General features: G+C 67.6%; 49 protein-coding genes, 1 tRNA gene and 1 pseudogene (1 of these 51 cut by a window edge). 27 read left to right on the top strand and 24 right to left on the bottom strand.

Annotation, left to right across the window (positions count from 1 at the left end):
• The 5 genes and pseudogenes from BN984_RS19955 to BN984_RS09210 all read right to left on the bottom strand — a co-directional run.
• Positions 1-187 (bottom strand): annotated as a pseudogene (locus BN984_RS19955) (hypothetical protein); the annotation flags it as partial.
• The gene (locus BN984_RS09225) at positions 178-813 is read right to left on the bottom strand and encodes an HAD family hydrolase (protein WP_049968079.1); all 636 of its coding nucleotides are present in this window, start codon (positions 811-813) and stop codon (positions 178-180) included. The pseudogene BN984_RS19955 and the gene BN984_RS09225, both read right to left, overlap by 10 nt.
• A gap of 83 nt (positions 814-896) precedes the next feature.
• Positions 897-1,610, bottom strand: coding sequence for a hypothetical protein (locus BN984_RS09220; protein WP_244877457.1), 714 nt, complete (start codon positions 1,608-1,610; stop codon positions 897-899).
• Positions 1,611-1,883: 273 nt separating this feature from the next.
• Positions 1,884-2,867, bottom strand: a complete 984-nt coding sequence (locus tag BN984_RS09215) for an aldo/keto reductase (RefSeq protein ID WP_049968078.1) — start codon at positions 2,865-2,867, stop codon at positions 1,884-1,886.
• A gap of 211 nt (positions 2,868-3,078) precedes the next feature.
• Positions 3,079-3,152: transfer RNA gene (locus BN984_RS09210), tRNA-Tyr, on the bottom strand.
• Positions 3,153-3,264: 112 nt separating this feature from the next.
• Here BN984_RS09210 and BN984_RS09205 point away from each other — a divergent pair.
• The 3 genes from BN984_RS09205 to ftsZ all read left to right on the top strand — a co-directional run bounded on the left by BN984_RS09205 (position 3,265) and on the right by ftsZ (position 5,472).
• Positions 3,265-3,855, top strand: a complete 591-nt coding sequence (locus BN984_RS09205) for a double zinc ribbon domain-containing protein (protein ID WP_008091873.1) — start codon at positions 3,265-3,267, stop codon at positions 3,853-3,855.
• Positions 3,856-4,072: 217 nt separating this feature from the next.
• Positions 4,073-4,258 carry a ribbon-helix-helix domain-containing protein gene (locus tag BN984_RS09200; protein ID WP_004973176.1) on the top strand — a complete coding sequence of 62 codons (186 nt, stop codon included), beginning with the start codon at positions 4,073-4,075 and terminating at the stop codon, positions 4,256-4,258.
• Positions 4,259-4,260: 2 nt separating this feature from the next.
• Positions 4,261-5,472, top strand: coding sequence for a cell division protein FtsZ (gene ftsZ / locus BN984_RS09195; RefSeq protein WP_008091869.1), 1,212 nt, complete (start codon positions 4,261-4,263; stop codon positions 5,470-5,472).
• A 178-nt stretch (positions 5,473-5,650) separates the two neighbouring features.
• Here ftsZ and ncsA read toward each other — a convergent pair whose 3' ends face one another.
• Positions 5,651-6,616, bottom strand: coding sequence for a tRNA 2-thiolation protein NcsA (gene ncsA / locus BN984_RS09190; RefSeq protein ID WP_004973180.1), 966 nt, complete (start codon positions 6,614-6,616; stop codon positions 5,651-5,653).
• Positions 6,617-6,741: 125 nt separating this feature from the next.
• On the opposite strand from ncsA, the gene BN984_RS09185 reads away from it, so the two are divergent.
• On the top strand, positions 6,742-7,389 hold the full coding sequence (locus tag BN984_RS09185) for a DUF7095 family protein (protein ID WP_008091867.1): 648 nt from the start codon (positions 6,742-6,744) through the stop codon (positions 7,387-7,389).
• Positions 7,390-7,415: 26 nt separating this feature from the next.
• On the opposite strand, the gene BN984_RS09180 is transcribed toward BN984_RS09185, so the two are convergent.
• A complete protein-coding gene (locus BN984_RS09180; protein WP_008091865.1) occupies positions 7,416-7,691 on the bottom strand; it encodes a hypothetical protein in 276 nt (91 codons plus the stop codon).
• A gap of 75 nt (positions 7,692-7,766) precedes the next feature.
• Between BN984_RS09180 and BN984_RS09175 the strand changes: the two genes are divergently transcribed.
• Positions 7,767-7,982, top strand: a complete 216-nt coding sequence (locus BN984_RS09175) for a zinc ribbon domain-containing protein (protein ID WP_004973188.1) — start codon at positions 7,767-7,769, stop codon at positions 7,980-7,982.
• Positions 7,983-7,999: 17 nt separating this feature from the next.
• Here the strand turns inward: BN984_RS09175 and BN984_RS09170 are convergent, their stop codons facing one another.
• Positions 8,000-8,347 (bottom strand): winged helix-turn-helix transcriptional regulator, encoded by a 348-nt coding sequence (locus tag BN984_RS09170; protein ID WP_008091862.1) that lies wholly within the window; start codon positions 8,345-8,347, stop codon positions 8,000-8,002.
• 134 nt (positions 8,348-8,481) lie between these two features.
• Here BN984_RS09170 and BN984_RS09165 point away from each other — a divergent pair, with 134 nt between their 5' ends.
• Positions 8,482-9,120 carry an NAD(P)-dependent oxidoreductase gene (locus tag BN984_RS09165; RefSeq protein WP_008091861.1) on the top strand — a complete coding sequence of 213 codons (639 nt, stop codon included), beginning with the start codon at positions 8,482-8,484 and terminating at the stop codon, positions 9,118-9,120.
• Positions 9,121-9,184: 64 nt separating this feature from the next.
• Here the strand turns inward: BN984_RS09165 and BN984_RS09160 are convergent, their stop codons facing one another.
• Positions 9,185-9,985 carry a class I SAM-dependent methyltransferase gene (locus BN984_RS09160; protein ID WP_342339079.1) on the bottom strand — a complete coding sequence of 267 codons (801 nt, stop codon included), beginning with the start codon at positions 9,983-9,985 and terminating at the stop codon, positions 9,185-9,187.
• Between the two features lie 69 nt (positions 9,986-10,054).
• Positions 10,055-10,936 carry a deoxyribonuclease IV gene (locus BN984_RS09155; RefSeq protein ID WP_049968077.1) on the bottom strand — a complete coding sequence of 294 codons (882 nt, stop codon included), beginning with the start codon at positions 10,934-10,936 and terminating at the stop codon, positions 10,055-10,057.
• A 96-nt stretch (positions 10,937-11,032) separates the two neighbouring features.
• On the opposite strand from BN984_RS09155, the gene BN984_RS09150 reads away from it, so the two are divergent.
• Positions 11,033-11,557 (top strand): redoxin domain-containing protein, encoded by a 525-nt coding sequence (locus tag BN984_RS09150; protein WP_008091858.1) that lies wholly within the window; start codon positions 11,033-11,035, stop codon positions 11,555-11,557.
• An 87-nt stretch (positions 11,558-11,644) separates the two neighbouring features.
• Here BN984_RS09150 and BN984_RS09145 read toward each other — a convergent pair whose 3' ends face one another.
• Positions 11,645-12,466: a lipoate--protein ligase family protein gene (locus BN984_RS09145; RefSeq protein WP_049968076.1), complete on the bottom strand. Its 822-nt coding sequence runs from the start codon at positions 12,464-12,466 to the stop codon at positions 11,645-11,647.
• A 149-nt stretch (positions 12,467-12,615) separates the two neighbouring features.
• On the opposite strand from BN984_RS09145, the gene BN984_RS09140 reads away from it, so the two are divergent.
• The 5 genes from BN984_RS09140 to BN984_RS09120 all read left to right on the top strand — a co-directional run bounded on the left by BN984_RS09140 (position 12,616) and on the right by BN984_RS09120 (position 17,246).
• Entirely contained in the window at positions 12,616-13,266 is a 651-nt protein-coding gene (locus tag BN984_RS09140) for a VOC family protein (protein WP_049913358.1), read from the top strand.
• A gap of 48 nt (positions 13,267-13,314) precedes the next feature.
• Positions 13,315-14,370, top strand: coding sequence for a sensor histidine kinase (locus BN984_RS09135; protein ID WP_049968075.1), 1,056 nt, complete (start codon positions 13,315-13,317; stop codon positions 14,368-14,370).
• A 146-nt stretch (positions 14,371-14,516) separates the two neighbouring features.
• Positions 14,517-15,284 carry a helix-turn-helix domain-containing protein gene (locus BN984_RS09130; protein ID WP_008091852.1) on the top strand — a complete coding sequence of 256 codons (768 nt, stop codon included), beginning with the start codon at positions 14,517-14,519 and terminating at the stop codon, positions 15,282-15,284.
• 79 nt (positions 15,285-15,363) lie between these two features.
• Positions 15,364-16,125 (top strand): MBL fold metallo-hydrolase, encoded by a 762-nt coding sequence (locus tag BN984_RS09125; RefSeq protein WP_049913357.1) that lies wholly within the window; start codon positions 15,364-15,366, stop codon positions 16,123-16,125.
• Between the two features lie 212 nt (positions 16,126-16,337).
• The gene (locus BN984_RS09120) at positions 16,338-17,246 is read left to right on the top strand and encodes a serine/threonine-protein kinase RIO2 (RefSeq protein ID WP_008091848.1); all 909 of its coding nucleotides are present in this window, start codon (positions 16,338-16,340) and stop codon (positions 17,244-17,246) included.
• 144 nt (positions 17,247-17,390) lie between these two features.
• Here the strand turns inward: BN984_RS09120 and BN984_RS09115 are convergent, their stop codons facing one another.
• On the bottom strand, positions 17,391-18,059 hold the full coding sequence (locus tag BN984_RS09115; RefSeq protein WP_008091846.1) for a helix-turn-helix domain-containing protein: 669 nt from the start codon (positions 18,057-18,059) through the stop codon (positions 17,391-17,393).
• A gap of 533 nt (positions 18,060-18,592) precedes the next feature.
• On the opposite strand from BN984_RS09115, the gene BN984_RS09110 reads away from it, so the two are divergent.
• Positions 18,593-18,796, top strand: a complete 204-nt coding sequence (locus BN984_RS09110; RefSeq protein WP_008091844.1) for a DUF1328 domain-containing protein — start codon at positions 18,593-18,595, stop codon at positions 18,794-18,796.
• 36 nt (positions 18,797-18,832) lie between these two features.
• On the opposite strand, the gene BN984_RS09105 is transcribed toward BN984_RS09110, so the two are convergent.
• The 3 genes from BN984_RS09105 to BN984_RS09095 form a co-directional block, all read right to left on the bottom strand.
• The gene (locus tag BN984_RS09105) at positions 18,833-19,666 is read right to left on the bottom strand and encodes a YihY/virulence factor BrkB family protein (protein ID WP_049968074.1); all 834 of its coding nucleotides are present in this window, start codon (positions 19,664-19,666) and stop codon (positions 18,833-18,835) included.
• A 108-nt stretch (positions 19,667-19,774) separates the two neighbouring features.
• On the bottom strand, positions 19,775-20,845 hold the full coding sequence (locus BN984_RS09100) for a TrmB family transcriptional regulator (RefSeq protein ID WP_008091840.1): 1,071 nt from the start codon (positions 20,843-20,845) through the stop codon (positions 19,775-19,777).
• A gap of 5 nt (positions 20,846-20,850) precedes the next feature.
• Positions 20,851-23,034, bottom strand: coding sequence for an alpha-amylase family glycosyl hydrolase (locus tag BN984_RS09095; RefSeq protein WP_049968073.1), 2,184 nt, complete (start codon positions 23,032-23,034; stop codon positions 20,851-20,853).
• A gap of 104 nt (positions 23,035-23,138) precedes the next feature.
• Here BN984_RS09095 and BN984_RS09090 point away from each other — a divergent pair, with 104 nt between their 5' ends.
• Entirely contained in the window at positions 23,139-25,145 is a 2,007-nt protein-coding gene (locus BN984_RS09090) for a glycoside hydrolase family 15 protein (RefSeq protein WP_008091837.1), read from the top strand.
• 63 nt (positions 25,146-25,208) lie between these two features.
• Here the strand turns inward: BN984_RS09090 and BN984_RS09085 are convergent, their stop codons facing one another.
• Positions 25,209-26,348 (bottom strand): ABC transporter ATP-binding protein, encoded by a 1,140-nt coding sequence (locus BN984_RS09085; protein WP_008091835.1) that lies wholly within the window; start codon positions 26,346-26,348, stop codon positions 25,209-25,211.
• A 229-nt stretch (positions 26,349-26,577) separates the two neighbouring features.
• Between BN984_RS09085 and BN984_RS09080 the strand changes: the two genes are divergently transcribed.
• From BN984_RS09080 to BN984_RS09070, 3 genes are read left to right on the top strand one after another with little or no spacing between them, the layout of a single operon-like run.
• The gene (locus tag BN984_RS09080; protein ID WP_081909187.1) at positions 26,578-27,870 is read left to right on the top strand and encodes a substrate-binding domain-containing protein; all 1,293 of its coding nucleotides are present in this window, start codon (positions 26,578-26,580) and stop codon (positions 27,868-27,870) included.
• A 5-nt stretch (positions 27,871-27,875) separates the two neighbouring features.
• Positions 27,876-28,811 carry a carbohydrate ABC transporter permease gene (locus BN984_RS09075; RefSeq protein ID WP_004044370.1) on the top strand — a complete coding sequence of 312 codons (936 nt, stop codon included), beginning with the start codon at positions 27,876-27,878 and terminating at the stop codon, positions 28,809-28,811.
• Complete coding sequence (locus tag BN984_RS09070) at positions 28,808-29,884, top strand: sugar ABC transporter permease (protein WP_008091825.1); 1,077 nt, start codon at positions 28,808-28,810, stop codon at positions 29,882-29,884. The genes BN984_RS09075 and BN984_RS09070 overlap by 4 nt, the downstream gene beginning before the upstream one ends.
• Positions 29,885-29,962: 78 nt before the next feature.
• Here the strand turns inward: BN984_RS09070 and BN984_RS09065 are convergent, their stop codons facing one another.
• Positions 29,963-30,508, bottom strand: coding sequence for an ester cyclase (locus BN984_RS09065; protein ID WP_244877456.1), 546 nt, complete (start codon positions 30,506-30,508; stop codon positions 29,963-29,965).
• A gap of 301 nt (positions 30,509-30,809) precedes the next feature.
• Here BN984_RS09065 and BN984_RS09060 point away from each other — a divergent pair, with 301 nt between their 5' ends.
• Positions 30,810-31,400, top strand: coding sequence for a 50S ribosomal protein L15e (locus BN984_RS09060; protein ID WP_004973253.1), 591 nt, complete (start codon positions 30,810-30,812; stop codon positions 31,398-31,400).
• A gap of 119 nt (positions 31,401-31,519) precedes the next feature.
• A complete protein-coding gene (locus BN984_RS09055; RefSeq protein WP_004973256.1) occupies positions 31,520-31,753 on the top strand; it encodes a hypothetical protein in 234 nt (77 codons plus the stop codon).
• Between the two features lie 55 nt (positions 31,754-31,808).
• Here the strand turns inward: BN984_RS09055 and BN984_RS09050 are convergent, their stop codons facing one another.
• On the bottom strand, positions 31,809-32,156 hold the full coding sequence (locus BN984_RS09050; protein WP_049968071.1) for a rhodanese-like domain-containing protein: 348 nt from the start codon (positions 32,154-32,156) through the stop codon (positions 31,809-31,811).
• Between the two features lie 135 nt (positions 32,157-32,291).
• On the opposite strand from BN984_RS09050, the gene ubaA reads away from it, so the two are divergent.
• Positions 32,292-33,104, top strand: coding sequence for an SAMP-activating enzyme E1 (ubaA, locus tag BN984_RS09045; RefSeq protein ID WP_049968070.1), 813 nt, complete (start codon positions 32,292-32,294; stop codon positions 33,102-33,104).
• Positions 33,105-33,151: 47 nt separating this feature from the next.
• Here ubaA and BN984_RS09040 read toward each other — a convergent pair whose 3' ends face one another.
• From BN984_RS09040 to BN984_RS09030, 3 genes are all read right to left on the bottom strand, one after another.
• Positions 33,152-34,810, bottom strand: a complete 1,659-nt coding sequence (locus BN984_RS09040) for a methyl-accepting chemotaxis protein (RefSeq protein WP_049968069.1) — start codon at positions 34,808-34,810, stop codon at positions 33,152-33,154.
• 305 nt (positions 34,811-35,115) lie between these two features.
• Positions 35,116-37,557, bottom strand: coding sequence for a methyl-accepting chemotaxis protein (locus BN984_RS09035; protein WP_049968068.1), 2,442 nt, complete (start codon positions 37,555-37,557; stop codon positions 35,116-35,118).
• The gene (locus BN984_RS09030) at positions 37,554-38,732 is read right to left on the bottom strand and encodes an ABC transporter substrate-binding protein (protein ID WP_255563888.1); all 1,179 of its coding nucleotides are present in this window, start codon (positions 38,730-38,732) and stop codon (positions 37,554-37,556) included. Before BN984_RS09030 ends, BN984_RS09035 begins: the two co-directional genes overlap by 4 nt.
• 284 nt (positions 38,733-39,016) lie before the next feature.
• Between BN984_RS09030 and mutS the strand changes: the two genes are divergently transcribed.
• From mutS to BN984_RS09005, 5 genes are all read left to right on the top strand, one after another.
• A complete protein-coding gene (gene mutS, locus BN984_RS09025) occupies positions 39,017-41,755 on the top strand; it encodes a DNA mismatch repair protein MutS (protein WP_049968066.1) in 2,739 nt (912 codons plus the stop codon).
• Positions 41,752-43,998, top strand: a complete 2,247-nt coding sequence (gene mutL / locus BN984_RS09020) for a DNA mismatch repair endonuclease MutL (protein WP_049968065.1) — start codon at positions 41,752-41,754, stop codon at positions 43,996-43,998. The genes mutS and mutL overlap by 4 nt, the downstream gene beginning before the upstream one ends.
• 110 nt (positions 43,999-44,108) lie before the next feature.
• On the top strand, positions 44,109-44,411 hold the full coding sequence (locus BN984_RS09015; RefSeq protein WP_049913353.1) for a hypothetical protein: 303 nt from the start codon (positions 44,109-44,111) through the stop codon (positions 44,409-44,411).
• An 89-nt stretch (positions 44,412-44,500) separates the two neighbouring features.
• The gene (gene kdgK1 / locus BN984_RS09010; RefSeq protein WP_008091808.1) at positions 44,501-45,457 is read left to right on the top strand and encodes a bifunctional 2-dehydro-3-deoxygluconokinase/2-dehydro-3-deoxygalactonokinase; all 957 of its coding nucleotides are present in this window, start codon (positions 44,501-44,503) and stop codon (positions 45,455-45,457) included.
• Between the two features lie 61 nt (positions 45,458-45,518).
• Positions 45,519-46,163: a DUF6663 family protein gene (locus tag BN984_RS09005; protein ID WP_049968064.1), complete on the top strand. Its 645-nt coding sequence runs from the start codon at positions 45,519-45,521 to the stop codon at positions 46,161-46,163.
• Between the two features lie 42 nt (positions 46,164-46,205).
• On the opposite strand, the gene BN984_RS19725 is transcribed toward BN984_RS09005, so the two are convergent.
• Both BN984_RS19725 and BN984_RS09000 read right to left on the bottom strand, forming a co-directional pair.
• A complete protein-coding gene (locus tag BN984_RS19725; protein WP_008091806.1) occupies positions 46,206-46,367 on the bottom strand; it encodes a hypothetical protein in 162 nt (53 codons plus the stop codon).
• Positions 46,368-46,514: 147 nt separating this feature from the next.
• The gene (locus BN984_RS09000; RefSeq protein WP_008091805.1) at positions 46,515-47,012 is read right to left on the bottom strand and encodes a DUF7344 domain-containing protein; all 498 of its coding nucleotides are present in this window, start codon (positions 47,010-47,012) and stop codon (positions 46,515-46,517) included.
• A 472-nt stretch (positions 47,013-47,484) separates the two neighbouring features.
• Between BN984_RS09000 and BN984_RS08995 the strand changes: the two genes are divergently transcribed.
• Complete coding sequence (locus BN984_RS08995; RefSeq protein ID WP_049968063.1) at positions 47,485-47,745, top strand: glutaredoxin family protein; 261 nt, start codon at positions 47,485-47,487, stop codon at positions 47,743-47,745.
• Between the two features lie 6 nt (positions 47,746-47,751).
• Here the strand turns inward: BN984_RS08995 and BN984_RS08990 are convergent, their stop codons facing one another.
• Positions 47,752-49,845, bottom strand: coding sequence for a receiver/sensor box histidine kinase (locus BN984_RS08990; RefSeq protein ID WP_049968062.1), 2,094 nt, complete (start codon positions 49,843-49,845; stop codon positions 47,752-47,754).
• Positions 49,846-50,000: 155 nt separating this feature from the next.
• Between BN984_RS08990 and BN984_RS08985 the strand changes: the two genes are divergently transcribed.
• Positions 50,001-50,113: the 5' end (the start) of a DUF7539 family protein gene (locus BN984_RS08985; RefSeq protein ID WP_008091801.1), read on the top strand. Its footprint extends 307 nt past the window's final position; only the first 113 of its 420 coding nucleotides appear in the window; it begins with the start codon at positions 50,001-50,003; its stop codon lies off the right edge, out of view.

Raw genomic sequence — 50,113 nt, 5'->3', positions numbered from 1 at the left:
CGCGCTGTTCGGACGACTCGTCTCCCCCGTCGACCGCGAGTGGGCCCGTCCGACGCTCGTCGTCGCGGTCGACGGGGGAGACGAGTCGTCCGAACAGCGCGACAGGGTGGATGCGCGCCGGCGGTTCGGCGAACCCTCGGTCCAGCGCCGCGGCGGCGACGACGGCGGCCGCGGCGGTCACGGGCACGGGTCCTCCCCGGCGCGTAGCCTCGCCGCGACCGATTCGAGCGTCGTCTCCCGGAGGTTCACGAACCGGCCGCCGACGCCCTCGACGCCGCCGTCGGAGTCCGGGTCGTCGCCGACGTGGACTACCTCGGTCGCCTCGACGCCGAGGCCGCGAGCGGCCGCCTCGAACGCTTGCGGGTGAGGTTTCCGCCAGCCGCAGGCGACGCTCGTCGTGATGTCGTCGAAGCCGCGCCGGTCGAGGTCCGAGCGGATGAGCGTCCGCGCGACGAGTTCGGGAACCGAACAGTTCGAGAGGAGGCCGACCGCGCCGGCCTCCCGGGCAGCCGCGACCGCCTCGACCGCGCCGGGACGGGTGGTCACCTCGGGGTCGAACGCCGTGATGACCGCGCGTCGGGCGGCGTTATCCGGCGAATCGACGCCCCGAGAGCGAAGCGCCGCGGCGACGTGGGCCGGAAGCGGGACCTCCGCGCCCTCGGGCGCGTCGATGTGGACCTCGCGGTAGGCGTCATCCCAGTCGTCGGGGACGGCGACGCCGTACTCGCGGAGCGCGTCTGCGACCGCCGCGCCGGGGTCTGACGGGTACTCGGCGTCGACGAGCGTACCGAAGAGGTCGAACGTGACTGCCACTAGAATTTCATTGGCGAAACTGTACTTGAATATAGCGAAGCGGGGGTTCAGCTGCGGAGACCAATCGAGTTTCTCGCTGGCCGTCAGCGACGACCCTCGGGACCGTCCCCACGGATGCGTCGCCCCCACCGTTCGAGGACGTACCATCCCCCAGCGAGGAGCACGATACCACTCCCGAGCAAGTACCCCGCGTCGTGGAGGTCAGTGCTCATACCCGCGTATCGGGTTGACAGCGGTGGTTGGGTCACGTGGAAGTACCGCCCGTCGTGCGCGACGAGAACGGTGGTCAGGCGTTCGTGTGTGGTGAGTTCCCCCGTTCGAACGAGTTCACGTAGTCGAGGGGTGGCGGCGGAAACCGCGAGTTCGTCGTAGAACGCGTGTAATGTGACTCGCTCGGCGGTAACTCGTACTGTCCCGCCTTCCTCGTATTCGTGGAGGCGGTAGACCTCACTCACGTCTGAGATGGTGCCGCTAGTCCCGACGACGGCATACCGGTGGTCGACGAGCGACCCGGGGAGCGCTGCTTTCGTCCGAGACCCGTTTGCCGCCTCGCGGAGCGCCGCCCGTTCCGGTCGGTCACCGGGACCGTCGCTGGCGATGAACGCCGCCGACGGCCCCGACGGGTCGACCGTGGTGTCGTCTACGACCACCGCTGCGGCGCCCTCGGCGGAGGCAGACAGCTCTCTCACCTCGTAGGTGTACGTCCTGTCGGGGGTCGTCGCGTCGAGCGCAACGGACCCGCCGATGAGCGCGACTCCAACAGCGACTGCGAGGAGGAGCATCTTGCGGGAGGGCACTACTGGGACCGAACGTGTTGGCGGATAAGTATCTTCTGTGGATGGGTGGCAGAGACGCCCGCCGCTGTCGAACTGCAGATGCAGACGAACGATATCGCCGGGTGAGGAGTCCAACGACACCGCCGGCGACGACGTCGCTCTCTCCGAGACGCTGGAGACCGGGACGACCGGACCGACGGAAATTGAGCCCGGTACTTCATCCGCAACGACTGCGACGACGTCTTCGAGAGCTAATCGGCTGTCACGCACCGATAGCCGCTACTGGGGAGCTCCTCACCAGCGATGGTGAACGTGCTCGCGCGCGTACGCGTCGTACGCTTCTTCGACACGTTCAAACTGGGCTGCCGACAGCGGCGGGAGCGACGCCGCGGCGACGTTGTCGCGGATGTGCGCCGGCGTCTTCGACCCGGGGATGATGGTGCTCACGGCGTCGAACGAGAGAATCCAGCGGAGCGTGAACTGCGCGAGCGACACTCCCTCGGGGACGACCTCTGCTATCGAGTCCGCGGCGGCGAGACCGTCTTCGAACGGGATTCCGGCGAACGTCTCGCCCACGTCGAACGCCTCGCCGTTTCGGTTGTAGTTCCGGTGGTCGTCCTCGCCGAACTCGGCGTCTTCGGAGAGCGCGCCCGTGAGTAGGCCCGACGCGAGCGGGACGCGGACGATGACGCCGACGTTCCGGCGCTTCGCCTCCCGGAAGAACAGCTCGGCGGGTCGCTGTCGGAGCGGATTGAAGATTATCTGTACCGTCTCCACACCGTCGTACTCGATGGCCTTGAGGGCGTCTTCGACCTTCTCGACGCTCACGCCGTAGTGGTCTATCTTCCCGGCGTCGCGGAGGTCCGAGAGCGCGTCGAACACCTCCGGCTGGTAGTACACGTCTCGCGGCGGGCAGTGGAGTTGGACGAGGTCCAGCGAGTCCACGCGGAGGTTGTCCCGGCTTCGGTCCACGAACCGTTCGAGGTTCTCGCGGTTGTAGCCGTCCGCCTCGTGGGGGTCGAGTCGTCGCCCCGCCTTGGTGGCGACGGTGACGTCGTCATCGCGGTCGGCGAGTACGTCGCCGATTCGACGTTCGCTGTCGCCGTCGCCGTACACGTCGGCGGTGTCGAGGAAGTTGATGCCCGCGTCCAGCGCGGCTTCGATGGCGTCGTACGCCTCTTCGTCGGTCACCGGGCCCCAGCTACCGCCGAGTTGCCACGTACCCAGTGCGACCTCAGAGACGTCGAATCCAGTCGTACCGAGCGGTCGAGAATCCATGGCGTCCGATTTCGGACAGACGGCAGTAAATGACGGGGTCGCGGCGAGATATACGCCGATTGTTCGTGAAGGTTCGGACGAGGGCAGAATCTGACCGCTCTCTCCGATATGAACTCACTCGCAACACGTTGCGTTGCTCGCTGCTCAAATCGGGTCGAGAAGTCCGTCACATTCAACACCGCTCGCTGCGCTCGCGGGTGTTGAAGTTCAGTCCGCTCTCCCCGATTTGAACGGGGGACAAGCCGATCTACAGTCGGCTGCTCTGCCAGGCTGAGCTAAGAGCGGTCACCGATTGCTATCCGGTCGATGCGTTTAACCATTATCATTCTCGCCGCCGCGTGTGCTGTGTGTCAGACACGTGCGAACATTGATATGCTGCCGAGATAATCCCGGAGTAATGAGTAAAATCACGTTCCGCGCCGACGACGCCCTCGTCGAGCGCTTGGACCGCCTCGACACCTCGAAAAGCGAGGTGATGCGCGAGGCGCTCCGCCAGTACCTCGACGACTTGGAACGTGACGACGCCGCGGACGACGATACGTCCGACACCGACGGCCTCGACGGCGCGCTCTCGGCGCGGGTCGAGGAACTCGTCGACGAGCGGCTCGACGAACGACTCCCGACGCTCGTCGAGGAAGTGGCGGCGGCCCGCGAGTCCGAGCGTCCGACACCCTCGGACCTGAACGTCAACATCAACGTCGATGGTTCGAACGGCGAATCACGCGTAAACGCGGGTGCAGACCGGGAAGAAACCCCGAATACGGTTCGTAAGACACGGGGCGAACTGGACGCTCCGGAGGCGGACTCTCCCGAGATGAACTGTGGCCAATGTGGCGAATCCGTGGGGCAGGACCACGTGTACTGCCCGAACTGCGGCGAGAAAACCTCTCATCGCGTGTTCTGCGAGTGCGGCGACGAACTCCGTTCCGACTGGGCGTTCTGCCCCGACTGCGGTCGCCGGACGCCCGCAGCCGACGTTCTGGAATGAGCATAACCGGCGATTAAAGCGCCCTATACGGGATATTCAGCGCCGTCTTACAATCGCCGTTACATTTATATTCTATCCCTCTGTGGTGATTATCGCGTAAGACGGTTGTCTTACAGCCACCCGACGGCGGCCCGTATCCCGGCGTCGTCCGTCGGTTTTCGGGTGTAAGACACTCGCACACGAGTGCGGCGCGCCGTCTTACCGGGGGAATGTAAACATGGAGCGTGTGACACTACGAATTCCGAAGCAGCAAATCGAGGAGGTCGAGCGGATGGTCGAGACGGGAGAGTTCCCGAACCGATCCGAAGCCATCCGTTCCGCCGTTCGCGATATGCTCAACGAACAGACTACTGACAAGCGACAGCGCGAATCTACCAGCAAGCGCGGCTGGGCAAAGGTGTAATTATGCAGGATATCGTTCGCGAGGCGATGGAACGGGACGAGGCCGAGCGCAAGACGCAGTCGTCGCTCGAAGACAGCGACGACCAGTTCGGTGACCCGCGAATCGTCATCGTCGGCGCTGGTGGTGCCGGCAACAACACCATCAACCGCCTGTACAACATCGGTGTCGAGGGGGCTGACACGGTCGCCATCAACACCGACAAGCAGCACCTGAAGATGATCGAAGCGGACACGAAAATCCTCGTCGGGAAGTCCCTGACGCAGGGTCTCGGCGCCGGTGGTGACCCGTCGATGGGTGAGCGCGCGACCGAGATGGCACAGGGCACGATCAAAGACGTGCTCGGCGACGCCGACCTCGTGTTCGTCACCGCAGGGATGGGCGGTGGCACCGGAACCGGTGCGGCCCCCGTCGTCGCGAAAATCGCAAAGGAGCAGGGCGCAATCGTCGTGGGCATGGTCTCGACCCCGTTCAACGTCGAGCGCGCCCGCACGGTCAAGGCCGAGGAGGGACTCGAAAACCTCCGCAACGAGGCCGACTCCATCATCGTGCTGGACAACAACCGCCTCCTCGATTACGTCCCGAACCTGCCCATCGGCAAGGCGTTCTCGGTCATGGACCAGATTATCGCCGAGACTGTCAAGGGCATCTCGGAGACGATTACCCAACCGTCGCTCATCAACCTCGACTACGCCGACATGTCGACCATCATGAATCAGGGCGGCGTCGCGGTGATGCTCGTCGGCGAGACCCAGGACAAGAACAAGACCCAAGAAGTGGTCAACGACGCGATGAACCACCCGCTTCTCGACGTGGACTACCGCGGTGCGTCCGGCGGTCTCGTCCACATCACGGGCGGCCCCGACCTCACGCTGAAGGAGGCCGAGGGAATCGCGAGCAACATCACCGAACGGCTGGAAGCCGCCGCGAACGTCATCTGGGGCGCTCGCATTCAGGACGAGTACAAGGGGAAAGTCCGCGTCATGGCCATCATGACGGGCGTCCAGTCCGCGCAGGTCCTCGGCCCGACGACGCAGAAGCAGGCCGATAAGTCGCGTCAGAGCATCCAGTCGCGCGAGTCGCAGCAACAACAGCACTCGGGTTCAAGCTCGGAGTTCGATAGCTCGGAACGAGCCCAGACGGCGCAGAGCGGCACGTGGTCCGACGGCGGCCGCGACGAAGTCGAGAAGAACAACGGTCTCGACGTCATCCGGTAACGCCCTGTCTGGCCCGTGCGGACGCCGCCGCGCCCGTCGGGTACACTCGTGGGTTCTTTTTCGCTGACGCGGTTCTCCGACCGTGAGCGTCGACGACGGCTCGGTCGGTGTGACCTCACCCGTCGCTGTCTGACTGTCCGACTCGTAAGACACGACGAAAAACCGGCGTTCCGACCGCTCAGACCGCTTCTATGGACTCGATGAGCCGGCACTTCCGACAGACGTCGCCGGCGGTCTTCGACCCGCAGCGCTCGCAGTCGTTGAGGTCGACGCGGCCCTCGCCGCGGTACTCGCGGGCGGTCAGTTCGGCCAACTCCTCGTAGCCGGCCATGATGGAGTGCCGGGTACCGGGGTGGTTCTCTTCGAGTTTCAACAGCAACTGCTGAATCTCGCCGCGGTAGGCCTCCGAGGAGTGGGGGCACTCGGTGATGTGCGCCGGGAGGTCCTTCAGGTGGGCGTAGAGCGCGACTTCCTTTTCGGGCACGTCGCGCAACGGCTTGGCCCGCGGGATGAACTCGCCGGCGTCGCGGCGCTTTTCGAAGTCGCCGATGCTGGCGTCGAAGTGCTTTGCGACCTGCTTGAGGTCGCCCTCGAAGAAGTTCATGAGCGCCGTCTGCGCCTCGTCGTCGAGGTTGTGTCCCGTGAGCAGTTTGTCCGCCCCGAGCTCGTCGGCGAAGCGTTCGAGCAGGTCGCGACGGAACACCCCGCAGTAGGCGCAGGCGGCCATGTTCTCGGGGTCCTTTTCGACCACGTCGTCCATCTGGACGCCGAACTCGTCTTCGTAGGTGACCAGTTCGTGGTGGATGTCGAGGTCTTCCGCGAGTTCGACGCAGGCGTCGACGGACTTGTCGCGGTAGCCCTCGATGCCCTCGTGGATGGTGAGGGCGACGAGTTCGATGCGGGGGTCGCGCCCGAACGTGTCGTCGAGGATGTGTGTGAGGACGACGCTGTCCTTGCCGCCGGAGAGTCCGATAACCCACGTCTGAGGGTTCTCCGGGCTGGCGTCGCGGGGCAGCATGTTGTCCTCGCGAATGCGGCGGCGCACGCGTTTCTCGACCGAGGCGCAAAAGTGGTCTTCGCAGAGGTGGGCCCCGGAGTAGGCCGCGTGCATCACCGCGTCGCGGCCGCACTTGTCGCACTCCATTGCCGGTCGCTTGCCCGGCGGGAGGGATACGGGTTTCGCCTCGGGGCGGGCGTCGCTCGCTCGACCGACGTCTCCGTCGGACGCGGTCGCAACCGGTTTGACCCTCCGAACCCCACGGACAGTCGATGGACAGAGACGCCGCCCTCGACCGAGTCGACGCCGTCGTCGACGCCGTCGAGTCCGAGACGCTCCCCGTCCCGGTCCGCGAGGTGTGGGTCTACGGCGACGTGGCGCTCGGCCTCGACCCCCTCGACCGACTCGACGTGTACGTGACGAAAGACATCCTCCTCCGCGGCGACCCCGACGCGGCCGAGGCGTTCGAGCGGTCCCACGGCGTGAAGGGCGTCGGCAAGAGCGTCCGCGCCGAGTGGGCGCGCGAGCACCCCGACCTGTTGCGAGCCAACTCGAACGGCTACGCGGCCCCCGAGAAATGTCTCGCCGCTCACCTGCTCCCCGACGACGACGAACCGGTCCACCTCGAAGTGTGCAACGCCTCGTTCGAGGACAACGTCACCCAGCGGCTGAAGGGCGCAGTCGCCCGCGAGGCCTACGAGCAGATTCTCGACCCCCGCGGCGTCTGCCTCTACGCCGACGGTCAGCGCTCGCCCGACGCGATGTCGAAGCTCCGAAACAGCGAGTTCGCCTTCCCGACGCTCTCGGGCGCGCTGGAGATGCTCGGACTGGAAGGCGACGAGGCCGAGACGGCCGTCGAGGCGATGCGAGCCTACCGGGCCGAGCAGACCGGCACGTCGGTCCGCGGCGACGTGGTCTGAGGGCGGAGCCGAGCCGGGCCGACCGGCTACCAGTCGCGGGTGTCGTCGCGGCCGCGGTCGCCGGTGCGCTCGGAGCCCCAGCCAGAGCCGTCATCCCGGTCGCCCTCGTTCGGGCGGCGGTCGGTCCCTCGACCGTGTTTTTCGTTGTACCGCATCCCCTCGTCGCGGGCGCGGCGCTCCGCCTCCTCGCGGCTCATCGTCGGTAAGTCGCTCGTCTCGCCTTGAATCGCGGCGTAGAGGGCGACTGCGGCGGCGATGCTGAGGAGGACGAAGAGGAAGAACACGAGACCACCGGCGGGCATGTGCGTACTCGCGGGCGCGGAACAGGAAATCGTTTTGGAGGTGGTTTTTTCACTGGCGTAGTTCAACTACTCAACATGAGCCCTCCACCAAGTGCCGACCGCGACGGCTGCCCGAAGTGTGGCCACTCCGAGACCGAAATCGACTCCATCGCGACCTCCGGCACCGGTCTCTCGAAGATGTTCGATATCCAGAACCGCCAGTTCACCGTCGTCTCGTGTGCGAACTGCGGCTACTCCGAGCTCTACCGCGGTCAGTCGAGCGGGAACTTCGTCGACCTGTTCCTCGGCTGACTACCGGTCGAACCCGGCTACGACCCCGCGCCGCCGTCCTCTGACATCCATTTTTCGCCCCACTCGGAGATGTCGTCGAACGCCGGAAGCAGCTCTTCGCCCTTCTGGGTGAGCGAGTAGTACACCGCGATTGGACTGCCATCTTCGACCTCCCGCTCGACGTACCCTAGCTCTTGGAGGTCGTCCAACACGCGCGAGAGCGTCTGGGAGTTCGCGCCGCTCGCGCGCTTGAGTTCGTTGAACCGGAGGTCGCCCTCGCGCAGCACGTGGATGACCGTCATCCGCCACCGCGACCCGATTTCTTCGAGCGTCTTGATGACCGGACACTGTTCGTACTTCGTTTCGAGGTTCTGGTGCGGTGACATCGGCGTGACCTACTCACACCGAGGTTCGCTTAGCTATATTAAACTCACTCTCTTTGACCAAGTATGACGATGTGACCGCATCGTCGCGACGAGCCGGACGACGAACACGACTCACGACACTATATCACGCCATCATGAACGTACTTCTCCTCGGTGCGAGCGGACGAATCGGCACTCGAATCGCCAACGAACTCCTGAACCGCGGCCACGCGGTGACCGGCGTCTCCCGAAGCGGCGCGGTCGACGGCGTCGACGACCCCGACTTCTCGGCGGTCGCCGGCGACGCGACCGACGCCGACCAAATCGCGCGACTCGCCGCGGGCCACGACGCGGTCGTCTCCGCGCTCGGCCCGAGCGACGACGAGTCGCCCGAGGTCCTCGTCGAGATGCTCGACGCCGTGGTCGACGGGATGCGCCGCGCCTCGGTCGACCGCCTCGTCTGGACCGGCGGCGCGGGCATCCTGAACGTCGGCCCCGACACGCGGCTCATCGACTCGCCGGAGTTCCCCGACGAGTGGAAGCCAGTCGCCAGCGCCGCCATCGAAGCGTACGGCCTACTGGAAGACGCCGACGACCTGCGGTGGACCTACGTCGCGCCCGCGGCGTTCATCGAACCCGGCGATCGAACCGGCGAGTTCCGGACCGCGCTCGGCGAACTCGTCGCCGACGAAGACGGCGAGAGCCGCATCTCCATGGAGGACTTCGCAATCGCGTTCGCGGACGAACTGGAGAGTGGCGACGCGGTCCACGAACAGCTCGCGGTCGGCTACTGAACAGATAGCCGCTTTTTCGGCCGTCGAGCCGGGTCGCGTTGAATCGGTCGCGACTCCGACCCGACTACACCCGGCCCGTCGTCACGTCGAACGGGACGACCTCGGCCCGGCGGTACTCCTCGTCTCGAATCTGCTGGACGACTTCGCGCCCCATCTCCCGCCACTTCCGGCGGACGGACTCGTAGGGGTCGCCGTCGAGCCCGCGGCGGAGGTCGGCCTCGTGGCGGTCCAGCCCCTCGCCGGTCGCTTTCTTGGCCGCGCTCCGAACATCGTGTTCGTCGTACGGCGGTTCGGTCAGTTTCCGGTGGTGGTACCGGCGAGTCCCGACGACCGAGAGGCCGGCGTCGTCGAACAGCCCGCGGACGCGGTTGCCGAGCGCCACGTCGGTCGCCACGCCGTCGCGGAAGGCGTCTCTGACGCGGCGGTCCAGTGCCGCCTCGGCCTCGACGGTCGAATCGACGCCGACGGCGGCGTTGTCGGGTTCGACCGTCGCCACGAGGTCCGACGAGACGCGGGCGAACTCCGCGAGCGCGGCCGTCGGGTCGGGGAGGTTCACGAGGAGCGCCTGACAGACGACCAAATCGAAGCTGTCGGCGGCGAAGGGAAGCCGAGTCGCGTCGCCGGCGACCGCCTCGATATCGCTGTCGCGGTCGCTGGCGACAGAAAGCAAGTCAGTGTCGGCATCGACGCCGACGACGCGGGCCTCCGAGGCCTCCGCGAGGACGCGCGTGAACTCGCCGGTCCCGCAGCCCACGTCGAGGATGCGGGCCCGGCCGCCGAGGTCGAGGTCGGCGAGGGCCGCGCGGGAGTCGTCCCACATACCCGCTCGCGTCCGCCGGAGGTACGATTCCGAGAAACGTCGCACACGCGGTGTCGGGCGCGGCGACCCAAAAAACAGTCGATACGGGGGCTCAGCGGCCCGCCGCCTGAACGCTCACTCCGCGTCTGCGCGGAGTTCGCGGACGCGGTCGATGTTCCACGCGAAGCCCTTGCCGTCCTCGGTGGGCGTCTCCAAGACGAGCGGCACGTCGTTGTCGACGATGGCGTCGTGGTTGATGAACGCGCGCATGCCCTCCTCGCCGATGAGTCCCTCGCCGATGAGGGCGTGTTCGTCCTTGTTCGTCCCGCACTCGTGTTTCGAGTCGTTGAGGTGGACGCACTTGAGGTGCTCCAGACCGACCTCGGCGTCGAGTTCCTCGAACGTCTCGTCGACGCCCGCCGCCGTCGAGAGGTCGTAGCCCGCGGCGAACGCGTGGGCCGTGTCGAGACAGACGTCGAGGTCCTGTTCGGACTCCTCGAGGACGTAGCCGAGGTGGGCGAAGTCGTCGCCCATCTTCGTGCCCGACCCCGCGTCGGACTCGATGAGGACGGTGACGCCGTCGGGGATGTCGAGGTCGTCGAGGACGGAGACGGCGTTGTCGAGGCCCTGCTGTTCACCCGCGCCGGTGTGGGCTCCGAGGTGGACGTTCACGTACTCGATGCCGAGTTTGTCGGCCATATCGACCTCCGTCTGCATCGAGTCCAGCGACTTCTGTCGGAGGCCGTCTTTGGGCGTACAGAGGTTGACGAGGTACGACGAGTGGATGACCCACGGCCCCGACAGTTCGTCGGCGGTCTCCTCGCGGAACAGTTCGGCCTCCTCGTCGGAGATGTCGGGGTCGCGCCACACCTGCGGCGAGGTGGTGAAAATCTGCCCGCAGTTGCCGCCGAAGGCGACCTGCCGGAAGACGGCGTTGGCGACGTTACCGTGCGGTGGGGTCTCGTCGTCGGAAGAGACCTTCGAACTGGACATCGAGACGTGTGCGCCGACGTGCATGCAGAGTCCGACGGCGTACCCGAACAAAGGGACTTCGGAGTCGGCGGAGTCGGGCGAAGACAGAACGGCTATCGTTCACGCGGCGAATCACGTCACATGACTGGACTTTCCGTCGGGACGACGGCCCCCGACGTGGCGCAGACGCTCGTCGCGCCTGACGGGGACGTGAGCGAGCGCAGCCTCTCGGACCTCGTCGCCGACAAGCCCGTCCTCCTCTGTTTCTACACCGCCGACTTCAGCCCCGACTGCACCGAGGAGTGGTGCGCCCTCCGCGACTTCGACTGGTTCACGAGCGGGAACGCGGTCCGCGTCGTCGGGTCGAGCAAGTCGGGCGTCGGGATGCACCGCCGCTTTATCGACCGGTACGGCCTGCTGTTCCCGCTGTACGCCGACACCGACCTCGAACTCGCCGCGGCGTTCGACGTCGTCTACCGGACCTTCGGCGTCTCGAAGCGCTCCCGACGCTCGTGTTTCCTCATCGACGAGAACCTGACCGTCCGCTACCGCTGGCTGGGCGATCACTGGCTCGACCCCACCCGCGACGTGCCGCCCCTGACGGAGGTCTACGAGGGCGTCACCGAAGCTCTCGACCTCGACGAACCGGAGACGTTCGGCTTCTGAGTCGAGGTCGGCCGCACGACTCGGCGCACGGTTCTCGACCACCCTGTGTTCGGCCGCTCTGTTCTCAGTCGCCCAGTTCTCGACCGCTCACCGCGACCCCGGACGACGGCGTACCCAGTCGTCAGCGCGGTACTTCTCGTCGACCTTCGCGCGCGCCCGGTCGAGTTCGTCGTCGGTCCACGAACCCTCGTCGGCGTCGGCGAATCCCGAGAGCGATTCGGTGAGCGCCGCGACGAACTCCTCGCGGGAGGCATCGCCGAGTTCGTCGATTCCGACGACGCGCTCGCAGAACGCCTCGGGCGTCACGTCGTGGCCCTTGAACACGTCGAGGTGGGTCTCGGCGTCCACCGAGTAGGTGAGAGAGCCGTGCTGGACGACGGCATCGCGGCGGCGGTACTGGGCGTTGCCCGCGACTTTCCGGCCTGCGGCGACCATGTCGTGGGCGGGGTGGAGCGCCCGCAGGTAGCAGGCAGGATGCCAGATGACGGGCATGTCGTCGTCGACGAAGTCCACGTCCACGCCGACCGCGCGAATCGCGTCGAGAATCGGCTCGCACAGGAGGTGATAGCAGTCCATGAGGTCGCCCGGCAACTCCGATTTCGGCGCGGCGATGGAGTAGGCCACGTCGCCGTGGCGGTCGTGGTAGATGCCGCCGCCGCCGGTCTGCCGGCGGGTCACGTCGATTCCCTCGCGTTCGCAGTAGTCCCAATCGACGGTCTCGGGGTCCTGTCCGTAGCCGAGCGAGAGGCAACTCGGCTCCCACGAGTAGACGCGGACAGTCCGAGGGCCGCCCGCGGCGGCCGTCTCGCCCGCGACCTCGTCGAGCGCCATCTGCATCGGCCCCGGTCGGACCTCCTCGCGAATCACACGCCACTCGCGGTCGGCAATCGACCCCTGCGAGTCGTTCATACGTCGGCTTCGTCCATGCGGGAGAAAGCGATTTCGACGCTCGGTCGCGAGCCATCCGGTCTCGCCGCGACGGCCACAAGCCGGCGACCGACCGCCGACGCGGCCGACACGAGCGATTCGATTAAACCGCGCCGCGGCGAGGTGTGACCATGAAGTTCAACCGCGTCGCTCTCGCCGCGACTGACCCCATCTCGCTGTGTGAGTTCTACGTCGAGACGCTCGGGTTCGCGCCGGTCACCGGGTCACAACGCTCTGCGACCGCCGGAGAGACGACCCTGTGGTTCGAACTCGGCGACACCGACCCCGGCCACCTCGCCTTCACCGTCTCCGCCGCGGTCGACTCCGTGGTCGCGTGGTTAGACGAGCGCGCAGGCGTTGACGTGCTCGACACCGACGAGGGGCCGAGCGTCCGGTTCGACTTCCTCGGCTGCGACTCCGTCTACTTCGAGGACCCCGAGGGCAACGTCATCGAGTACGTCTGCTACGACGGCGACGCCACGGGCGAGTTCGACCCGGCGACCGACCTCCGCGGCGCGACCGAGGTCGGGATGGCGGTCCCGAACGTCGAGGAGTTCGTGGCGTCGATGACCGAGGCCCTCGGCATCGAGCCGCTGGAGTCGTTCGAGGGCGGTGACCTCGTGTTCGTCGGCGGCCGAGACGCCCGCTTCGTCGTCTCGCCGGTCGGCCGCGCGTGGTATCCGACCGACAGCGAGGCGACGGTTGGCCCGGTCTCTGCGCAGTGCGACGCCGACGGCGTCTTCGACCCCGAGGGACTTCCGTACCGTGTCAACGTCGAGTGACAACTCGTTTCAGAGAAGCGTTATTACACTCACGAGAGTCAACGAACCGTGAACGTCTCTCGTCTCGTCGGCGCGGGGTCGCTCAGCCTCACCGGGCTGGCCCTGTTCGCCATCGTCTCAACCAGCGTCGCCTCGGTCGCATCCGACCTCGCGGGGCTCGTCGTCGCGGCCTTCGGCCTCATCATCTCGGTGCTCTTCGTCGCCGTCGGCCCCGTCGTCTATCGAAGCGACCTCAAGACCGTCCATATCGCCCGCGTCGCCGGCTGGAACCTCCTCGGCGTCGTCGTCACCGTGTTCGTCCTCGCGCTCATCGGGAGCTACCAGCAGGCCGCGGGCGGGACGGTCAGCGAACCGCTTTTCAGCGCCGCCGTGGTCGTCGGCGTGAGCGCCGTCGCGCACGTCCTCATCGGCCTCAACGACGTGCGCCGGATTCGGACCCGCGAGCTATCGGAGCAGTACAAGCGGTCGGCAGTCATCAACCGACTCGTCCGCCACAATCTCCGGCACACCGCGCAGTTGCTCCTCGGCTGGGGCGACCAACTCGCGACCGACGGCGGCGACGACGAGATCGTCCACATCGGCGAGCGCCTGAAAGCGACCGGTGACGACCTCGGAACGATGAGCGACCAGGTCAAGACCGTCACCCAACTCGTCGACAGCGAACCCGAGGGCGAGACGGTCGACCTCCGCGCGCTCCTCGAATCGCTCGTCGACGACCGCTCGGCGGCCAACCCTGAGGCGACCATCACCATCAGCGGCGACGGCCCCGCGGCGGTCGTCGGCGGGAAGAAGCTGAAAATCGCCTTTCGCGAGGTCGTCGAGAACGCGCTCGAACACGCCGGCCCGGCTCCGACGGTCGAAGTCGCGTACGAGCGCGTCGGAAGCGAGGTCGTCGTGCGAATCGCGGACGACGGGCCGGGCATCCCCGACCACCAGCGCGAACTCATCGAGCAGAACGTCGAAGAGAGCGACCTCGCCCACGGCAACGGGCTGGGGCTCTGGCTCTCGAAGTGGATTGTGGAGGCCTACGGCGGCGAACTCCGCCTCCCGCCGACCGAAGAGGGCGAGGGCGCGGTCGTCGAGTTCCACCTCGACGCGGCCTGAGTCCACAGCCTCGGGGGCGGGAGATAGTGACGTTTCGCGCGGTTTCGTCGATTGAATCGGCAGTGGCCTGTAACAGTCAGGAGAGCGTCTCTGCAGCCGGGGGGGCAGTCAGAGTGGTTATCCGAACTGAGCGAAATCATCTCGTGATGCGCGAGGTCGTTTTCACCATCGAGTACGAGCGAGGGGCCGACTCATTGATGGATGCCTTCATCGAGTACCCCGATTTGTACGCACGATCAATGCAGGTACAAGCGACGAGCGAGGCAGTATGGGGCGTCGAGAAAATCGTCGGCACACCGTCCGCCCTCGGCGAGTACGACAAGCGCCTCGAACCGGCTGCCCGGGATTCGAGTTTGGTCGGCATGTGCGGCGCACCGGTCACCGAGTACAGGTGCCAGATTCTCTCGTCGAACCCGGAATCACGGAAAATCTACTCGCTCCGGCGGGAAGGCGACGGCCCACGGTCACTCCCGATCGCCGCCGCGAACCACCTCGGTGAAGGAGTGATAATGCGGTCGGAACGCCACGGCGACCAGTTCCACTGGCACCTCCTCGTCGACGGCTCGCTCGGAGCCTTACACGACGACATTCGAGCGAATCTCCGCGACGGACTTTCGCTGACGGTCGAACGACTCGGCGAACCTCCCTGCCTGCTCGAAGATGGACGGACACAACACGACCTTACGACAGCACAAAAGACAGCACTGGAAGCCGCGCTCACTCACGGCTACTACGAAGAACCCCGAGAGGCCTCGGTTAGCGAGATCGCCGAGGAGATCGGCGTGCCGAGTTCCACGCTCCAGTACCGACTCAACCGGGCCGAGGCGTGGCTTGCCGAACAGTTCGCCGCCGACTCGATGACCGTCGATATCGACACGTCCCTCGACCTCGGAGACGTTGAATTCATCGAGTAGTTGCCACCACGCTCGAATCGAGGGAGTTGGAATATTTCAGAATAAATCGTAACCAGCCAACTCCCCAAGCAAGGAGTGCATGACAAGCGACTCTGAGATTAGCGTACGACTCGTGCGAAACGCGACGGTACTTGCGACGGTCGGTGACACCACGTTCCTCGTTGACCCCATGTTCACGCCGCAGGGCGAGATGCCGACGGTGACGGACAGTCCGGGGGTACCTGAGTTCCTCACGACGGCGAACCAGAAGCGAAATCCGTTGGTGCCGCTCCCGGACGTCGAGCTTGACTACGACGCCGTGGTCGTTACGCACCGCCACCCCGACCACTGGGACGAGGCAGCCAGAGAGGAACTCGATGCGGACGTGCCGCTGTTCTGCCAGCCAGAGGACGCAGCCGCGTTCAGTGACGAAGGCTTCACCGACGTGCGATCCGTCGAGGATGAGACATCGTTCGGCGGGGTGACGATTCACCGGACACCGGGCCAGCACGGCCACGACGAACTTGCCGAGGGGATGGGTCCTGTCTCCGGATTCGTCTTCGAGGGCGAGAAAGCGCTGTACATCGCCGGGGACACCATCTGGTACGACCCAGTAAAAGGAACGCTCGACCGGTTCGAACCTGAGCTGGTCGTCGTCAACGGTGGGGAAGCACAGTTCGACCAGGGCGAACCAATCACGATGGGCGTCGAGGACGTCGCGGCTGTCCGAGAGGCCACGGGTGCGACCGTGGCAGTTGTCCATATGGAAGCCATCAATCACTGTCTGCTCTCTCGTGAGGAACTGCGAACGGAGACCGAAAACGTCCTCGTCCCCGAAGACGGTGAGCAGATATCCCTATAGCGTTTCCACGGGGCTACTAACCGTACCGGATAGGTAGGACACCGATACGTAGCAACTTCTCCGTTCAGTTCCGACGCGAGACCCCAACACTCACACCACCCTCCGAAACTGCGTGAGCCGTCTTCCAGATTTTGTATCGTCACATGTGATTTATCGCGGGCGACATTCGCCGACTCGCGGGCCTTTTACGCCTCGCCGACGGACGGACGTGCATGGTACGGAACGTCGCCGGCGTCATGGCCGAACTCGAGCCCGAGGACTTCTACCTCCTCTCGGGCGTCGAGCAGGGCATGCGCTTCAGCGAGTGGGTCAACCGGGAGAAGCTCCCGAAGAACTCGGGGCTGACCGCCGAAGAGGTCGACTACCGCATCGACCGCTGTATGACCCGCGAGCTCATCGAGCGCAAGACCATCCAGTACGAGGGGTACAAGCTCACGGTCGAGGGGTACGACGCGCTCGCCCTCCGGACGTTCGCCCAGCGAGACACCATTCAGGGGTTCGGCGCGCCCCTTGGCGTCGGCAAAGAAAGCGACGTGTTCGAGGTGCAGTCGTTCAAGCCGCTCGCGCTCAAGTTCCACCGCGAGGGGTACACCAACTTCCGCGAGGTGCGCCGCGAGCGCGACTACACCTCCGAGAACCACCACGTCTCGTGGCTCTACACCGCCCGCAAGGCGGCCGAACGCGAGTACGAGGCGCTCGAAACCCTCTTTCCGCAGGTGTCGGTCCCGCGCCCCGTCGACCATAACCGCCACGCGATTATCATGGCGAAACTCGACGGCGTCGAACTCGCCAAGGCGAAACTCGAATCCGAGCAGGTGACGGGTGTCCTCGACCTGATTCTCTCCGAGATGGCCGAGGCCTACGAGGCCGGCTACGTCCACGCCGACATGTCCGAGTACAACGTCGCGGTCGGCGAGCGCGGCATCACGGTCTTCGACTGGCCGCAGGCCGTCCCGACCGACCACGACAACGCCCGCGAACTCCTCGCGCGCGACGCGAAGAACATCGTCGGCTACTTCCGCCGCAAGTACCCCGCCGAGATGCCCGATGAAGTTGATATCGACGCGCTGGCGGCCGCCATCGCCGAAAACGAGTTCGAGAGCGTCACTACCTACGCCTGACGGCCGTTCGCTCGGCCACGCCGGTTTTCAGCGACCCCGCGTTTCACCCGTGACGAGCGTCAGCTACCGGTCTCGTTTGCTGGGAGACCGCTCGATGGGAGAAATAAATCACATACTGCGATATGAAATCCCGAATCCGGCGTCTCAGTCCCGGAAGTCGTCCGGGACCGACCCGATGAGCAAGGAGTCTTCGACGAGCGCATCTGTTCCCCGCCTGATTCGCTCGGAGAGCGACTGGTGAGAGACACCCATCTTGTCGGCCAGTTCGGAGAGCGAGATTCGCCGGGGCACTTCGAAGTAGCCCTCTCGGGCCGCCGTCACGAGCGCCTCGAACTGGCTTTCGGTGAGACCGTACCGTCCGGCCGGTTCGGCGTCCATCTCTCGAATCGACTCGACTTCGAATCTCAGCCCGTGTTCGGCAGCGAAGTCGTGTGTCCGCGCGAAGTCGTCGCGAGCCGGGTAGAGTACGCGGAACTGCCACTCGTCGCCCCAGCCGTACGCGTCGAGAATCGTCGCGTGAGAGTTCGTGATCATCTGCAGGAGCAGGTGAACGTGGTCGACCCACGCCATCCGGTAGAGGAACTCGTCGTCGAACTCCGAGAGACAGGTGACTTCGTCGACCGACGGGTCTTCTCGAAGGGCGTCGTCGATGTCCGAGCGGTCGGCGTGACGAATCCACACCAGGGGCATCACGGTTTGGTCACCGCTCTCGATGATACGCTCGCACTCGATTTCGACGTCCGGGAGCGCGGAGAGCGTGTGACCTAACGCGAATTCTTCGGACGGAATCGCGCCCCGTACGATAGTTGCCATAGCGGTGGGTAGGCGAGCGTGGTACATTTGTCTGCGGGCGGCCATCGCCCGCGGAGGTCCCGAGGCACACGCAAGCCCGCCGGTTACATTGCTTCGGATACTCGTTCAGAACGTGATTGGACGCCAACTGCTCGGCTCGAAGTGGACGAGAACGCTGAGCGCGGTACCCTCGGTCGTCGCGGGAGCCAGCGCGCTGGCGAAGGGGCGAACCAAACAGGGAGCTCTGTTGGTGGCTGGCGGTGTGTTCTCGCTCCGGTGGAGTAGCGCCGGATTCGCGGTGCAACTCGCCGCCGAAGCGGTGAACCGTCGCTAAGTCGGAGTCGGCGTCGGCGAAGCACGCCCCCAAGGTGGGCCGAACCTTGCCAATGCAGGGACCGGTCTCATTGTGTGCGGGAGGAAATCACGACCGCGATGAGAGACACAGTTCACGCCGATGAGACCGGAGCCGGAGACGCTCGCGCTCCGAAGCCGCCGAAACCCGTCGCACACGTACGGGAGGTGAAACGCGGGGGCGCGTGGCCCACCGCCGGACGATGACGCTCTCGGGGCTCGGAGTCGCCGTGCTCACGCCGCTGCAGGGTGGCGGCGGGTTCCTCCACTACGCGGTCGTGTTCCTCGTCTTGGCACTGGTCGCCGGGCTCGCCGGCTTCCGTGGAATCGCGGGGCTCTCGATGAAAGTCGCGCGTATCCTCGTCGTCATCTTCCTCGTGCTGGCCGTCGTCACGTTCCTCCTGTAGGACGACTGAACGCTTTTTTCGGACGGCGCGCCCCCGTTAGCGTCGCTCGTCACCCGTCGCCTCGTCGCCGGGATACCAGTCAGCGTCGGCATCGACCCGGTTCGCCAGCACCGCGTTGACGACGACGCCGACGAGCAGGGCCAGCGAGCCGACGTACAGCCACGTCACGATGAGCAAGACCCCGCCCGCGGCACCGTAGAGTTCGATGCTCTGAGAGACGCCGAAGTAGAGGCGAAGCGCCTGGAGCGACGCCGTCCACCCGAGCGCCGCGAGCGCCGCCCCCGGAACCGGTTCCAGCGGAGAGACGTCGACGCCCGGAAACAGCGCGTACATCGGAACGAACAGCACGGTGAGCAACGCCCACAGGAGAACCGGCGCGACGACCGACCACAGCAGTTGTGTCACGCGGAAGGAGACGACGAGACCGGCGGCGGCGATGACGCCGACGCCGACCGCGACCGTCGCCATGACGAGGACGCTGTTGAGGAATCGCCTGAGCGCCGATACCGCTTTCCGCGTGCCGTACACCTCGCTGAAGACGCTGTCCATCCCGCGAAACAGCCGGAGCGAGCTCCAGAGAAAGATACCGAGGGCGAGCACCGCAGCGCGTAATCGCCCGGCAGAGTTCCCACTCACCGCCCTGAGCGTCGATTCGAACTGCGAGAGGTCGACGCCGACGAGCAGTTCGAACGTGGGGAGCAGGGCTTCGACCCGACCGGACGTCGTGACGAGGACGAAAAGCAGGAGCGTCAGCGGGACGAGCGAGTTGAACGCGTAGTACGCGAGACTCGCGGCCGTCACCGTGACGTTCTTCTCGCGGATGACGGCGAGCGTCCGCGCGGCGAGGCGGCGGGCTCCGTCGCGGTCCATGGGCGTCCAACGAGAGACCCACGTAATAGTTCGGTGGCGGGCCTGCGAACGTCCCACATGGCCGCCGATGTGGGCGGTCTCGGAAGAACAGGAACGGACTCGGGGAGGCTACTCGACCGCCGTGAACTCGACGGCGTCGGCCTCGAAGTCTTCGACGAACGCGCCCTGTCCGCCGATGCTGTAGGTCCCCTCGTCCGTCTCGACGACGAAGGCGTTCTCGACCGGGAAGGAGTTGTTCGCGGGTTCGAGGAGGCCCTGTCGGATATCGACCACGCGGCCGTGGAGTTCGGTCGGGCCGTCGGTGTGGACCATCCGCCCGCTGACGCTCACGTCGAGGTCGATGCCCGCGCGGTCGCAGAGCGCCGCTTGGAGGACGGCGTGACGGAAGTTGTGGTACATCGCCGGGAGCGGGTCGGGTTCGGTCGTGTACGCCTCGGCCGCCATCGGCCAGTAGTTCCCGAAGAAAGAGCCGACGATGACCGGGCCGAGGTGCGGTTGGGCGAAGACGATGGCCTGCGACTCGGAGTTCGACCGGGCGACCATCTCACCGGGGGAGATGAGCCCCGCTCGCGAGTCGACGGTGAGCATCGTGGGCATGAGTTCGTGCCAGACGCGCACCAGCGAGGCCACGCCGTCGAGCGCGAGGTCGTCGTGCGGTTCGACCCCGCTGACGACGAGCGAGACGAGCACGCCGCGCTCGCGGGCGGCCCGAAGTTCGTCTTCGACCTCGTCGAGCACGTCGTAGGGGAGCGACAGCGTGATTTCGGACTCGGCGCGGCCGACGAGTTCGCCGATGCGCTTGAGCACCGTCACGCGGGACTTGATGACCTCGAAGCGCTCTTGGTCGCGGGCGGTGGCCGTGTAACGCTCCTCCAGTGCGGGGCGCATGGACTCGACACTCTCGGAGAGCGACTCGATGACCTCCATCGGCGGCAGCGGCCGAATCGTGGTCGGCACGACGTGGTCGTTGACCTCCACGAACCCACGCGATTCCAGTTCCTTGCTCACGCTGTAGACGTAGCGCTTGGAGACGCCCGCCGCGTCGGCGATCTGGCTCGCCTTCGCCTCCCCGAGTTCGAGCAGCGTCAGGTACGTGTCGACGACCTTCTCTGAGAGCCCGAACTGCTCGAGGAGGTCGGCGAGTTCCCGGTCGTCCATGCTCGGACTGTCATCGACCATGATACTTAATGGCTCGAATCGCCGGCGGCGCGGAGGACGACTGCGTCGGCGACGGTGACGCGAGCGCCCCCGTCGCCCCCGGCCGCGCCGCCAGCGTCGACTCGCTCGCCCGTCAGGAGGTCGGTCCCCTCGACTTCCGCGCCGAGTTCGACGGTCGTCGGCGCTCCGGCGAAGTTCAGGACGACGACGAGTCGGTCGGTACCGTCGTCGCGGGCGAACGCGACCACGCGGTCGGACTCGACGCCGCCGTTTCCGGCGGGAGCAACGCTGGCGGGGACGGGTTCGACGTCGCCGACGCGGAGCACTTCGTGGGCGTCGCGGAGACGGGAGAGCCGCCGGTGGAACTCCACGAGGTCGGTGTCGGCGTCGTACCAGCGCATCGTCCCGCGCTGGGCTTCGACGCCGGTCTCCTGCCCGTAGTACATCATCGGCGCGCCGGGGAGTGTGAACGTCGCGGCCGCGGCCGCCCGGAGCGCGTCCTCACCGACTTCGCTCCGGTAGCGCTCCTCGTCGTGATTCTCGATGTACCGGAGTTGCACGGCGTCGTCGGGGAAGCCGTGCCAGCGGGCGTCGGCGACGGCGTCGAGGACGGCCGTCGCCGGCTTCTCGCCCGCGCCGACGTCGCGGAGCGACCCGTACAGCGTCGTGTCGTAGTGGGCGTCGAACTCGGTCTCGTGGTACGCGGGGTCCCGCGGGATGGTCTCGTCGAGGAGCAGGAAGTCGGGGTCGTCGGCTTTCACCCGGTCGCGGACCTCCTTCCAGAAGCCGTGGGGGACGCCCCACGCGACGTCGCAGCGGAAGCCGTCGACGACGGCGGCCCACTCGGAAACCACGTCGAGCATCCACGACCGGACCGCGGGCGAGTCGTAGTCGAGGTTCGGGATGCGCGTCCAGTTGAAGTAGTGTTCCGCCGCGCCGGGGCCGCCCCAGTCGACCTCGGAGGGGTCCTCGGGCTCGGGGACGCGGGCGTAGTGGTCCTCGTAGCCGGGGACGCCGGTCGAGTGGAACTGGAACGCCGGGTGGTCCCGCGACGTGTGGTTGATGACGAGGTCGAAGACGACGCGGATGCCGGCGTCGTGACAGCGGTCGACGAGCGCCTCGAAGTCGCCGCGCGTGCCGAGGTCCGAGGCGGTCTCGAAGTAGTCGGTGACGTGGTAGCCGTGGGTCGTGTGGCTCTCCAGTATCGGCGTGAGCCACAGGCAGTCGACGCCGAGCGATTCGAGGTAGGGAACTCGCCGGGCGAGCTCGTCGAACGTCGGGTCGGGCGTCTCGCCGACGAACGACCGGACGAACACCTCGTAGACGGTCGCGTGGTGCGCCCATTCGGGCGCGTCGCCGGGGCGCGAGACGGCGAGGCCAGCGAGGCCGGAACCGGTTTCGTCGCCCGCACCCCCGGGGTTCACGACCAGCGTGTCGAGAACCGAGTGCCGGACGGACGACTCTCCCGACTCGGTCGTCGTCTGGACCGCGACGGCGTGGACGCGGACCGGCTCCGACGAGTCGAACTCGCGGAGCGTTTCGACCGGGACGCGCAGGCTGTCGCCATCGACCTCGCAGTCGCCCGGTTCGAGCGGGTCGCGGCCGTCGAACAAGAACTCGACGGCGAGCGTCGCCGACCCGGCGTCGGGCGCGGGTTCCGCGTCCGCGACGACGACCAGTTCGTCGCTGCCCGCCTGTTCGGCCCGCGTGTCGAGTCGAACCCGCGGGCGGCCCGGTCCGGGGACTTCGACGTCGCCGCGGACCTGCTCCGCGAGGTCATCGTGCGGGGCGAATCCGAACGGGTGTGTGCCCGGCGGGAGCGCCACGTCGAGGGCGTAGTCGTCGCCGACACGGCGCGGGCGGTCGCGGCCGACGAGGCGGTCGTTGAACGGGCCGATGACGGACACCTCGTCGGGTGACGCGGGTTCGAGGTCGGCCGCGGGGACCGCCATCGTCGCCGGGCGGCGGTCGTCGGGGAAGGCGCGAACGGTCTGTTCGTGGCGGCCGTCGGGCGCGTCGAGTTCGAGACGGTACGTGCCGGGAACGTCGGGGGCGAGGTGGACGACCGGCCCGGAGCCGACCGCGACGGCGCTCTCTTCGGGCGCGTCGAGAACGCGCCAGCGGTACGTTTCGCCGCCGTTCGGGGCTCTCGGGGCAAGTTCGACGGGGCGGCCGATCGTCGTGACTCGCGGCGGACCGGGGTGATGCATACCACCTCTCCGGGGAGGGGGGCCCTTACCGTTTCGAAACGGCATGAAAGTTTGAAGGAACATTACACCAAGATTATTATCTGCGGGGGTCCCACGACTCAGCAATGCAACTACGCGACGCGCTGGCCGACTACAAGCGGCACGCAGACCACCCGACTCGGTTCCCGGGCGAGCGACGGACGACGAGCGGCCTGTTTTCGGGTCTCGAAAGCCGATTAGTCCACGTCGAGACCGACGGCTCGCTCCGCGACTTCGGCTACCCGCTGTCCGGGCTCTGGGGCGTCGAGCGCTCCCGGTTCGGCGTCCGCCCCGTCGGCGACGAGACCGGCGTCCACTGGTTCGACGAGGGCGCGAGCCAGTCGTACGCGGGCGACGGCGCGCTCGTCGTCACCGAACACGAGACGCCCCACGGCGGCGTGACGCAGTACGACCTGGGGGTCGGCGACGGCCACGTCAGCCGGTTCGAGACCGACGCCGACGTGGAGCTCGTCGCCTTCGTCCACTTCCAGCCGGACGGTCGCGACACGCTCGTCGGGCAACTGACCCACGGCGACGCCGTCGAGGCCTACCACGCCGAGGAACACGACTTCCTCGCGTCGTCGCCGGGGTTCGAACACGTCGAGGGGCGCGTGCCCGAGGGCTTCGACGAACTGCTCTCGGAGGGCGAGGTCGAACTGCCGCGACCCCGCACCGACGACTGCTACGAGGAGGGCCAACTGAGCGGCGCGGTCGTCGGGACGGTCCCGTTCGAGGCGGGCGCGGCCGCCGTCGGCCACCTGCTCACCGACGACACCGAGACGGACCGCGAGAACGCGCTGGACCGCGTCCGCGACCTCGTCGCCCGCGACCTCGACGACCTCCGCGAGCGCACCGCAGGACAGGTCGAAGGCGCGGTCCCCGACCACCCCGAATCGGCGGCGATGCACGACGACATTCGCGTGCTCTCGCTGCTTTCGGGCGCGCTCGGTCTCCGTATCGCCGGCCCCGACTTCGACCCCTACTACGCCTACTCGGGCGGCTACGGCTACACGTGGTTCCGCGACGACGCCGAAATCTCGACGTTCCTCTTCGAGTCCGACGAGCGGCTCGACCTCGGCCTCGGCGCGTGGCACGAGCGGAGCGCCCGCGCCTACTGCCGCACCCAGCGCGAGGACGGCTCGTGGCCCCACCGCGTCTGGCCCTTCGACGGCTCGCTCGCGCCCGGCTGGGCGAACGCGCGCCTCGAATCCGGCGACGACGCGGACTATCAGGCCGACCAGACCGGGAGCGTCATCGCCTTCCTCGCGGCCTACCACGACCGCTGTGCCGACGACGACCTCCGCGCCGACATCGAAGAGACGCTCGCGAGCGCCCTCGACAGCCTCGACGACACCCTCGGCGACGACGGCCTCCCGGTCGACTGCCAGAACGCGTGGGAGAACATGACCGGCCGGTTCAGCCACACCGCGGCGACGTTTCTCGAAGCCTACGCCGAACTCGCGCTGTCTGACCTCGACTCGGCGCTGACCGACCGCGCCGCAGCGCGCGCCCGGGAGGTGTACGAGGGCATCGACCACCTCTGGAGCGAGGGCCGCGGCTGTTACGCCCTCCGCGTCGCCGACGGCGAACTCGACGACCGCTACGACTCCGCCGCGCTCGCGCTCGCGTCGGCCCACCGGACCTACGACCGACTCGAAACTGTCGACGACGACCGGCTGGACCGGCTCGTCCGCCACGTCGAGTCCGTCTTCGACGGGCTCTGGCACGACCCCGACGACAGCGACGTGAAGGGACTCGTCCGCTTCGAGGGCGACGACTGGCGGATGCGCGAGCAGTCCTCCGAGAAGATTTGGACCGTCTCGACCGCGTGGGGCGCGAACGCCGGCGTCGAACTCGCCGCCCTGCTGGCCGAACACGGCGACGACCGGGCTGAGGAGTTCGCCGACGAGGGCCGGGCGCTTCTCGCCCTCGTCCTCCCCGACGGCCCGCTGTGCACCGACGAGGGCTACCTCGCGGAGCAGTTCTTCGACGACGGCACGCCCGACAGCGCGACGCCGCTCGGCTGGCCGCACGCGCTCCGGCTGGCGACGCTGGCGACGCTCCGCGCCGACGACGCCTTCGACGGGGAGTAAGTCGGCGGCGACGCGGCTGTCGAACAGCGCGGGACCGCCGCGAGAAAACAGCGAACTACTTCTTCACGCCTGCTGCGTCGGGGCCGCGCGCCGCTTAGACTCGCGGTAGAGGAGCGACTCGCCGGTCCGCGGGTGGAAGACGTGGAGGTCCGACTCGTCGAAGGTGACGCCGACCGTCTCGCCCGTCTCGGGTTCGATGTCCGAGTCGACGCGGGCGATGAAGTCGGGGCCGATGTCAAGGTGGAGGTAGTTGTCCGAGCCGATGGGCTCGACGACGCCGACGGTCGAGTCGACGACGTTCTCGCCGGACGAGGCCGTCACCACGTCCTCCGGGCGGACGCCGACGCGGAGGTCGGCCGCGTCGGTGGCCTCGCGGAGCGTCGCCGAGAACGACTCGGACAGGCGGTAGGAGAAGGGACCGTCGCCGACGAGGACGAGGCGGTCGCCCTCGCGTTCGACCGACACGTCGAGAAAGTTCATCGAGGGCGAACCGACGAAGCCGCCGACGAACTCGTTGGCGGGGTTCTCGTACACGTCCTTCGGGCGGCCGACCTGCTGGAGCTTTCCGTCGTTGAGGATGACGATTTTGTCGCCCATCGTCATCGCCTCCTCCTGGTCGTGCGTGACGTACAGCGAGGTGATGCCGAGCTCGTTCTGGAGGCGCTGAATCTCGGTCCGCATCGTGGTGCGGAGCTTCGCGTCGAGGTTCGAAAGCGGCTCGTCGAAGAGGAACACGTCGGGTTCGCGGACGATGGCGCGGCCGAGCGCGACCCGCTGTTTCTGCCCGCCGGACAGCTCGTCGGGCTTGTCGTCGAGGAGGTTCTCGATGCCCATCATCGCCGCCGTCTCGCGGACGCGCTCGCGGCGCTCGTCCTTCGAGAGGTCGGTGCTCATCCGCAGGCCGAACGCCATGTTCTGCATGACGGTCTTGTGCGGGTACAGCGCGTAGTTCTGGAACACCATCGCCACGTCGCGCTTGCGGGCGTGCTGGTCCGTGACGTCCTCGCCGCCGATTCGAATCGTGCCGCCGGAGGGCGATTCCAGCCCCGCGACCATGCGGAGCGTCGTCGACTTCCCGCAGCCTGACGGGCCGACGACGGTGATGAACTCGCCGTCCTCGACGTCGAGCGAGAGGTCCTCGACGGCGACGACGCGACCCCGGTCGTACTCCTTGCGAAGCGCTTCGAGCGTGAGACGTGCCATTACTCTCTGTCTAGCCCCATCGTCCATAATCGTTTTCCTATTTTCTGAATTTGTGATGCAATAGTTCGTATTATATTTTATCACTTGTTTTTGGCATTCAGAGGTCCTCTCTACCCGATATGGTGAATCGCACCCGACCACTGGAGTGGCAATTTTCTCCGCGAATGCGGCCGTCATTCCGAACTATTAAATATATGAACACATAGTTCATCATAGATTCGTTATGCCAATGAACCGCCGCACAATCCTGAAGCAACTGGCAGGCACGACGGCCGTCGGCGCACTCGCAGGGTGCGTGGGCGTGTCGGAGACCGATTCGACGCAGACGCCCGAACAGAGCGGTGCGGAGGGCGACGACGGTGGCGAAGAGACCACCGCGGGAGCGGAGACCGAGTCCGCGGGCCCGAGCGGGACGTTCACGCTCTGGCACCAGCGCGCGGAAGCCGAGAAGAAGGCGCTCGAAGCCAACGCCGAGACGTTCACCTCGGAGACGGCTCACACGGCCAACCCCGCCGAAATCGCCGACCTCCGGAAGAAGACGACCTCCGCCATCCCCGCCGGGCAGGGCGCGGGCATGTTCGACTGGGCCCACGACTGGACCGGCGAGTACTACCAGAACGGCTTCCTCTCGGACCAGAGCGACCAGCTGGACGTTGACCTCTCGGTCTACACCCGCCCCGCACAGGAGGCGGTCCAGTTCGACGGCGCGACCGTCGCGCTCCCCTACGCGGCCGAGACCGTCGGCCTCATCTACAACAAGGAGATGGTGGACGAAGCGCCCGAGACCATCGCCGACATGAAAGCCATCATGGAGGAGTACCACGACCCCGAAAACGGGATGTACGGCCTCAGCTACCCGCTGAACGCCTACTTCATGAGCGCGTGGGCGCACGCCTTCGGCGGCTACTACTTCGACGAGTCGAACGTCGAACTCGGCCTGTCGAACGAGGCGACCCTCGACGGGTTCCAGTTCATCCTCGACAACTTCGTCCCGTACCAGCCGAAGGACACGGGCTACGACCCGCAGGCGGCCGTCTTCCTCGAGGGCAACGCGCCCTTCGCCATCAACGGGCCGTGGTTCCTCGGCGACGTTCGCTCCAACGACATCGACGCCGGCATCGCCCGGCTCCCCTCGCCCGAGGGCGACGCCGAGCCCAAGCCGTACACGACGGTCAAGCAGCTCTATTTCACCTCGACGCTGGAGGGCGACGAGGCGACGGCGGCGGCGTCCCGCGCGTTCGCCGAGTGGTACACGACGAACACCGACGTGCTCTCGGCGAACGCCGAGGAGTTCGGCTACATCCCGGTCCACAAGGAACTCGCCACGAGCAGCGACCTCCCCGAGGCCGTCCAGGGCTTCTCGGAGTCCGTCTCGCTCGGCACGCCCATCCCGACGCACCCGAACATGGGCGACGTGTGGGGGCCGCTCGAAGACGCCTTCAACAGCGTGAAAAACGGCGACGCGGAACTCGAACCCGCGTTCACGAAGGCCGAAGAAAACATCCGGTCTAACTGGGAGTAAGGACGATGAGCGTCGTCGACAGCGCCGTCGAGCGCGTCGCGGACAGCCCGGTCGTGAGCAAGGACGACCTGCCCTTGCTGTTGGTACTGCCGGGGCTGTTCGTCTTCCTCGCGTTCATGCTCTTTCCCGTCCTGTACCTGGTGTATCTCTCGTTCACCAACGCGGAGCCGGCCACGCTGTTCCAGGGCAAAGAGCAGTGGGTCGGCCTCGCCAACTACGTGACGGTCCTCTCGGACGGTCAGTTCTGGAATTCGATGGGCGTGACGTGGCTGTTCGTCGCCACGTCGGTCGCGCTCAAGGTGCTCGTCGGCCTCGGCATCGGGCTCGTGGTGACCGGCGAGCGCGTCCGCGGCAAGCGGTTCATGCGCGCGCTCATCATCATCCCCCTCGGCCTGCCGGGCATCTTCACCATCACCATCTGGCGCGGCATCTTCAGTTCGGCCGAGTTCGGCCTCGCCAACCAGTTCCTCCGGATGGCCGGCCTCGACTCCATCGCCTGGCTCTCCGAGCGCTGGATGGCTTTCCTCGCCTACAACGTCACCGAGGCGTGGCTGGCGTACCCGTTCATGGTCATCATCACCGTGAGCGCCCTGCAGGACGTTTCCGAGGAGCTCCACGAGGCGGCGATGATAGACGGCGCGGGCTTCTTCGCCCGCTTCCTGCACGTGACGCTTCCCTCTATCAAGCGCCCCGTGCTGTTCGCCTCGATTCTCACGGCCGCGGCGTCGTTCCAGCAGTTCCTCATCCCGTACGTGTTCAATCAGGGCGGGCCGTCGCGGACGAACGAACTGCTCATCGTCTACGGCTACCGCGAGGCGTTCCGCTTCCAGAAGTACGGTGAGGGCGCGGCGATCATGCTCGTCGCCGTGGCCGTCATCGGCGTCTTCATGATGCTGAACGTCAAGAAGGGACAGCTCGCCGACGGGGTGGACGACGCATGAGCGTCATCTCCGACATCGCGGCCGAGCTCGCCGACGACGCGCGGACCGCCGCGATGGCTCCCGTCGAGTCGGTCAAGGACGCCAAGTACACCCTCGAAGGCATCCGCGAGGGGCGCGTCAGCCCCGCGACGGTGCTGAAGACCGCCGGCATCACCCTCGGTGCCGCGGTCGTCGTCGCGCTCCTGTTGTTCCCGCTGTACTGGGTCGCCGTCGGGGCCTTCTCGGGCACCGGCGCGTCGCTGTACTCGTCGAGCGGGATTCGCCTGTGGCCGGCCGACCCGACCATCGAGCCGTTCCTGTGGGTCATCGGCGACCTCATCGTCCCGAGCTACCGCATCAGCCTCGGCCTCGGCGGCTACGAGGTGTTCCTGCAGACGCCCGAACTGACGTTCCTCGACGTGTCGCAGTACGGGGTCACCGAGACCTCCGAGTTCAAACGGTTCTTCGCGAACAGCCTCACCGTGGCGATTCCGACGGTGATACTGGCGATGTGTCTCATCGTCCCCAGCGCGTACGCGCTGTCGCGCCGGCAGTTCATCGGGCGCTCGAAGGTGCTGTACGGCTACGTGCTGTTCACCCAAATCGGCGGCGGGCTTGGCGTCGCGCTCCTCATCGCGCTGTACGCCCTGTTCGTCCAGTTCGGGTTCAACGACAGCAAGCTCGCGCTGTCGGCGTACTACGCCGCCACCGCGGTCCCGTTCAACACGTGGCTGCTGAAGACGTACATGGACGGGATTCCCGTCTCCTACGAGGAGGCCGCGATGATGGACGGCGCGCCGTCGTGGAAAATCGTCACCGAAATCATCCTCCCCCTGTCGAAGGCGGGGCTGGCGACGGTGTTCATCTTCACCTTCCTCACCGGATGGACCGAGTTCGTCGTCGCCCAGACGCTGCTTTCGACGGATAACTACACCCTGCCCGTCGGACTGTACTCGCTCGTCGGCCGGTACTCCATCCCGTGGGCCCGGTTCTCGGCGTTCGCGCTGACGTTCGCCGCGCCGATTATGCTCATCTACCTGTTCGCACAGCGCTACATCGAAGGTGGCCTGTCGTTCGGTGGGATGGAAGGCTAAACGCGGCGACTCGCTCGGATTCTTTTTTCACCGGTCGTCGATTCGGCTGGTACCAACGCGCCGTGAGAGCGACCGGTCTCACAGCCCGCCGCGGAGCTTTCCGGCGACGAGCCTCGGTACCTGTCGAATCACCGTGGGGAACGTCAGTCCGAGTTGTTCCGCCACTTCTCGCATGTCGAAGTACGCGCGGTGTTCGCCGATGTAGTCCCCGTCGAGACGGAGCACCGAGACGACCCGAATGTCAATCGTCCGGCCGGTCGGCGGGAGACCGTCGAGGGGGCCGTCGTGCGTTCCCGTCAACCGGGCTTCGTACATCACGACGCCGTCGCCGGCGAGCAGTTCGAGGACCGTAATCTCGAAATCTGGATAGCCGGTCGTCACTCCCTCGACGAACTGTCGGAGACCGTCGCGCCCGTGGACCTCGCGCTTCGGTCCGGGAATTCCCTCCGCCGGGGCGGCCGGGTCGTACATCACGAACGACTCCGAGACCAGCCGCGGAATTGCGGCGTAGTTCCGGGTGTTCCACAGTTCGACGTATGCGTCCGCGAACTCGGTGGCACTCCCGCCGGGGAGCATCGGTCCCGCGTCTATCGTCTCCTTCCCCCGCGTATCTGCGTCGGTCATGACCCCTCTCCACCGCGAATATTGATGTGTGGTAGCATATGTGTTCCTGTGAGGGTCGCCACGACGCCTCGACGGTATGGAAGGGCAACAGCTGATTCCCCTTCAACAGCCACGAGAACCGCGTGTGTCACTACCGCATGCCAGTTCCCAATCCGAAGTCCTTAACCCTCCCCTGTTGGTAGTTCCGCCAACTCGCTGGCAATGCGGGCACGCCAGAGGGCACCCGTCACGAACGGGACGAAATGTGGTCTCAGGGGAGTACCCCGACGGACTGAATCGCAAGCGCCCGCGGTGATATACAATGGCACGAAGCTTCTATTCCCACATCAAGGAAGCGTGGAAGACCCCGAAGGAAGGCAAGCTGGCCGAACTCCAGTGGCAGCGAAAACAGGAGTGGCGCGAGCAGGGCGCTATCGAGCGCATCGAGCGCCCTACCCGCCTCGACAAGGCCCGTGAGCTCGGCTACAAGGCCAAGCAGGGCATCGTCGTGGTCCGCGTCTCCGTCCGCAAGGGCGGCGCGCGCAAACAGCGCCACAAGGCCGGCCGCCGCACGAAGCGCCAGGGCGTCAACCGCATCGGCCGCCGCAAGTCCATCCCGCGCATCGCGGAGGAGCGCGCCTCTCGCAAGCACCCCAACCTGCGCGTGCTGAACTCCTACGGCGTCGGACAGGACGGCTCCCAGAAGTGGCAGGAAGTCATCCTCGTCGACCCCGAGCACCCGGCCATCCAGAACGACGACGACCTCAACTGGATCTGCGACAACACCCACGACGGCCGCGCCTTCCGCGGTCTCACCAACGCGGGCAAGAAGAACCGCGGTCTCCAGAACCGCGGCAAGGGCACGGAGCACATCCGTCCGTCCATCCGCGCCGGCAACGGCCGCGGCAAGTAACGCCCCGCGCACCGCGCCAATCTTCTCTCTTTATCCACCGCCGAGCAGCGGCTTCGTCTCCGTCGGAATCGACGGCCCGTACGCTTATTTCGGTCGGTCAGAACTACTGACGCGACTGCATGGTCAGTATCGAAATCAGCGGGCCGCTGCTCCTCGCCGCCGCGGTCCTCGGGGCGGCGTGGATATACCGGGACGCGAAGCGCCGCGCGATGGACACGGCGGACATGTGGGCCGTCGGGTTCTTCGTCGCGTTCGTCCTCCTGCCGGTGCTCGGCGGTCTCGCCGTCTTCGTCTTCTACCTCCGAAACCGGAACCGGCGGCGGGGGTCGCCCGTCACGGTTCCCGGGGCGTAGATTCGGGCGTCGCTCTGCGAGTCGAGATGAGCCGTCGTGAAAATCCGTCGGCGACTCAGAACGGCGACGTGGGTCCGAGGTCCGCCTCGCCCTCGGACCCGTCTTCGACCGCGCCGTCCCACGCGTCGAAGCCGCCGCGGAGGCTGGACACGTCGGCGTCGACGTTGTCGTCCAGCACCGAGGCGACCTGCTTCGAACTCTTGCCGACGTAACACGAGACGACGACCTCGGCGGGCCACTCGCGGTCGAACACCTCGGGCTCGAGCGTCGCCGCCGGGAGGTTCTCCGAATCGGGGATGTGTCCGGACGCGTACGACGAGGGGTCTCGGATGTCGACGACGGCGATGTCTTCGTCGTCGGCCAGTCTCTCGCGTAGTTCGTCGGGCGTCGTCTCGGCGACCATACCCGACGTGACGGGCGGAGCGTCAAAGGCGCGTCGCTTCCGGCGATGCCGTCGTCGGAGACGGCGGTCTGAGCGTCGAGGAACGGGGCGCGCCCGTGCCGCGGCTTTATTCGGGGTCGACGCCAACCTCGGGATATGACGCTCTCACTCGACGCCACCCAGTTGGACCGCTACTCGCGGCACATCATCATGGACGAGGTCGGCCCGGAGGGCCAAGAGCGACTGCTCTCGGCGCGGGTCGTCGTCGTCGGCGCGGGCGGATTGGGCGCGCCGGCCATCGAGTACCTCGCGGCGGTCGGCGTCGGCGAACTCGTCGTCGTCGACGACGACGTGGTCGAGCGGAGCAACCTCCAGCGACAGGTCATCCACCGCGACGACGACGTAGGGGTGGCCAAAGCCGAGAGCGCCGCCGCGTTCGTCCGCGGGCTCAACCCCGACGTGTCGGTCGAACCGGTCGAGACGCGGGTCGATAAGTCGAACGTCCACGAGGTCGTCGCGAGCGCGGACGTGGTGGTCGACGCCTCGGACAACTTCCCGACGCGCTACCTCCTCAACGACGTCTGTCGCTTCGAGGGAATCCCGCTGGTCCACGGCGCGATATACAAGTTCGAGGGGCAGGCGACGACGCTCGTCCCCGAGGGGCCGTGTTACCGATGTCTGTTCGCCGAAGCGCCCGAACCGGGGACCGTCCCCGACTGCGCGACGACCGGCGTCCTCGGTGTTCTCCCCGGCACGGTCGGCTGTATTCAGGCGACGGAAGCGATGAAAATCCTCCTCGACGAGGGCGAGGTGCTCGACGGCCGGCTCCTGTTTTACGACGCCATGGATATGACGTTCGAGACGGTCCCGTACCGGAAGAACCCGGACTGCCCCGTCTGCGGCGAGGGCGGCGTCGACTCCATCGAGGACATCGATTACGTCGAGAGCTGCGCAATCAGTCTCGACTGAGAAGAGAACTCCAACGCGGCGTCGTCGAACGCCCCGAGTCGGTCGCGCTACCGGTCGAACTGGAACCCGCCGAACTCGTCCGCAGAGCCGCCGTCGGTCGCCGCGCGGACCGAGTCGGCGTCCGCGCCGTCGACCACCTCGTCGAAGTCCATCGCGTCCAGTTCCTCGACCGCCGCCGCGTCGCCGCCGACGAGGGCGTCCACCCGGTCGGCGAGCGCGTCGAGCGCGACCGTCTGGTCGGCCGTCGCGTCGGTGATGTCGGTCGTCGACGCCTCGGCGGCGGTCGCGTGCTCTTGGGCCACCTGAATCGTGGTCGTGACCTCCTCGATGTTCGTCGCCTGCGAGTCGGTCGCGCGGGCGACCTCGGTGACGCCGTTGGCAGCGGAGTCCGCGGCGTCCGCGATTTCGGAGAGCGAGGCGAGCACGTCCTCGATTTCGCCGGAGGCGACCTGAATCTGCTCGTGGGACTGCTCGGAGGCCAGCACCGTCTCGTCGGCCTGCTCTTGAATCTCGGCGATGCTGTCGGCGATTTCCTCCGTGTGCTCGTGGGTCTGGTTCGCGAGCTGTTTGACCTCGTCGGCGACGACCGAGAAGCCCTCGCCCGCTTCGCCCGCGCGGGCGGCCTCGATGTTCGCGTTGAGCGCGAGCAGGTTCGTCCGGTCTGCGACCTCCGCGATGACCTCGACGACCTCCTCGATGACGACCATGCGCTGTTGGAGTTCGGTCACGCTGTCGAGCAGTTCGTCGGAGATGTCGATGACCTGGTCGGTCGCGCTCCGGATGCTCTGGCCGGCCTCCTGCCCGTTTTCGGCGGCCGCGCGGGCCTGGTTCGCCGCCGACGCGACCTCGTCGGAGGTGGCCGCTATCTCCTCCATGCTGGCCGAGAGGTCCTGCATCTCCTCTGCGCCCGTCGAGAGGAGGTCCGCCTGCTCCGTGACCTGCGACTCGATGTCGGTCGCGGCGGTCGCGGCCCGCTGAATCGCGCCGCCGAGGTCGGCCGTTGTGGCGTCGACCTCGCTGGCGAGGCGGTCGAACCGGGTCGCCATCTCGTTGAGGTCCGAGACGACCGCCAGCGTCTCGTCGTTGAGGACGCCACGGTCGTCCGCGAAGGACGCGCGGGCCGAGAGGTCGCCTGCCGTGAGGCTCCCGATGGTGGTCGAGACCTCGTCGACGAGCGCCTCGGACGCCCGCTGTTTCTCCACGGCGTCGGTCCGGTCGTGGACCGCCTCGACGACGCCGACCAGTTCGTCGCCCTCGAACAGCGGTTGGGCGGTGAAAGCGATGTGGCGGTCCGCGCCGTGTCGGTCGGTCATGGTACTGGTGTCGCGGTAGAGCCGGCTACCCTCGTCGACCACGTCGAGCCCGTGGACCTCGTCGGCGGTCCGCGGGTCGTCGAGCACCTTGTCGGCGAGCGTCTTCGCCCGCCGGCCGTCCGGGTAGAACAGTTCGCTCACGTGTTCCGACCCGAGCGCCTCCGCGGCGGGGACGCCCGTGAGCTTCGTAATCGGGTCGTTCCACGCGATGACGTGGCCGTCGGCGTCGAGGACGAACACCGGCATCCCTACGCCGTCGAGCAGAGCACCCGTGTCCAGTCGCTCCGCCGCCAGCGCGACCGTCCCTCGTTCGTCCGCCTGTGCGCCACCGTCGGTCCGCGTCCGAGCCCCGACCCCCGGGACCAGCGCCGCGAGTCGCGAAAGCAGGTCCATACGTCCACCTCACGCGGATTGCCGGTATAACGCTACGCTCTGAATTATCATATCTGAGATTTGACTGGTACAAAAGCGGTATCTCCTGGTGGACCCGGGTGTGGAAAACGGAACGGTCGAAGAAAGCGGTCGGTGCGTGGGAGAGCCGAACGGGGGAACCAAAGAGGGCCGAACGGGGAATCGGGAAGGGCCGAGTGGGGGACTGGAGAGGACCGAATGGGGGACTGGAGAGGACCGAACGGGGACTAGCGGTTCAGACCGCCGCGAAACCGCGCTCCAGCGGGGCGGTCGTGGCGGTCACGTCGTCAGTCGAGGTCGCCGGGGCGGTCGCCGTCGAGGCCGCCGTCGGTCGCCGGGGCGTCGAGTTCGGCGGTCGACGCGGCGTCGGAGTCGGCGAACGCGCCGTCGCGGTCCGCAGCGTCGTAGTCGACGGTGAACTCGGAGACGAGCGACATCAGCTGCTCGGACTGGGTAGCGAGACGGTCCGCGCCGTCGGAGACCTCGCTGAGCGAGGCGGTCTGTTCTTCGGCCGCGGCCGCGACCGACTCGGCGCGCTCGGCGGTCTCGTCGCTGATATCGGAGACGCGGTCCATCATCGACGCGACCTCCTCGGTCGAGGCGGCCTGCTCGTCCGTGGTCCGGCTGATTTCGTCGACGCCGTCGGTCGTCTCGCGGACGTTCTCGACGATAGTGTCGAGCGAGTCGCGGGCGGTCTGGACCGCGTCGACGCCGGAGTCGACGGCGTCGCGCGTCTCGCGCATCTCGGAGACGGACGCCGCGGACTTCGCTTGGACCTCCTCGATGGTCGCCTCGATTTCCTCGGCCGAGGCCTTGGTCTCGCCGGCGAGTTCCTTGACCTCGTTTGCAACGACCGAGAAGCCCTCGCCGGCCTCGCCGGCGCGGGCGGCCTCGATGTTCGCGTTGAGCGCGAGGATGTTCGTCTGCTCCGCGATGTCGGTGATGAGTTCGACGATGTCGCCGATTTCGGCCATGTCGCCTTCGAGGTCCTCGATGCGGTCGACCGTCCGGCGGGTCTGCGTCTCGACGGTCTCGATGGTGTCGATGGCGTTGGCGGCCGCCTCGTGGCCGTCCTCGCTCGCTTCGAGGGTGTGCTGGGCGGTCCGTTCGAGCTCGCTCGCCGAGGAGGCGACCTCCTCGATGGTCGCAGAGAGGTTGCTCGTCTCGCTCGTCGTCTGCCGGAGGTTCTCGCGCTGTTCGTGCGCGCCCTCGGCCATGACCTGCGTGGACTCGCTGACCTGTCGGCTCGCGCGCTCTATCTCCTGGGAGCTCGCGGTGACCTCCTGGCTGGCCGCGGCGACGGTCTCGGCGAACGCGACGACCTCCGCGACGGTCGCTTCGAGCTCGTCGGCCATGTCGTTGAACGACCGCGCCATCTCGTTCATCGCGTCGTTGTCGGCGTCCTCCGACATCCGGCGCGTGAGGTCGCCGTCGGCGGCGTCCGCCATCGTCTCGCTGAACTCGGCGGCCTTCGCTTCGAGTTCGGTGATGAGGGCTTCGAGTTCCGTGTGCGTCTGGCCCATCGACTCGCCGAACGACCCCGGGATGTCCTCGTCAAGGACGGGGTCGTCGAAGCGCTTGTCGGCGAGCGCCTCGGCCTGCCCGGCGACGGTCGTGAGGTACGACTGCATCGACTCGAAGGAGTCGTACAGCCGCCCCATCTCGTCGATTCGGACGGTGTTCGGGAGGTCGCCGTCGACCTCGCCGTTGGCGATGTCGTCGGCGTTGCGAGCGACGACCGAGAGGGACCGCGCGGTGCCGCGGCCCATGGTCGCGCCGACGAGGAACAGCGCGCCGACGCCGAACGCGACGAGGAGCATCACGTTCGTCGTCACCTGCGACTGGAGCGCGAACGCCCGGTCGGCCGGCACGTGGTAGGTGAGCACCCAGTCGGTTCCGGTGATGGGCGCGTACGCCATCGCGTACTCGCCGGACTCCATGCCCGTGCGGGCGGAGACGACCTCGTAGCCGGTCTGCCCGGACAGCGCCGCGTCGATGGCCTCGATGGACGAGCCGTCGGCGGCCGCGTACTGGTCGAGGATAGACGCCTTCCGGTTGTCGAAGAGGATGGTTCCCGACTCGGAGACGACCTTGGTGTCACCGGTCGCGTAGGGCGATTCGAACTGGTGGGAGCCCGCTTGGAGCGACGCCGTCAGGACGATTGCGCCGTTGGCCCCGGAGACGGGCGCGGCGAACGCGACGACCGGCTCGCCGCCGGACTCGTACGGCTCGGTGACGGTCACGGACTGGCCCGACGACAGCGACGCGGCGTCGTCGGCCCACGGCGCGGACAGCGAGTCGAGCGACTGCCCGGTCGCGCTGTCGGTCGTGCTCGCGACGACCGCGCCGGTGTCGGCGTCGACGTAGTGGAGCGAACGGACGTCGCCGGAGAGTTGGATGAGCTTCCCTTCGAGCCACCGCTGGTGGTCGGCGGGCGGAGTACCAGCCGGTTGGTCCGCGAGCGACTCGGCGAGGAACGAGACGGTGGACTCCTTCGAGGTCACCCAGTCGGAGACCGACTTGGCCTCCGTCGCCGCCGCGCCGCGAATCTGCGACTCGGTCTGCGACTCGACGACCGACTTGGTGTCGAAGTGGATGTACGCGCCCGCGCCGCCCATGACGAGCGCGATGAGGAGGAGCACGACCCCGAACTTCGCCGCGTAGCGCCGGCGAATCACGTTCGGAAGCGCCCGTTCGAGGAGGCTCGTCAGCCGCGAAAACGGGTTCATTGCGAACCTCCGGACTCGAAGAACTGGCGCTGGAGGAGTTCGACCTGCTCGACCGAGCCGTTGTGGACCCGCTCGACGAGGTACGAACTCAGCGGTTCGAGCGCCTCGGTGAGGTCGACCCCGCTCGACGCGCCCTGATAGTTCAGTTCGCGGCCGGCGTCGACGAGCGTTCGAACCCGGTCGAACTCGCCGACCGAGACGGTGTGTCCGGTTCCGCCCGAGACGGTCTGCAGGGCGTCTGCGATGGCCGGACCCGACGCCTCGCCCGCGTACTCCGCCGCGGTCGCCATGAGGAACAGGGCGTCGTAGGCGTTCGCCGCGTAGGGTTGCAGCGGCGCGATGTCGGAGAGCCGCTGGGAGAGGTGAAAGTAGCCGTCAGTCCGAACCGACGACAGCGAGGCGCTGTAGAAGCCCTCGTAATAGGGCGGAATCTCGCCGTCGAACAGGCCCGCCGAGAAGACCCACGGGGCCTCGTAGTCGGACGCGCCGTAGGCGTCGAGGACGCCCCCCTCCTGTCCGGGGACGCTGACGAAGCCGACCGCGTCGGGCGAGTCGGCGAACACCTCGTCGACGACGCCGCCGAAGTCGTCCGCGGTCGGGTCGTAGCTGACCTCGGTGACGACCTCCGCGTCGAGTTGGTCGCCGAGTGCGGTGCCGAGGTCGGAGCCGAAGGCCCCGTCGACGGTGAGTACGGCGACCCGGTCGGCGTCGGCGTACTGCGGCGCGTCGAGAATCTTCGCCATCGCGGTCGCCTGCAGGCTGTCGCTCGGGACGGTGCGGCCGAAGAACTTCCGACCGTCGGCGCGCCCGGCCTCCGAGAGCCGCGGGTTCGTGCTCGCCGGGCTCATCTCCATGACGGCGTCGTCGGCCGCCTCGGGGGCGAGCGCGAGCGACACGTCGCTGACGAGGCCGCCGACGAAGCCGACGACGCCCGCGTCGGCCAGCGAGGCGTAGCCGTCGGTTGCGACCGACGCGGACCCCTCCGTGTCCACGGTGGTCAGTTCGACCGGCCGCCCGAGCACGCCGCCCGCGCGGTTGATGTCTTCGACCGCCTGCTCGGCGGCGCGCTTGCCGTGCGTTCCCACCTGCTCCAGCGACCCGCTGACGGGCAACATCGCCCCGAATCGAACGGGCTCCCCGGACTCCGTTCCGAACGTCCCCACGCACCCGGACAGCGAGCCGAGCCCCACCGCGCCGGCGGCGGTGCGGAGAAACGTCCGTCTGTCGTACCTTGCTGTCACAGATTTTCCGAGACAACTCCCGTATATAATTTTGGGCCGCCGATTATCATACGCTGTATTTTTGGGACGGCTGTCCAACATCGAACACGAAATATGGATGTGCTACCACGCAACAGCCGAGCGAGTCGTCGCGACGAGGGGTCAGTTTCGGGACGCTCGCACTCCCTCACGACTGGGGCATCGTAGCGTTTTATCCGCCGGCCCACCCACGTGCGGACATGACTACTCAGGGAATCGTCGGACAGTTCCTCTCGCTGAAAGAGGAGACCGACGCCGACCTGCTCGCCATGCAGTGCGGCGACTTCTACGAGTTCTTCGCCGACGACGCCGAGACGGTCGGCCGCGAACTCGACCTCAAGGTCTCCCAGAAGTCCTCGCACGGGTCGTCGTACCCGATGGCGGGCGTGCCGCTGAACGACCTGACGCCCTACCTCAAGGCGCTCGTCGAGCGCGGCTACCGGGTCGCCGTCGCCGACCAGTACGAGACCGAGTCCGGCGACCTTCGCCGAGAAATCAAGCGCGTTGTCACGCCGGGGACGCTTCTCGAAACCTCCCGCGCCGACGCGCAGTTCCTCGCGGCCGTCGTGACCGACGGCGACGGCGTCGGCCTCGCGTTCGCCGACATCACCACCGGCCAGTTCCTCGTCACCGAGGCCGCGACCGTCGACGACGCCGCGGCCGAACTCTACCGCTTCGCCCCCGTCGAAGTCCTCCCCGGCCCGGAACTGCGCGGCGACGACGAGACGCTCTCTCGCCTGCGCGAGGCCACGGACGCCTCCTTCTCGCTTTTCTCCACCGAGGCGTTCGCGCCGGGTCGCGCCCGCCACGCCGTCCGCGAGCAGTTCGGCGCGTCCACGGTCGACAGCGTCGGTCTCGACTCCGACCTCGCGACCCGCGCCGCCGGCGGCGTCCTCGCCTACGTCGAGGAGACGGGCGCGGGCGTCCTCCGGTCGATGACGCGCCTGCAGGTCTACCACCCTTCGGACCTGCTCGAACTCGACGCGACCACCCAGCGCAACCTCGAACTCACCGAGACGATGCACGGCGACCGCTCGGGGTCGCTGTTCGACACGATAGACCACACCGTCACCTCTCCCGGCGGCCGCCTCCTCCGCGAGTGGCTGACCCGCCCGCGGCGCGACCGCGACGAACTCGCCCGCCGACTCGACGCCGTGCAGTCGCTCGCCTCGGCCGCCCTCGCCCGCGAGCGCGTTCGCGAGGTACTCGACGGGGCGTACGACCTCGAACGACTCGCCTCCCGGTCGGCGTCCGGGAGCGCCGGCGCGTCCGACTTGCTCTCGGTTCGGGACACCCTCTCTGTGCTTCCCGCGCTCGCCGACGCCATCGAGGGGACCGAACTCGCGGACTCCCCGCTCGCGGAAGTCGTCTCGCGGCCGGACCGGGACGCCGCGGCCGACCTCCGAGCCGACCTCGCCGACGCGCTCGCCGAGGACCCGCCGAAGACGGTCACGCAGGGCGGGCTGTTCCAGCAGGGCTACGACGACGAACTCGACGACCTCATCGAGCGCCACGAGTCGGCGAAGTCGTGGCTCGACACGCTCGCCGACCGCGAAAAGCGGGACCACGGCCTCTCGCACGTCACCGTCGACCGCAACAAGACCGACGGCTACTACATCCAGGTCGGCAAGTCGGTCGCCGACCAGGTCCCCGACCACTACCGGCAGATAAAGACGCTCAAGAACTCGAAGCGCTTCGTCACCGAGGAGTTAGAGGAGAAAGAACGCGAGATTCTCCGGCTCGAAGAGGCCCGCGGCGACCTCGAGTACGAACTGTTCGAAGAACTCCGCGAGCGCGTGGCCCGGCGCGCCGAACTCCTGCAGGACGTGGGGCGAACCATCGCCGAGGTGGACGCGCTGGCGTCGCTTGCGACCCACGCCGCCGGCAACGGGTGGACCCGACCCGAACTCACGGACGCCGGGGCGCTCGACATCGAGGCCGGTCGCCATCCGGTCGTGGAGACGACGACCGACTTCGTCCCGAACGACCTCCGCATGGACGACGAGCGCGGCTTCCTCATCGTCACCGGGCCGAACATGTCGGGCAAATCGACGTACATGCGGCAGGCGGCGCTCATCACGCTCCTCGCGCAGGTGGGGAGCTTCGTGCCCGCGCGCTCGGCGACCGTCGGCGTCGTCGACGGCATCTACACCCGCGTCGGCGCGCTGGACGAACTCGCGCAGGGTCGCTCGACGTTCATGGTCGAGATGCAGGAACTCTCGAACATCCTCCACTCGGCCACCGAGGACTCGCTCGTCATCCTCGACGAGGTGGGCCGCGGAACCGCCACCTACGACGGCATCTCCATCGCGTGGGCGGCCACCGAGTACCTGCATAATGAGATACGGGCCAAGACGCTCTTCGCCACGCACTACCACGAGCTGACGACCCTCGCGGACCACCTCGACCGCGTCGCCAACGTCCACGTCGCGGCCGACGAGCGCGACGGCGACGTGACCTTCCTCAGGACCGTCGTCGACGGCCCGACCGACCGGAGCTACGGGATTCACGTCGCCGATTTGGCGGGGGTTCCGCGCCCGGTCGTCGACCGCGCCGCCGACGTGCTCGACCGGCTCCGCGAGGAGAAGGCCATCGAGGCGAGGGGGTCCGGAACCTCGGAACCCGTACAGGCCGTCTTCGACGTGGGAAGCGGACAGATGAAAGTCGCGGAGGGCGGCGACTCCGCCGACGATTCGGCGGGCTCCGGTGCGCCCGCGAACGGCGCAACGGGCAACGGGTCGGCCGGGGCGCTCGCCGGGGCGAGCGCCGAGGCGGCCGACGCCGAGACAGAGACCGAGTCCGGGGCCGCGCCGGACCCGGAAACCGAAGCCGTCCTCGACGAACTCCGGGCGACCGACGTGAACGACACGTCGCCGCTGGACCTGATGGCGAAGGTGCAGGCGTGGCAGTCGAAGCTGGACGGCGGTGACGGCGAATGAGCGACATCAAACAGCTCGACGAGAAGACCATCCAGCGCATCGCTGCCGGCGAGGTGGTCGAACGGCCCGCCTCGGTCGTCAAGGAGTTGTTCGAAAACAGCCTCGACGCGGACGCGACGCGCATCTCCGTGGCCGTCGACGCCGGCGGCGTGGAGGGCGTCCGCATCCGCGACGACGGCGTCGGCATGAGCGAGGAGGACCTCGAACTCGCCGTCCGCGAGCACACGACGAGCAAAATCGGCGATATCGAGGACCTCGAAGCCGGCGTCGGCACCCTCGGCTTCCGCGGCGAGGCGCTCCACACCATCGGCGCGGTGTCGCGGCTGACCATCCGGTCGAAGCCCCGCGGCGGCGACGTGGGCACGGAGCTGAAGTACGAGGGCGGCGAGGTCGAGTCGATTCGGCCGGCCGGCTGTCCCGAGGGGACGGTCGTCGAGGTCGACGACCTGTTTTACAACACGCCCGCGCGCCGGAAGTTCCTCAAGACGACGGCGACCGAGTTCGACCACGTCAACGCGGTCGTCACCCACTACGCCCTCGCCAACCCCGACGTGGCCGTCTCGCTCGAACACGACGACCGCGAGGTGTTCGCCACCGAGGGCCGCGGCGACCTCCAGTCGACCGTGCTCTCGGTGTACGGCCGCGAGGTCGCGGAGTCGATGGTTCCGGTCGACCGCGACGCCCCCGGCGTCTCCGTCTCGGGGCTCGTGAGCCACCCCGAGACGACCCGAAGCACCCGCGACTACCTCTCGACGTTCGTCAACGACCGCTACGTCACCGACCGCGTGCTCCGCGAGGCCGTCCTCGACGCCTACGGCGGCCAACTCGACGCCGACCGCTACCCCTTCGCGGTGCTGTTCGTCGAGGTCGCGCCCGACGCCGTGGACGTGAACGTCCACCCGCGGAAGATGGAGGTCCGCTGGGACGACGAGGCCGGCGTCAAGCGCGACGTGACCGATGCGGTCGAAGACGCCCTGCTGAATCACGGCCTCGTCCGGTCGTCGGCCCCGCGAGGCCGGTCGAAAGCCGACGAGGCGGCCATCCAACCCGGTTCGACGGACGACGACGCGGCGTCGATGGACCCCCACGACGCCCGGGAATCGGAGACGGGCGGCGAAACAGACGACGACGACGCGGACCCCCCGTCCGCGCGGGACGTGCAGTCGGCGCGGGAGGCCCGCGAGTCGGACGCGCGGTCGAATCCGGACCCGGACGCGGTCGCGGCCGACGACGCCGGACCAGACACCACGACTGCAACTGAACGAGGGTCGGGCGTCGACGCCGAGAATCCGGCTGACGGCGACGCTGATGCGTCCGCCGAGACGGCCGAGGATTCGGGGAGTTCGTCCGGTTCGACTTCGCCCTCGACGCCGGCGTCCGCGCCGCCGACGCCGCCCCGCGAATACGACCTCGCGCCGGGACCGGAGACGACCGAGCAGTCGTCGCTTTCGACCGACGAGACTGAACCGGAGGCGACACAGGCAACGAGGCCGTCCGACGACCCCGAATCGGAGTCCGAGTCGGACAGCGAAACCCCGCCACGTCGCCCCTCGCGAATCGCCGCGCCGACGACCCAGCGCGACCTCTCCGGGGAGGAGGCGGACCTCTCACCCGAGTTCGTCTCGCTCCCGTCGATGCGAATCATCGGCCAACTCGCGGACACCTACATCGTCGCCGAGACCGACGAGGGGTTGGTGCTCGTCGACCAGCACGCCGCCGACGAGCGCGTGAACTACGAGCGCCTGAAGGGCGAGGTCGAAGGCGACACGCCGACGCAGGCGCTGGCCGAACCGGTCGAACTCGAACTCACGGCGCGCGAGGCGGCGCTGTTCGAGGAGTACCGCGAGGCGCTGGCGCAGGTGGGGTTCCACGCCGGGCGGACCGGCGAGCGGACCGTCTCGGTCCGCACCGTGCCGGCGGTGTTCGACGCCGCGCTCGACCCCGGACTGCTCCGCGACGCGCTGACGGCGTTCGTCCGCGAGGAGGCCGACGGCGGCCGGAAGACCGTCGACGCCGTCGCCGACGAACTGCTGTCGGACCTCGCGTGTTACCCCTCGATTACGGGCAACACGTCGCTCCGGGAGGGCTCCGTGCTCGACCTGCTGGCCGCGCTCGACGACTGCGAGAACCCCTACGCCTGCCCGCACGGTCGCCCGGTCATCATCGAGTTCGACCGCGACGAAATCGCCTCGCGCTTCGAGCGCGACTACCCCGGCCACGGCGGGCGGCGACGCGAGGAGTAGCCGGCGCGGGTCGGTCGCGTTGCCCGCCGCTATCCGCGACCCGGCCTCCGATTCTCGGAACCGATAGCATCGGCGAGGATTCAAGTCGGGGCACCGAGACGGTGGAGGCGATGAATCCGCTGGTCTTTCTGGGCATCTGCTTCGGGCCGCTGGCGCTCGTCGTCTCGTATCTCTTCACGGCGGCGACCGGACCGAGCGTGCCGCCGTGGGCCGACGCGGCCGGGCAGGCGATTCGGCTCTACGGGACGGCGGCCGCCGTGGTCGTCGGCCCGCTGGCGCTCCACGTCGACCGGCTGGACCTCGCCCGCGAGAGCGACTGGGTTCCCTCCCCCGTGTACTACCTCGTGGCGATTCCGTTTCTGAGCATCCCCATCGCGTTCATCTACCTCGTCCGGCGATTGACCGCCGCGTGAGCCGGCACGCGGGGGCGAACGAATCGACCGCAGGCGTGTCATTCGACGGCAACGCCGGAGGTTTATATCGCGCCCGCGAACGGCCTTCCATGACAGCACTCGTGACCTTCGGCGAGACGATGCTCCGGCTGTCGCCGCCGCGTGGCGAGCGACTCGAGACCACCCGCGAACTCGAAGTGCAGGCGGGCGGCGCGGAGTCGAACGTCGCCGTCGCCGCCACCCGACTCGGAGGGGACGCAGCGTGGTTCTCGAAGCTCCCGGACTCGCCGCTCGGCCGGCGAATCGTCGGCGAACTCCGGAGCCACGGCGTCGACACCGACGGCGTCGTCTGGACCGACGACGCCCGACAGGGCGTCTACTACCTCGAACACGGGGCGTCGCCGCGCCCGACGAACGTCGTCTACGACCGCGCCGACGCGGCCGTGACGACGCTGGAGACGGGCGAAACCGACCTCGACGCCGTCCGCGACGCCGAGGTGTGCTACACGAGCGGCATCACCCCCGCGCTCTCCGAGACGCTCCGCGAGACCACGGCCGACGTGCTCGATGCGGCGCAGGACGCCGGGACGACGACCGCCTTCGACCTGAACTACCGGACGAAGCTCTGGTCGCCCGAGGAGGCGGCCGAGGGCTACCGAGACCTGCTCGGCTCCGTCGACCTGCTGTTCGCCGCCGAGCGCGACGCGGCGACCGTCCTCGGGCGCGACGGCGACGCCGAGTCCGTCGCCCGCGGGCTCGCCGAGGACTACGGTATCGAGACCGTCGTCGTCACTCGCGGCGAGAAGGGGTCGCTCGCCGTCTCCGGCGGAGCGGTGTCCGAACAGGGCGTCTACGAGGCTGAGACCCGCGACGCCATCGGGACCGGCGACGCCTTCGTCGGCGGCTATCTCGCCAAGCACCTCGACGGCGGGAGCGTGGCCGAGTCGCTGCGGTGGGCGTCGGCGACGGCGTCGCTCAAGCGGACCGTCGACGGCGACATCGCGGTCGTCAACCCCGAAGACGTCGAGCGCGTCGTCGCCGACGAGGGCGACGGCATCTCGCGGTAGGGTCGCCCGGCGACCGGCGGCGACCGGCAGGCGTATTTCCGTCCGTCCAGTAGCCGCCGACATGGAGGTCACGACGACCGGCCGGTTCCGGGTCTATCGCAGTCCGCGCGACGGAGACGAACTCCTCTTGCTCGAACTCCCCGAGGAGCGCGTCGACTGGGCCGACCCGGCCGTCGAGACCGACGCCGACGACGCCTACTCACCGACCTACGTGCCACAGACCGGCTACGACGGCGACCTCGCAGAGCGCGTCTCGGCGCTCGAACCCGGAAACGAAATCGAGGCGACGCTGACGTGGGACGACGGCGACCCGCACTTTGCAGACGTGTCGGTCCGCGACCGGACCCGCTTTCGGTTCGTCGGTGCCGCGACGGGGCTGTTCGAGGCCGCCCGCGAGACGTGGCACGCGACCGGCGACGGCGAGGCCATCGGCTCGCGCGTCACCTACGGCACCGACGGCGACCCGAACGCCGTGCTCTACGTCTTCGCGAAACAGCCCGGCGCGCGTGACCTGTTCGACGAGTTCGGCGACGGGGTCGTCCCCGTAGACCCGCTTTTGGACCGCCTCGACGACGAGACCGACGTGCCCGACGCGCCCCGCGAGGTGTTCGTCTTGCGCCCCCTCGACGAGGAGTTCGTCCTCGTCGCCATCGCGCTCGACCGAGACGGACTGTTCGCGCGGACGATGCGCGACACCTACTGCTGACGCGCCGCGGGTCGTCGCCGGCCGCTCCCGAGTCGCACTCGGTCACTCGGGGTCGGCGTCGCTCGGCGCGCGGGAACCACACTCCGAACATCGGTAGACGGTTCGCCAGCCGCCGCCGGTGACGAACCGCCGCCGAAACGAGTGTCTCGCGCCGCACTCGTCGCAGACCGTCGGCGGTCCGTTCGGGTCGGACGGGTCGCGCATACGCCGAGTCGTGGCGGAACGGACTAAATGCCACCGTCGTCAGTCGTCGCCGACGCCGTCGTGTCCGGGCGGCGAGCGGGCGGCGTGCGGCCGGCGGCGAGTTCGACTGAACTGACTGACTCGACAGAAGAGCGGGGCGACGAAGCGTTAGTTCTCTTGGGTCCAGCGCTGGTAGACCGCGGAGCCGCCGAGAACGGCGAAGACGAGCGAGCCGAGACCGGGCGCGCCGACGCCCGAGATGACCGGGACGCCGACAGCAACGGCGATCATGAGGACGATGCCGAGCGCGGCGAGCGCGGCGTAGTACTCGCTCCACGAGAGTTCGCCCTCGGGGACGACCTCCATGTAAACCGTCACGTCGCCCGCCTCGGCCAGCGAGACGACCTTCGACTCGTCGTCGTAGTTCACGATGTCCAGTTCGGCGAGTTTGGGGATGTGAGTCTGTTGCAGCGAGACGTAGGCGCTCTGGCGGATGTTCCGCGGCGGCGGCGACTCCCCGGTCTCCGCTTCCGCGATGCGCTCCGAGAGTTCGCGGAGGGTCAGGTCACCGTCTTGGAGGAACTCGATGGCCATCCGACGGCGGTCGTTACTCAGTACCTCGTGAATTCGCGTCTCGGAGAGTCCGGGTTCGGATGTTGTCGCCATACGAGGATTCGATCGATTTGTGACTGGTCGCTTCTTCTATATTAACAGTTCGCCTCCGGAATCGCCGTCCGGAATAACGAGTATTGACAGAAAGCAAGGCCGTTATCTCCCTCTAACGCCCGAATTGCGGCTCTATTTCGACTGCCAATCGGCCAAAAGGTACATCAGTGACATGTTCTGCGCCCGACGCGAATCGAGGAGTCGTGGGTCGGAGACACGAATTTCTCGCACGCATCACCGGGGATTACGATGCGGTCGCCGCCAACGGCCCCGCGCCTGCGGGTCGTCAGGAACCGCTCGGCTCGTTCGCCAGCGAAGAGGCGTCCGGCGAAGCGAGGCCTGTCAGAACGACGGTTCGGAGCCTCCTCGGCGAGTTCACGAGTCGTCGAGGGCGATTGCTCGGAACAGATGCATGCCACACAGAACGAGCCCGACGAGAAGACTCAACAGGCCGCGGCGACGACATCGGGCGATGAGCGACCCCGTTCCCGTCGTCATCTACACGCGCACGGAGTGTGACCTCTGCGACGAGGCCGAAGCGACCGTCCGCGAGGTCGCAGACGAGACGGACGTTCCGGTCGATATCGACCTCGTGAACGTCGATACCGACGACGAACTCAGCGAGAAGTACGGGGAGCGAGTGCCGTACGTCTACGTGGACGGCCGACCGGCGTTCAAGTTCCGCGTCGACGCCGGCCGGCTCAGGGAGAAACTGACCGCGGCGCGGGAGTGAGCGCCGTCACTCGGCGTCGCCGGGGTGCACCCACTCGACGCCGCGGAACTCGAAGCGCGCGCCGCCGTCGGTGCCGTCGGTGAGCGTGACCGACCAGCCGTGGGCCTCGGCGATGTTTTCGACGATAGCCAACCCGAACCCCGTCCCGGTTCGGTCGGTCGTGTACCCGTGTTCGAACACCCGCTCGCGGAGCGACTCGGGGATGCCGTCGCCGTCGTCTTCGACGTAGAAGCCCGCATCGTCGTCGAGTCGGCCGACGGTCACGGTCGCGGCCGCGCCGCCGTGCTCGACGGCATCACCGGACGAACTCCGGTTGCCTGTAGAACCATGTTCTACAGCATTGCGAAACAGGTTCTCGAACAGTTGGAGGAGCCTGCCCGTGTCGGCGCGGACCACGCCGAGGTCGAGCGGTTCGAGACGGGCGTCCTCGGTGGCGACGAAGCTCCACGCGTGGGTGACCTTCGACCGGAGGTCGACTGCCTCGAACTCCGTGACCGGCGAGCCCTGTCGGGCGAGCGTAAGCAGGTCGCTGATGAGGGCGTTCATCCGTTCGAGCGCCGTCTCTATCTTTTCGAAGTGCTCCGGGTCGCCGGTGTCGGCCGCGATTTCGAGGTAGCCCTTGGCGACCGAAAGCGGGTTTCGGAGGTCGTGTGCGACCACGGAGACGAACTCGTCGAGGCGCTCGTTCGCCGCCGCGAGTTCGGCCTCGCGGTCGCGGAGCGTCTGTTCGCGCTTCGCCCGTTCGACGGCCGACGAGACGGTGGACGCGAGCAGTTGGAGGAGTTCGACGTCGACGTCGGTGAACGCCCCCTGACGGGTGTCGCCGGTGAGGAGGACGCCGTACTCGCCGAGCGGGACGTGGACCTCCGACTCGATGGACGAGTCGGGGTGCTGCACCTCCGACCCGCCGACGGTTCGCTCGTACACCCGCACCTCGTTGGCGTCGAACGCCTCCCAGATGAGCGTCTCCTCGCCGTCCCGGTGGAGAGTGGGCGACTCGCCGAACACCTGCCGGGCGGCGTCGGACTGCGCGACCGGGACGAGCGCGTCGTCGTCGGGGTCGTGGAACCACACGCCCGAGATGGGCCAGCCGACCACGTCGCGGACGGCGTCGACGGCGACGGCCGCGACCGCCTCGCTCGTCTCGACGCGGAGGAGTTCGCGGGCGACTGACTGAAGGTCGCGAAGCGCCCGTTCGAGCCGCTCGCGCTCGGCGGCGTCTCTCCCCGGGAGACGCGTCCTCGCGCTCGGTCCGGCTCCGGAGTCGCACTGGTCCGCGACTTCCCCGGCGTCGAGGCTCGCATCGTCGGTGCCGGCTCTGTCCGCCGCGGCTGCGGCATCGGAGGCGACCTCGCGGATGAAGACGCTCACCCCGCTGTCGTCGGGGTAGATTCGCGCCGAGACGCGAACGTCGAAGGCGTCGATTCGGGTGTCGAGTCGCGTCGTGGCTCCCGACGCCATCGCGGCTTCGAGCGCCCCGTGAATCTCGGAGCCGACCTCGGGGAAGAGCTCGCGGAAGTCTCGGTTGAGGGCCTCCGCGGCCGGAACGCCGGTTCGCTCGGCCATCGCGTCGTTCCAGTAGCTGACGGTCCAGTCGTCGTCTAACGCGAAGATGCCGTCGGTGACGCGGCCGTAGACGGTCGCGAGGTGCGCGTCGGACTCGGTGAGTCGCTCCTGGACGCGGTACTGCGACACCGCGTTGAACACGCGGCTCGCGAGGAGGTGGAAGTCCTCGTCGCCGGCGGTCCGCCGGACGTAGTCGCTAACGCCGAGCGAAATCGCGCGGCTCGCCACCGCCTCGTCGCCGTGGGCGGTGTAGAGGATGAACGGCAGGTCGGACGAGCGGGCGCGAACGGCGGTGAGGAGGTCGAGGCCGTCGCCGTCCCGGAGGTGGTACTCCGAGACGACGCAGTCGACGCCGTCGTCCTCGACGACGGAGATACCGTCGATGACGGCGGTCTCGCCCCGGACATCGAGCCGGTCGGACTCGCGTTCGAGCGCCGTCGCGACGAGGGCGACGAACTCCGGGTCCCGGCCGACGTAGAGGACGGAGATGGGGTCGTCACCGCCGTTCCCGGTGCTGTCGTCGGGGGTGGACATACTCGTTCGAGAGCCGTGAGTTCAATAGGTGTTTCGTCAGCAGCAGCGACCGACGGCCACGGGTTCAGCGACGAGGGCGAGCCGTACGGTTCGCGCTCCGGTCGCTCGGACGGGGCGGGCGTACGCCTATGGCCTCGGCGCCCCTTTGGAGACTCATGGAAGCTGACAGACGACTCCTCCGACAGGCGCGCGAGCGACTCGACGGGTGGACCTACACGGCCCGCGACCGGGCCTACCGCGAGCTGTTCGCCGGCGACGACGCTGCCGT

The sequence above is a fragment of the Haloferax prahovense genome, from assembly GCF_000723845.1.
GTDB lineage: Archaea > Halobacteriota > Halobacteria > Halobacteriales > Haloferacaceae > Haloferax > Haloferax prahovense.
This window is presented reverse-complemented; position numbering and strand designations above follow the sequence as displayed.

Excerpts from the sequence above, each read along its gene's own strand:
- BN984_RS09215 (WP_049968078.1), bottom strand. The coding sequence starts at position 2,867 with ATGGATTCTCGACCGCTCGGTACGACTGGATTCGACGTCTCTGAGGTC.
- BN984_RS09205 (WP_008091873.1), top strand. The coding sequence starts at position 3,265 with ATGAGTAAAATCACGTTCCGCGCCGACGACGCCCTCGTCGAGCGCTTG.
- BN984_RS09200 (WP_004973176.1), top strand. The coding sequence starts at position 4,073 with ATGGAGCGTGTGACACTACGAATTCCGAAGCAGCAAATCGAGGAGGTC.
- ftsZ (WP_008091869.1), top strand. The coding sequence starts at position 4,261 with ATGCAGGATATCGTTCGCGAGGCGATGGAACGGGACGAGGCCGAGCGC.
- ncsA (WP_004973180.1), bottom strand. The coding sequence starts at position 6,616 with ATGGAGTGCGACAAGTGCGGCCGCGACGCGGTGATGCACGCGGCCTAC.
- BN984_RS09185 (WP_008091867.1), top strand. The coding sequence starts at position 6,742 with ATGGACAGAGACGCCGCCCTCGACCGAGTCGACGCCGTCGTCGACGCC.
- BN984_RS09180 (WP_008091865.1), bottom strand. The coding sequence starts at position 7,691 with ATGCCCGCCGGTGGTCTCGTGTTCTTCCTCTTCGTCCTCCTCAGCATC.
- BN984_RS09175 (WP_004973188.1), top strand. The coding sequence starts at position 7,767 with ATGAGCCCTCCACCAAGTGCCGACCGCGACGGCTGCCCGAAGTGTGGC.
- BN984_RS09170 (WP_008091862.1), bottom strand. The coding sequence starts at position 8,347 with ATGTCACCGCACCAGAACCTCGAAACGAAGTACGAACAGTGTCCGGTC.
- BN984_RS09165 (WP_008091861.1), top strand. The coding sequence starts at position 8,482 with ATGAACGTACTTCTCCTCGGTGCGAGCGGACGAATCGGCACTCGAATC.
- BN984_RS09155 (WP_049968077.1), bottom strand. The coding sequence starts at position 10,936 with ATGCACGTCGGCGCACACGTCTCGATGTCCAGTTCGAAGGTCTCTTCC.
- BN984_RS09150 (WP_008091858.1), top strand. The coding sequence starts at position 11,033 with ATGACTGGACTTTCCGTCGGGACGACGGCCCCCGACGTGGCGCAGACG.
- BN984_RS09145 (WP_049968076.1), bottom strand. The coding sequence starts at position 12,466 with ATGAACGACTCGCAGGGGTCGATTGCCGACCGCGAGTGGCGTGTGATT.
- BN984_RS09140 (WP_049913358.1), top strand. The coding sequence starts at position 12,616 with ATGAAGTTCAACCGCGTCGCTCTCGCCGCGACTGACCCCATCTCGCTG.
- BN984_RS09130 (WP_008091852.1), top strand. The coding sequence starts at position 14,517 with ATGCGCGAGGTCGTTTTCACCATCGAGTACGAGCGAGGGGCCGACTCA.
- BN984_RS09125 (WP_049913357.1), top strand. The coding sequence starts at position 15,364 with ATGACAAGCGACTCTGAGATTAGCGTACGACTCGTGCGAAACGCGACG.
- BN984_RS09120 (WP_008091848.1), top strand. The coding sequence starts at position 16,338 with ATGGTACGGAACGTCGCCGGCGTCATGGCCGAACTCGAGCCCGAGGAC.
- BN984_RS09115 (WP_008091846.1), bottom strand. The coding sequence starts at position 18,059 with ATGGCAACTATCGTACGGGGCGCGATTCCGTCCGAAGAATTCGCGTTA.
- BN984_RS09110 (WP_008091844.1), top strand. The coding sequence starts at position 18,593 with ATGACGCTCTCGGGGCTCGGAGTCGCCGTGCTCACGCCGCTGCAGGGT.
- BN984_RS09105 (WP_049968074.1), bottom strand. The coding sequence starts at position 19,666 with ATGGACCGCGACGGAGCCCGCCGCCTCGCCGCGCGGACGCTCGCCGTC.
- BN984_RS09100 (WP_008091840.1), bottom strand. The coding sequence starts at position 20,845 with ATGGTCGATGACAGTCCGAGCATGGACGACCGGGAACTCGCCGACCTC.
- BN984_RS09095 (WP_049968073.1), bottom strand. The coding sequence starts at position 23,034 with ATGCATCACCCCGGTCCGCCGCGAGTCACGACGATCGGCCGCCCCGTC.
- BN984_RS09090 (WP_008091837.1), top strand. The coding sequence starts at position 23,139 with ATGCAACTACGCGACGCGCTGGCCGACTACAAGCGGCACGCAGACCAC.
- BN984_RS09085 (WP_008091835.1), bottom strand. The coding sequence starts at position 26,348 with ATGGCACGTCTCACGCTCGAAGCGCTTCGCAAGGAGTACGACCGGGGT.
- BN984_RS09080 (WP_081909187.1), top strand. The coding sequence starts at position 26,578 with ATGAACCGCCGCACAATCCTGAAGCAACTGGCAGGCACGACGGCCGTC.
- BN984_RS09075 (WP_004044370.1), top strand. The coding sequence starts at position 27,876 with ATGAGCGTCGTCGACAGCGCCGTCGAGCGCGTCGCGGACAGCCCGGTC.
- BN984_RS09070 (WP_008091825.1), top strand. The coding sequence starts at position 28,808 with ATGAGCGTCATCTCCGACATCGCGGCCGAGCTCGCCGACGACGCGCGG.
- BN984_RS09065 (WP_244877456.1), bottom strand. The coding sequence starts at position 30,508 with ATGACCGACGCAGATACGCGGGGGAAGGAGACGATAGACGCGGGACCG.
- BN984_RS09060 (WP_004973253.1), top strand. The coding sequence starts at position 30,810 with ATGGCACGAAGCTTCTATTCCCACATCAAGGAAGCGTGGAAGACCCCG.
- BN984_RS09055 (WP_004973256.1), top strand. The coding sequence starts at position 31,520 with ATGGTCAGTATCGAAATCAGCGGGCCGCTGCTCCTCGCCGCCGCGGTC.
- BN984_RS09050 (WP_049968071.1), bottom strand. The coding sequence starts at position 32,156 with ATGGTCGCCGAGACGACGCCCGACGAACTACGCGAGAGACTGGCCGAC.
- ubaA (WP_049968070.1), top strand. The coding sequence starts at position 32,292 with ATGACGCTCTCACTCGACGCCACCCAGTTGGACCGCTACTCGCGGCAC.
- BN984_RS09040 (WP_049968069.1), bottom strand. The coding sequence starts at position 34,810 with ATGGACCTGCTTTCGCGACTCGCGGCGCTGGTCCCGGGGGTCGGGGCT.
- BN984_RS09035 (WP_049968068.1), bottom strand. The coding sequence starts at position 37,557 with ATGAACCCGTTTTCGCGGCTGACGAGCCTCCTCGAACGGGCGCTTCCG.
- mutS (WP_049968066.1), top strand. The coding sequence starts at position 39,017 with ATGACTACTCAGGGAATCGTCGGACAGTTCCTCTCGCTGAAAGAGGAG.
- mutL (WP_049968065.1), top strand. The coding sequence starts at position 41,752 with ATGAGCGACATCAAACAGCTCGACGAGAAGACCATCCAGCGCATCGCT.
- BN984_RS09015 (WP_049913353.1), top strand. The coding sequence starts at position 44,109 with ATGAATCCGCTGGTCTTTCTGGGCATCTGCTTCGGGCCGCTGGCGCTC.
- kdgK1 (WP_008091808.1), top strand. The coding sequence starts at position 44,501 with ATGACAGCACTCGTGACCTTCGGCGAGACGATGCTCCGGCTGTCGCCG.
- BN984_RS09005 (WP_049968064.1), top strand. The coding sequence starts at position 45,519 with ATGGAGGTCACGACGACCGGCCGGTTCCGGGTCTATCGCAGTCCGCGC.
- BN984_RS19725 (WP_008091806.1), bottom strand. The coding sequence starts at position 46,367 with ATGCGCGACCCGTCCGACCCGAACGGACCGCCGACGGTCTGCGACGAG.
- BN984_RS09000 (WP_008091805.1), bottom strand. The coding sequence starts at position 47,012 with ATGGCGACAACATCCGAACCCGGACTCTCCGAGACGCGAATTCACGAG.
- BN984_RS08995 (WP_049968063.1), top strand. The coding sequence starts at position 47,485 with ATGAGCGACCCCGTTCCCGTCGTCATCTACACGCGCACGGAGTGTGAC.
- BN984_RS08990 (WP_049968062.1), bottom strand. The coding sequence starts at position 49,845 with ATGTCCACCCCCGACGACAGCACCGGGAACGGCGGTGACGACCCCATC.